The sequence below is a fragment of the Luteimonas mephitis DSM 12574 genome, from assembly GCF_000422305.1.
GTDB classification, from domain to species: Bacteria; Pseudomonadota; Gammaproteobacteria; order Xanthomonadales; family Xanthomonadaceae; genus Luteimonas; species Luteimonas mephitis.
Genome location: NZ_AULN01000018.1, coordinates 172,560 through 216,609, shown reverse-complemented (window position 1 = coordinate 216,609; position 44,050 = coordinate 172,560). Strand labels below are relative to the sequence as shown.

At 63.4% G+C, this 44,050-nt stretch carries 39 protein-coding genes and 2 tRNA genes (1 of these 41 running past the window's edge); 18 read left to right on the top strand and 23 right to left on the bottom strand.

Translation table 11 applies throughout. From position 1 onward, the window contains the following. Positions 1 to 600: 600 nt before the first annotated feature. Positions 601 to 930 carry a hypothetical protein gene (locus tag H570_RS18905; protein WP_156899912.1) on the top strand — a complete coding sequence of 110 codons (330 nt, stop codon included), beginning with the start codon at positions 601 to 603 and terminating at the stop codon, positions 928 to 930. Here the strand turns inward: H570_RS18905 and H570_RS0108915 are convergent. After that, positions 889 to 2,229 carry a sensor histidine kinase gene (locus tag H570_RS0108915; protein ID WP_027080431.1) on the bottom strand — a complete coding sequence of 447 codons (1,341 nt, stop codon included), beginning with the start codon at positions 2,227 to 2,229 and terminating at the stop codon, positions 889 to 891. The two genes, H570_RS18905 and H570_RS0108915, sit on opposite strands and share 42 nt — an antisense overlap. Further along, positions 2,226 to 2,891: a response regulator gene (locus H570_RS0108910; protein WP_027080430.1), complete on the bottom strand. Its 666-nt coding sequence runs from the start codon at positions 2,889 to 2,891 to the stop codon at positions 2,226 to 2,228. The genes H570_RS0108915 and H570_RS0108910 overlap by 4 nt, the downstream gene beginning before the upstream one ends. A gap of 126 nt (positions 2,892 to 3,017) precedes the next feature. Here H570_RS0108910 and dsbD point away from each other — a divergent pair, with 126 nt between their 5' ends. From dsbD to dsbG, 3 genes are read left to right on the top strand one after another with little or no spacing between them, the layout of a single operon-like run. Next, on the top strand, positions 3,018 to 5,003 hold the full coding sequence (gene dsbD / locus H570_RS0108905; protein ID WP_245559580.1) for a protein-disulfide reductase DsbD: 1,986 nt from the start codon (positions 3,018 to 3,020) through the stop codon (positions 5,001 to 5,003). Continuing rightward, positions 5,000 to 5,833, top strand: coding sequence for a TlpA disulfide reductase family protein (locus H570_RS0108900; RefSeq protein WP_027080428.1), 834 nt, complete (start codon positions 5,000 to 5,002; stop codon positions 5,831 to 5,833). The genes dsbD and H570_RS0108900 overlap by 4 nt, the downstream gene beginning before the upstream one ends. Positions 5,834 to 5,835: 2 nt before the next feature. Then, entirely contained in the window at positions 5,836 to 6,615 is a 780-nt protein-coding gene (gene dsbG / locus H570_RS0108895) for a thiol:disulfide interchange protein DsbG (protein ID WP_036135685.1), read from the top strand. A 205-nt stretch (positions 6,616 to 6,820) separates the two neighbouring features. On the opposite strand, the gene H570_RS0108890 is transcribed toward dsbG, so the two are convergent. The 5 genes from H570_RS0108890 to H570_RS16995 are packed head-to-tail and all read right to left on the bottom strand — an operon-like array spanning position 6,821 to position 13,483. Next, on the bottom strand, positions 6,821 to 8,875 hold the full coding sequence (locus tag H570_RS0108890; protein WP_027080426.1) for a heavy metal translocating P-type ATPase: 2,055 nt from the start codon (positions 8,873 to 8,875) through the stop codon (positions 6,821 to 6,823). 4 nt (positions 8,876 to 8,879) lie between these two features. Next, entirely contained in the window at positions 8,880 to 9,932 is a 1,053-nt protein-coding gene (locus H570_RS0108885) for a c-type cytochrome (protein ID WP_084499990.1), read from the bottom strand. Continuing rightward, positions 9,919 to 11,247, bottom strand: coding sequence for a c-type cytochrome (locus H570_RS18180; RefSeq protein ID WP_084499988.1), 1,329 nt, complete (start codon positions 11,245 to 11,247; stop codon positions 9,919 to 9,921). The genes H570_RS0108885 and H570_RS18180 overlap by 14 nt, the downstream gene beginning before the upstream one ends. Next, positions 11,244 to 11,864, bottom strand: coding sequence for a cbb3-type cytochrome c oxidase subunit II (locus tag H570_RS0108875; RefSeq protein WP_027080424.1), 621 nt, complete (start codon positions 11,862 to 11,864; stop codon positions 11,244 to 11,246). The genes H570_RS18180 and H570_RS0108875 overlap by 4 nt, the downstream gene beginning before the upstream one ends. Further along, positions 11,861 to 13,483, bottom strand: coding sequence for a cbb3-type cytochrome c oxidase subunit I (locus tag H570_RS16995; RefSeq protein WP_051176251.1), 1,623 nt, complete (start codon positions 13,481 to 13,483; stop codon positions 11,861 to 11,863). The genes H570_RS0108875 and H570_RS16995 overlap by 4 nt, the downstream gene beginning before the upstream one ends. A 356-nt stretch (positions 13,484 to 13,839) precedes the next feature. On the opposite strand from H570_RS16995, the gene H570_RS0108865 reads away from it, so the two are divergent. The 3 genes from H570_RS0108865 to H570_RS0108855 all read left to right on the top strand — a co-directional run bounded on the left by H570_RS0108865 (position 13,840) and on the right by H570_RS0108855 (position 17,725). After that, positions 13,840 to 15,501, top strand: a complete 1,662-nt coding sequence (locus tag H570_RS0108865) for a bifunctional metallophosphatase/5'-nucleotidase (RefSeq protein ID WP_036135683.1) — start codon at positions 13,840 to 13,842, stop codon at positions 15,499 to 15,501. A 30-nt stretch (positions 15,502 to 15,531) separates the two neighbouring features. Further along, positions 15,532 to 16,074, top strand: coding sequence for a DsrE family protein (locus H570_RS16990; RefSeq protein WP_027080422.1), 543 nt, complete (start codon positions 15,532 to 15,534; stop codon positions 16,072 to 16,074). Positions 16,075 to 16,156: 82 nt separating this feature from the next. Then, entirely contained in the window at positions 16,157 to 17,725 is a 1,569-nt protein-coding gene (locus H570_RS0108855) for an alginate export family protein (RefSeq protein WP_084499986.1), read from the top strand. Between the two features lie 55 nt (positions 17,726 to 17,780). On the opposite strand, the gene H570_RS16985 is transcribed toward H570_RS0108855, so the two are convergent. The 9 genes from H570_RS16985 to H570_RS0108810 form a co-directional block, all read right to left on the bottom strand. Next, a complete protein-coding gene (locus H570_RS16985; RefSeq protein WP_051176249.1) occupies positions 17,781 to 18,797 on the bottom strand; it encodes a hypothetical protein in 1,017 nt (338 codons plus the stop codon). 257 nt (positions 18,798 to 19,054) lie between these two features. Then, positions 19,055 to 19,378, bottom strand: a complete 324-nt coding sequence (locus H570_RS18565) for a thioredoxin family protein (RefSeq protein ID WP_027080420.1) — start codon at positions 19,376 to 19,378, stop codon at positions 19,055 to 19,057. A 93-nt stretch (positions 19,379 to 19,471) separates the two neighbouring features. Next, positions 19,472 to 19,969 carry a DUF2938 domain-containing protein gene (locus H570_RS0108840; RefSeq protein WP_027080419.1) on the bottom strand — a complete coding sequence of 166 codons (498 nt, stop codon included), beginning with the start codon at positions 19,967 to 19,969 and terminating at the stop codon, positions 19,472 to 19,474. A 2-nt stretch (positions 19,970 to 19,971) separates the two neighbouring features. Then, on the bottom strand, positions 19,972 to 21,225 hold the full coding sequence (locus tag H570_RS0108835) for an MFS transporter (RefSeq protein WP_027080418.1): 1,254 nt from the start codon (positions 21,223 to 21,225) through the stop codon (positions 19,972 to 19,974). Beyond that, positions 21,215 to 22,249, bottom strand: a complete 1,035-nt coding sequence (locus H570_RS0108830; RefSeq protein ID WP_027080417.1) for an alcohol dehydrogenase catalytic domain-containing protein — start codon at positions 22,247 to 22,249, stop codon at positions 21,215 to 21,217. Before H570_RS0108830 ends, H570_RS0108835 begins: the two co-directional genes overlap by 11 nt. Further along, on the bottom strand, positions 22,246 to 23,454 hold the full coding sequence (locus H570_RS0108825) for a MalY/PatB family protein (RefSeq protein ID WP_245559574.1): 1,209 nt from the start codon (positions 23,452 to 23,454) through the stop codon (positions 22,246 to 22,248). Before H570_RS0108825 ends, H570_RS0108830 begins: the two co-directional genes overlap by 4 nt. Then, positions 23,435 to 24,610: a flavin monoamine oxidase family protein gene (locus H570_RS16980; protein WP_036135681.1), complete on the bottom strand. Its 1,176-nt coding sequence runs from the start codon at positions 24,608 to 24,610 to the stop codon at positions 23,435 to 23,437. Before H570_RS16980 ends, H570_RS0108825 begins: the two co-directional genes overlap by 20 nt. Before the next feature lie 4 nt (positions 24,611 to 24,614). Then, entirely contained in the window at positions 24,615 to 25,271 is a 657-nt protein-coding gene (locus H570_RS0108815; RefSeq protein WP_027080415.1) for a cupin domain-containing protein, read from the bottom strand. 15 nt (positions 25,272 to 25,286) lie between these two features. Next, entirely contained in the window at positions 25,287 to 25,568 is a 282-nt protein-coding gene (locus H570_RS0108810; protein ID WP_027080414.1) for a hypothetical protein, read from the bottom strand. A 209-nt stretch (positions 25,569 to 25,777) separates the two neighbouring features. On the opposite strand from H570_RS0108810, the gene gcvA reads away from it, so the two are divergent. Continuing rightward, positions 25,778 to 26,692, top strand: coding sequence for a transcriptional regulator GcvA (gene gcvA, locus H570_RS0108805; protein ID WP_027080413.1), 915 nt, complete (start codon positions 25,778 to 25,780; stop codon positions 26,690 to 26,692). Positions 26,693 to 27,105: 413 nt separating this feature from the next. Here the strand turns inward: gcvA and H570_RS0108800 are convergent, their stop codons facing one another. From H570_RS0108800 to H570_RS0108790, 4 genes are all read right to left on the bottom strand, one after another. Continuing rightward, entirely contained in the window at positions 27,106 to 28,176 is a 1,071-nt protein-coding gene (locus tag H570_RS0108800) for a copper resistance protein B (RefSeq protein WP_084499982.1), read from the bottom strand. Continuing rightward, entirely contained in the window at positions 28,173 to 30,029 is a 1,857-nt protein-coding gene (locus H570_RS0108795; protein ID WP_027080411.1) for a copper resistance system multicopper oxidase, read from the bottom strand. Before H570_RS0108795 ends, H570_RS0108800 begins: the two co-directional genes overlap by 4 nt. Positions 30,030 to 30,129: 100 nt before the next feature. After that, a complete protein-coding gene (locus H570_RS19600) occupies positions 30,130 to 30,504 on the bottom strand; it encodes a CopL family metal-binding regulatory protein (protein WP_169447756.1) in 375 nt (124 codons plus the stop codon). A 242-nt stretch (positions 30,505 to 30,746) separates the two neighbouring features. Next, on the bottom strand, positions 30,747 to 30,998 hold the full coding sequence (locus tag H570_RS0108790; protein ID WP_027080410.1) for a helix-turn-helix domain-containing protein: 252 nt from the start codon (positions 30,996 to 30,998) through the stop codon (positions 30,747 to 30,749). A 114-nt stretch (positions 30,999 to 31,112) separates the two neighbouring features. On the opposite strand from H570_RS0108790, the gene H570_RS16975 reads away from it, so the two are divergent. Further along, positions 31,113 to 31,541: a hypothetical protein gene (locus H570_RS16975; RefSeq protein ID WP_036135677.1), complete on the top strand. Its 429-nt coding sequence runs from the start codon at positions 31,113 to 31,115 to the stop codon at positions 31,539 to 31,541. 201 nt (positions 31,542 to 31,742) lie between these two features. Here H570_RS16975 and H570_RS0108780 read toward each other — a convergent pair whose 3' ends face one another. Further along, positions 31,743 to 32,837, bottom strand: coding sequence for a hypothetical protein (locus tag H570_RS0108780; RefSeq protein ID WP_156899910.1), 1,095 nt, complete (start codon positions 32,835 to 32,837; stop codon positions 31,743 to 31,745). A 153-nt stretch (positions 32,838 to 32,990) separates the two neighbouring features. Between H570_RS0108780 and H570_RS16970 the strand changes: the two genes are divergently transcribed. The 4 genes from H570_RS16970 (at position 32,991) to H570_RS0108755 (ending at position 37,518) form a co-directional block, all read left to right on the top strand. After that, complete coding sequence (locus H570_RS16970) at positions 32,991 to 33,272, top strand: hypothetical protein (RefSeq protein ID WP_027080408.1); 282 nt, start codon at positions 32,991 to 32,993, stop codon at positions 33,270 to 33,272. A gap of 619 nt (positions 33,273 to 33,891) precedes the next feature. Then, complete coding sequence (locus tag H570_RS0108765) at positions 33,892 to 34,614, top strand: hypothetical protein (protein WP_027080406.1); 723 nt, start codon at positions 33,892 to 33,894, stop codon at positions 34,612 to 34,614. A 130-nt stretch (positions 34,615 to 34,744) separates the two neighbouring features. Beyond that, complete coding sequence (locus H570_RS0108760) at positions 34,745 to 36,466, top strand: hypothetical protein (protein WP_245559573.1); 1,722 nt, start codon at positions 34,745 to 34,747, stop codon at positions 36,464 to 36,466. Positions 36,467 to 36,516: 50 nt separating this feature from the next. Next, the gene (locus H570_RS0108755; RefSeq protein ID WP_084499980.1) at positions 36,517 to 37,518 is read left to right on the top strand and encodes an AAA family ATPase; all 1,002 of its coding nucleotides are present in this window, start codon (positions 36,517 to 36,519) and stop codon (positions 37,516 to 37,518) included. 1,787 nt (positions 37,519 to 39,305) lie between these two features. Here H570_RS0108755 and H570_RS0108750 read toward each other — a convergent pair. Beyond that, complete coding sequence (locus H570_RS0108750; protein ID WP_211219097.1) at positions 39,306 to 40,169, bottom strand: MarC family protein; 864 nt, start codon at positions 40,167 to 40,169, stop codon at positions 39,306 to 39,308. 82 nt (positions 40,170 to 40,251) lie between these two features. Between H570_RS0108750 and H570_RS0108745 the strand changes: the two genes are divergently transcribed. The 5 genes from H570_RS0108745 to H570_RS0108725 all read left to right on the top strand — a co-directional run bounded on the left by H570_RS0108745 (position 40,252) and on the right by H570_RS0108725 (position 43,827). Then, a complete protein-coding gene (locus H570_RS0108745; protein ID WP_027080402.1) occupies positions 40,252 to 40,677 on the top strand; it encodes a MerR family transcriptional regulator in 426 nt (141 codons plus the stop codon). Further along, positions 40,674 to 43,079, top strand: coding sequence for a heavy metal translocating P-type ATPase (locus H570_RS16965; RefSeq protein WP_084499975.1), 2,406 nt, complete (start codon positions 40,674 to 40,676; stop codon positions 43,077 to 43,079). Before H570_RS0108745 ends, H570_RS16965 begins: the two co-directional genes overlap by 4 nt. A 22-nt stretch (positions 43,080 to 43,101) precedes the next feature. Further along, positions 43,102 to 43,177, top strand: a tRNA-Ala gene (locus tag H570_RS0108735). Between the two features lie 43 nt (positions 43,178 to 43,220). Continuing rightward, positions 43,221 to 43,296 (top strand) — tRNA-Glu (locus tag H570_RS0108730). Positions 43,297 to 43,581: 285 nt separating this feature from the next. Next, positions 43,582 to 43,827: a hypothetical protein gene (locus H570_RS0108725; RefSeq protein ID WP_156899909.1), complete on the top strand. Its 246-nt coding sequence runs from the start codon at positions 43,582 to 43,584 to the stop codon at positions 43,825 to 43,827. 98 nt (positions 43,828 to 43,925) lie between these two features. Here H570_RS0108725 and H570_RS0108720 read toward each other — a convergent pair whose 3' ends face one another. After that, on the bottom strand, positions 43,926 to 44,050 hold the 3' portion of the coding sequence (locus H570_RS0108720; protein WP_027080400.1) for a hypothetical protein. It continues 58 nt past the right edge of the window; 125 of the gene's 183 nt are visible here — the last part of the coding sequence; its start codon lies off the right edge, out of view — the gene reads right to left on this strand; it ends in the stop codon at positions 43,926 to 43,928.

The following is a 44,050-nucleotide window of genomic DNA, read 5'->3' as shown; positions in this document are numbered from 1 at the left end:
CCACGGAACCGGCAGCAGTCCACATCAGCCCCGCGCAGTACGAGCAGCAACTACAGATAGCTTAGGATGGTGTCCACGGAACCGGCAGCAGTCCAGTTCCCGGAAGTGAGCCCGGCACAAGAGTTCCTAATCCGTTGCGACGGAGTCGGTTCGCTACGTGGCACAGAGTGGGTGGATCAGGGGCTCTTTCTCCCCTCGATAACAGGCGCGAATCGTTAGAAAATTCCTACTTCCGAATCGCCCCCGAGAGTGGAGCCAGTTCGCCGAGCGCCATGCTTGGACACCCAGGGGTGTACGTCCGGAGCCAGCGCCCTGCCCTATCCCGCATCTAGTCAATCGCATCAAACAGACCCTGGACAAGGCAGGTCAAGGTCGTTCTACGGTCTCAAGTCTCTCGTCAGGATTTCCCTACAAAGCTGTGTGGGCTTTCCCGACACTACAGAACATGCGCAGCTGACGACTCGGGCAAGCTCAGTCACACAAACTACCAACCTGCCAGCAACGTCCGATCCCCGCACTTCCTCGCGGGTAATCCAGACGGGCGGGTTCCCGCAGGGATGCGGAGCTGCTGGCACCCACCTATTGCCGAGGGAGAGGCGCATGGTCGAGATCAGGGAATTGTCGGATCGCGTCGAAGTGATCGCCGCGGGCTTCCGTGAGATGTTCAACAGCCGCTTCAAGGCCATCATGGCTGCTCACGCTCTCGCTCTTGCCGAATCGGAACTCCAAGGTGGACGTCAGGTGGACATCGTCGTCCTCGCTGGTTGGGGAGAAGGCTACGTCATCCAGCGTTCTACCGATCGATCATTTTCGCCAGATGCAAACTGCCCTACCAGTGCGTGCCAGAGCAATGAAGCGGGCCGAGCGTGGTCACGCTTACGGCGCTCGTTATCCGTGAACCTGGACCATCCGCAGTTCGAGAACGGCTGATAGCCCAGTGCCCGTCCTCGCTTGCAATCTAAACCCGCCTCCATGTCGAGCGACGATTGCACGCACGATGGAAAGCCCAAGTCCAGCACCTTCACTTCCTTCTCGTCGATGGTCACCGCGCCAGAATCGCTGGCCGGCATTGGCCATATCTTTGTCATCCATGCCCGGTCCGCGATCTGCCACTTCGATGCGTACGCTGCCGGTATCCGGCTCGAAACATACAAGCAGAGCAACCGGCAATTCATCACCCGAGTAGCGCAGCGCGTTGTCGAGCAGATTGCGTAGCGCCGTCGACAGCATCGAATGTGGAATAGCGACGGCGGCGTCGCTGCCGGATACGCAGACATCGACCCGGTTGCGTTCCTCTGGCTGCAGTCGCGCCAGCACATCGTTGACCGCATCCAGTACCGAATCGCAAGGATCATCCGCGACGCTGCCCGGGGTCTCCGCCCGCGCCAGGGCCATCAACTGGTCCAGCGTCCGGCGCAGGCGGCGCACACCTTCGCCCGCGCTGTGCAGTGACTGGGATGCTTCCGGCTCCGCGGACAAGCGTGCAACTTGCAGATGGGTGTCGACGACGGTCAGCGGCGTGCGCAACTCGTGTGCCGCAGCATCGGTGAAGGCACGCTGCTGATGCAGCGATTCGGCCAACCGCTCGAGCAGCCCATTGAGAGCGCCCAGCACAGGCCGCAGTTCCGTCGGTGTGCCGATATCATCGACCGGCCTGGTCGAATCCGCATCACGCGCCTGTAACATCCGGCGCAAGGCATCGAGTGGTGCAAGGCCCCGCGTGATGCCGACCCATAGCGCCAACAATCCGCCCAGCAGCGCAACCAGAAAGGGTATGCCCGCGGCCAGAAGAATGTCGCGGACCAACGCATCGCGCTCATCGATCCGGTCGGCAGTGGTGATGTTGTAGCCGTCGAATTGCAGGGTGTAGGTACGCCAGGCTTGGCCGTCGACCTGATGATCGGAAAACCCGGGCGTTGACGCGTCGAACGCCATCGGTGGCGCACCACTTGTAGACGCGACGATTTCGCCGCGCAGCGTGCGGATCTGGCAGGCGATGCCCTGCCCGCCGCCGACAGTCACGGGGCTCGCAAGCCGGTCCATATCCTCCGGCATCAGTGCGGAGCGCTGCAGCAGTCCGGACACCATCCGTGCCGATTGTTCCAGTCGCTGATCGAGAGTACGGTCGAGACGACCGTGCATGTCGCGCAGCATCCACGCCGCGGCCAGTGCCCATAGCAGCGTCAGAGCAACCCCGGCGATCAATACCGCACGCAGGCGCAGACTCATGTCGGCCTCCAACCCAGGCGGTAGCCGAGGCCTCGGGCGGTTTCGATGGCATGGGGCCCCAACTTGCGACGGATGTTGTGGATGTGGACGTTGAGCGTATTGCTGCCAACATCCACGTCAAGTCCGTAAAGCCGTTCATGCAGCGTCTGCGGAGAGATCCAACGCCCCTGCGCGTCGGCCAGGTGGACCAGCAGATCGATTTCGCGCCGTGACAGGGCCACCGGGTCGCCGACAAGCCAAGCCTGGCCGCTTTCCGGTTCGAGCCGCAATGGCCCCACCTCGATTGCCTGGACCGCCCTCCCCCGCACACGACGCACGACCGCATGCAGGCGAGCAGCCAGCTCGCGCAGGTCGAATGGTTTGACGAGATAGTCGTCAGCGCCACCGTGCAAGCCAGCGAGGCGGTGTTCGACCGAGTCGCGGGCCGTGAGAATGACGACGGGAATGCCCTGGTCGTGCGCGCGCAGGTCGGCGAGCAGAGCCATGCCGTCGCGGTCGGGCAGCCCGAGGTCGAGCACCAGTGCATCGTAGCGCTCGCCGGCGCAGGCCGCCTCGGCGCCGACGGCGTCGCGCACCCGCTCGGCGTTGATGCCGTGCACGCGCAAACCCGCCACCAGGCCGCTCGCGATCAGTTCGTCGTCTTCGACTACAAGCACTCGCATTTCAGGACCATTTTTCCAGAAACAACGGGATGTCACCACGAGCGGCTTAAGTCTGGATTAACCAGCGCCGGGCACCGTACGCAGCGTTCGCAGGGCTGGAGTACCGATTTGTCGTCATTGTGTCGCGTGTTGGCTGTGTTTTTGCTGTCCCTGGCAGCAGGTGCTGCTGGGGCCGCAAGTCTGCTCCAAGGCTGGGGCGATGATTCTGGCAAAGAGTTCCTCGATGCGAGTGAGGTGTTCGTGCCCGGGCAGCCGCTGCTCGATGGCGACACCTGGCGCATCGAGACCAAGATCGCCGATGGCTACTATGTCTATCGGCACACGCTGCGGGCCGAGGACCTCAACGGCGGGAAACTCACACTTGAATTGCCTTCGGGGCAGCCGCACCACGACGAGTTCTTCGGCGATACCGAAGTCTACGAACCGCCCGGGCTTACGCTGCGCCTTTCGTCCGAAGTATCCGGCCCGGTGACAATTCACTGGCAAGGCTGCGCCGTGGCCGGCATCTGCTATCCGCCGCAGACCCTGACCGTGGCGCTGCCTGCCAGGTCAGGGATCGGTAACACCGCAGCTTCCGCAGCGGGCACCGCCGTGTCACCGCCGGTCGATCCCGGCGATGACGCAAGCAATGCCGCCGCGAATGCCACCAGCACGCGCAGCGTGAATCCGACGGCACAGACTCCCACTGATTCCGCCAGCGACGCAGTAGCCGCCATACCGGCGGCCTCTGCCTCCTCCGCTGAAAACGCCGTTGGCGCCCCCCCGGCTCCGGACGCATCACTTACCGCGCCCGCACAGGAGGATCTGGCCGAAGACCAGGCTACAGCCGCGCGCCTAGCCACACTGGGCCCGCTTGCCGGCGCCCTGCTGTTCTTCGGATTCGGGCTACTGCTGGCGTTCACGCCCTGTACGTTGCCGATGATTCCGATCGTCTCCGGCCTTATCGTCGGCGGCGGCGCCGCGCCGCGACGCGCGTTGGCGCTGTCGGCGACCTATGTGCTGGCGATGGCGGTCACCTATGCCGCAGTCGGCGTGGCCGCGGGCTTGGCCGGCGCCAACCTGCAGGCCGCGCTGCAGTCGCCGTGGCTGTTGGGCGCGTTCGCCGCGCTGTTCCTGGTGCTGGCCGCATCACTGTTTGGAATGTTTGAACTGCGCCTGCCCGCGGTGCTGGCCAATCGCCTCGAACGCGCCAGCCGCAGCCAACAGGGCGGCAGCCTGGCGGGTGCGGCCGCGCTGGGGCTGTTGTCGGCGCTCCTGGTCGGGCCGTGCATGACCGCACCGCTGGCCGGCGCGCTGCTCTACATCGGTCAGACCGGGAGTGCGCTCGTAGGCGGCCTGGCGTTGTTCGCACTCGGGCTGGGCATGGGCCTGCCGCTGGTATTGATTGCGGTCTTCGGCGCACGGGTACTACCCAAGCCTGGCCCGTGGATGGAGCGCGTACGCACAGTGTTCGGCTACGTCATGGTGGCGATGGCAATCCTGATGCTCGTGCGCGTCGTCAGCGGGCCGATCGGGCTTCTGCTGTGGGGCACGTGGGCGCTGGCGGTCGCGGTCGGGCTATTCGCATGGGCCCACGGGCGTCGGGACGATAGCCGTGGCGGCTGGTCGCTGCGATTCGCATCGCTGCTTGCCGGCTTCTGGTCGTGCCTGATGCTGGTCGGCGCCGCGGCCGGCGGCGATTCCGTGCTGCACCCGCTCGAGCGTTTCGGCACTGCTACCGCTGCCACGACGACGACTTCGACCAGGCTCGAGTACGTGGCCGCGAAATCCGTGCAAGACGTGAATGCGCGTATCGCCGAGGCCGGCGCCCGTGGGCAATGGACGTTGATCGACTTCTACGCCGACTGGTGCGTGAGTTGCCACGTAATCGAGCGCGAAGTATTCGGCGACGCTACCGTGGCTGCACGGTTGGCGGGTGTGCAGGTGCTACGCCCGGATGTCACCGACAACGACGCCATCGATCGCGAACTACTTGGTCATTGGCAGGTCCCTGGACCACCGACGCTGATCCTGGTCGGACCCGATGGACGTGAGCGGCGTGCACAGCGCAGCGTCGGCGAGGTCGATGCCCGCGGTTTCCTCGCCAAACTGGACGCGGCGGGCGCGCCGTGACGGGAATCGCCGGATTTCCGATCCGCGCGATCGCGGTGGCGCTGGCCACGCTGATCGCCTGGGGGGTCGCCCGTGTCCTGGCCCGGAGGTTGCCGGATGTGCCGATGAAGTCGGCCGGCACGCTGATCGTCGATGCGCTCTTCGTCGGCCTGCTGGTCGCGCGTGTCGCCTACATCATCCTGTGGTGGCGCGAATACGTCGCCGCACCGCTGGCGATCATCCAGATCGGCGATGGCGGCTTCATCTGGTGGCTTGGGCTGGCTGCCGGTGTCGCCTTCATATTCTGGCGCACCACGGCGGTGACGGCCCTGCGCCGGCCGGTACTGGCCGGTGTCGCCGCCGGCGTCGTGACTTGGGCCGCCGCAGGAGGCGCGCTGTGGTGGATGCAGCAGAGCGCGCCGCCCCTGCCCAGCATTGCCCTGACCAGCCTGGACGGCAGCCCGACTGACCTGTCCGACTACGCCGGCCACCCGGTCGTGGTCAACCTGTGGGCGACCTGGTGCCCGCCCTGCCGTCGTGAAATGCCCGTACTGGAACGCGCCCAAAAGGCGTATCCGGGAGTCAACTTCGTGCTGGTGAATCAGGGCGAAGATGTCGCCACGATCCAGCGCTTTCTCACTGATGAAAGCTTGGACCTGCGCAACATTCTCCGCGATCCGCACTCCCGCACCATGGCTGAAACCGGTGCAAGGGCGCTGCCCACCACATTCTATTTCGATGCCGACGGCCGCCTTGTGGACACCCACCTGGGTGGAGTCACCAGCGCCAGCCTGGCCGACAGCCTGTATCAGCGATTCGGCGCACTTCCCCTTCCGGAACCCAAGGAGTAAACATGCCACGATACATTCCTCTGACTGCCCTGTTCCTCGGGGCGATCGCTCTGGGCAGCACGGCGTGCAGCCGTGCCGACGATGGTGATCGTCCGGCCGTGCTCGACGCGCTCGAGGCCAAGGGCCTGAACATCGTGGAAGAGTTTCCGGCAGATGACGGACTACGCGCCTTCGCCGCGGTCGCGGGGCAACAGCACCCGGTTGCGGTATACGTCACCGCAAGCGGCAGCGCCATCGTCGGCACCCGTGTCGATCGTGATGGCAACGAAAGCGATGCCGGGCGCCTGCAGGAACTGGTCGCCGGACCGATGAGCGACAAGATCTGGTCGCAGCTCGACAAGGCCGAGTGGATTCAGGACGGCAAACCCGATGCTCCTCACGTGGTCTACCTGTTCAGTGATCCCAATTGCCCCTTCTGCAATCAGCTGTGGCACGCCGCGCGGCCATGGGTCGATTCGGGCAAGGTGCAGCTACGCCACATCATGGTTGGTGTCATCAAGGAAGACAGCGCCAACAAAGTCGCCACTATTCTCGCAGCCGATGATCCCTCCGCTGCGCTACGGCAGAACGAAAGCAACTACAAGAGCGGCGGCGTGCAGCCGGCAGCGACAGTGCCGGCAAAAATCCGCGAAACCCTGGATGCCAACCAGATGCTGATGATGGAACTGGGTTTCGGCGGCACGCCCGGCATTGTCTTTCGCGATGCCGACGGTACCGTGGAGCGCCGCAACGGTTTGCCCCGCGGAGATGACCTGAATGTCGTCATGGGTGGTCCACACTGACACCGCTCAGTGGCGGCCGTTCACTGCGGCCGCCACGGCTCGGCCCGATTTCGCCCCGATGCAGGCGCCGGTGCAGGAGCGGGGCACCGCGCGCATCGAGTGCGTGCCCGTCAATAGGGCGTAGCCAGGCCCGGACGACTGGACAGCACCAAGACGATCTGGGTGAGCGAACTGGCGGTCATAGCCAGCGCGGCGCCCAGTGGTGTCAACAGCCCAAGCGCCGCCAGCGGCAGGATCGCCGCGTTGTAGCCCAGCGCCGCCCACAGGTTGCGCCGCACCAGCGCGACACTCCAGCGAGCGCGCGCGCGCGCAGGACGCTGTCGATGCCGCCGTCCAGGATGCCGATCGCGGCCGTTGCCTGCGCCGAAGGATGCGCGCGCGCCACTGAAATCCCGCAGCCAGCGGCCGCCATCGCGGGCGCGTCGTTGATGCCGTCACCGACGAACACGACTGGGCCTGGCAGCTCGCGCACCAGGTCCGCCTTCTCTGCGGGCGACATGCCCGCGCGGACCCGGTCATGTCGGATGCTCATGTGCTCCGCCAGCGCGAAAACCGGTGCTTTGGCGTCCCCGCTGGCCAGCCATGCCGCAACCCCTGCCTGGCACAGACGGGCGATGGTCGGCGCGGCCTGTGGATCGATCCGGTCACTCAGGCCAAGTCGCCCCATCGGTGTGCCGTCGATGTCGACGGCCAGCCAGGTGCGGCCGTCGTCCTGCGTCTGCTCGCCTGCGGGCATTCCGGTTTTCTCCGCTGCCGGGTCGGCCGCGCTCACGCAGATGCGATGGCCGCGCCAAGTACCCTGCGCGGCGCGTGCACTGCGCTCACCGGCGGCTGCCGCGTCGGATGTCATCGGTGCGGCAGCCACGATGGCACGCGCGAGCGGGTGATCGATGCCGGCCTCGGCCGCAGCAGCTGCGGCGAGCAAGTCCTCGCGCTGCCAGCCGGCAGCCGGCTCCGCTTCCACCACGGTCGGCCGGCCGAGGGTGAGCGTGCCAGTCTTGTCGAATACCACCGTGCGTGCGCGCGCCAGCGACACCAAGCTGTCCGGATCCGCGACGCGCAGGCCGTGCCGGCTCGCCAGAACTGCCGCGTGCAGGTGCGCCAGCGGCGTCGCCACCGCCAGGGCGCAGGGACAGGCAGCGACCAGGACTGCCAGTGTGCGCAGGATCGCTTGCTCGGCGCCGTGTCCGGCCAGCAGCGTGACGACGCCGACCACCAGCGCCAGCAGCGGCACCCAGCGGGCGAGATGGTCGGAGATACGCGCCTGGCTGTCGGGCGGGGGTTGCCGCGCGACCATTTCCAGCGCGATGCGTCCACCCATGCGGTCCAGGTCGCGGTCACCGGGTTCACGGTCGCTGCGCACGATCAGGGGATGATCGAGATTAAGGCTGCCTGCGCTCACCCGTGCACCCGGTGCCACCGTCCGCGGCCGCGACTCCCCGGTCAGGATGGCGGTATCCAGCCGGCCCTCTCCCCGCAGCACGATGCCGTCGACGCTGGCCACGGCGCCGGCGGGGATCAGCACGCTGCTTCCGATCGCAACGTCCTCCACCGCCCTCCCCTGCGCCATTCCGCCTGAATCCAGCACCAGCGCGGTTTCGCCGTCCGCGGCTTGCATGGCAACAATGGCATCCAGGGCGCGTCTTCGCACCCACGCTTCGATCAAGCGTCCAACCAGCAGCAAGGTGACCAGCATCGTGGCGGTGTCGAAATAAACGTGCGCGCTGCCGCGCCACAGATTCAGCAGCGACAGCGCACTCGATCCCGTAACGCCCAGCCCGATCATCAGGTCGATTCCGGGACTGCGCAGCCGCAGTGAACGCACCGCCATGCGCAGGATGTCGCCGCCTGACCACACCAGCACCGGCAGCGCCGTGATGCCGGTGGCGAGTGCGATCCACCAGGCCGCATCGGGTTCGACCACGCCCAGATACAGCATCACACTGCCGACCATCGTCCACATGCCGAAGAACACTGCCACCGCCAGGCGCATCGACAGCGAGGCGATGGCCGTCTCCAGACGCTGCATGATGGCCTCCGGCCTCGGCTGCTCGACCAACCGGTACCCGGCATCGGCGATGGCGGCCGCGATGGCGACACGGTCGATGCGGGCCGTCTCCCATTGGATCAGTGCCGAGGCGGTCAGGAAATGCACCGCCACCCGCCTCACTCCGGGAAGTGCACGCAGCTTGTCTTCCAGCCCGCGGGCACAGCCACCGCACCAGAGGCCGTCGACTGCGAACAGCTGGCGCGAATCCATCGCGTCAGTCGTGCACGGGCGCCGGCGTGCCGGTTCCGATCAGCGCGCCATCGATGGTCTTGCCGTAGTAGGTCTCGTCGCCCTTGTGGAATTTTTCCGCCGCCTCGGCCACGGTCATACCCGCCTGGCGCGGATCGCGCGGACGCTCATGGACGTCGATGTAGGCGGCCACATCCCAGGCTTCCTGATCCGTCAGCCGGTTGCTCTGGCCATAGGGCATATTTGCCTTGATGAAACCGGCGGCGGTATCGATGCGGGCCATGCCGGCACCCCAGTTGTAGCTGTCCGCGCCCCAGAGCGGCGGGAACACCAGGCGACCGTTGAGGTCGCGCTGGCCGCTTCCGTCTGCGCCATGGCAAACCGCACAGTTGGTTGCATACACCTGTGCGCCACGCGCGGGATCGTAGCCCTGCTCCGGCATTTCCAATGCCAGGTAACCGGCACCCTCAACCTTGCTATTGGTCGGCGCGCCAGTCGCCAGCCAATGCATGTAGGCCTGTAGGTCTTTGTACACATCGTGGCCCGCCGGCGGCGGCCCGCCCGACGGCGAATCCTGAGCGTTCATCGAATAGCTGAAGCAGCCGTTGATCCGGTCCTCCATGGTGTTGATCCGGTCGTTCTTGGCACGGTACTTCGGGTACGCCAGCCAAGCCGCCCACATCGGCGCGGAATCGGCACGGCGACCGTTGTCGAGGTGGCAATTTGAGCAGGACAGCTGGTTGCCGACGAACGCTGCCGCGTTGGTCGGGGTGTTCATGAAAATGTTGCGGCCACGGAGGATGGATTCACCCGACGGACCATCGGGGATGGTGTCCTCCGCCGGCGGCACGAAGCGGACCGGAGATTGGCCCGCGACGCCCAGCGTTGGTGCAGCGGCCGATTGCGATTGCTGATTGTCACGATCGGCCCGTGGCGCGCGCTCGAACAGCAGAACGCCCAGCGCGAACAACACCAGGCCGCCACCGAGTGCGTAGATCGCACGTCGGGCTCCGCGGCCACTGCGGATCCGTCCGGCGGATTCGCCGCCTTCGGCGATGTTGCGATCAGTCCTGGACATGGGAGTCACCTGCGTCGGAGGTCATCTCAACGGGAGCAATATGTTCGGCCCGGGATTCTTCCCAGACTTTGGGGGTGGGTGCCGTACGCGTGTCGGCAGCGGGAACCGGTGGCAGCGTGGCGAGATAGTCGGCAATCGCCCGTCGATCGTCGTCGTCGAGCGCTTTGGCAATGTGGTCCATCAGCTGGACATCGGCGTTGTCACGACGGCCACTGGTCCACGCCACCAGCTGCGCCACGGTGTACTCCGGATGCTGTGCCGCCAAGGGAGGGAACACGGGATCCACGCCGACGCCCGATGGCCCGTGACAGGAAAAGCATGCCGGAACGTCTTTTGACCAGTCGCCGTGAAGCGCCAGTTGCTCCCCGCGCGCAAGATCACCGCCCAGGCGGGGGTTGGCGTTGGACGGGGCGCGAACCGCCTCATAGAACATGCCCAGCCCGCGTATCTCGTCGGGCGTCAAGGCATGGGCGACCACTTCCATGTTCTCGTTGCGGCGGCTGCCGTCCAGATAGCTGCGCAGCTGCTTGACGATGTAGTCGGCCGGCAGGCCTGCCAAACGTGGCACGTTGACCGTGCCTTGGCCGCGCTCGCCGTGGCAGGATGCGCAGCTCCACGCCGCGCCCCGTCCTGTCTCGACCAGCTGCGTGATCACCGGGTCGATGTCACCCGTTACCGCCGGCTCGACAGGTGGCTGTGGCGGCAGCGAAGAATCGACCACGCGCGCCAGCTCCGCCCCACCCTGCCAGGCGCCGCGCCCCGGAAAGCGCCTGCGCTCACCGGCGACGAATGTAGCGTCGACAGCGCCGGCGGCTGCATTGTCGGTTACCCAGGTATCGCGCACGTATCCGATGATGCTGGCGATCTGCTGATCGTCGAGCGCGCTGGAAAAATCCGGCATGTGTCCATCGTAGGTGCGGTTGCCAACCTGGATCGGACCATCGATGCCGTGCAGCAGGATCTGAGCCATGACCTGCGGTTGCGCAGCGACGAACGGCGAATCGGCCAGCGGCGGAATCGCGCCGCGGACCCCAGCGGCATTGGGTTGATGGCAGGTCGCGCAGTGCGCCTGGAACAATTCGGCGCCAGCGCCCTTGGACGTGCCAACTGCAGCGCTGGCCTCGGGATCGATGCGCTCGACGCGCTCGACGCGTCCCGCGGTTTCCGACTCACTGCTGTTGAACAGAGCGACCGCGCCCCAGAGTGCGAGCGCCAGCGCGATCCAAAGCACCGGCAGCGGGACAGGTGCGTTCTCCTCATAGGGTTCGAAATGATCGTTGGGGACACTCCGGTCAGTCGGATTACGGCGGCTCATCGCGATTCCTCCGGCCGGGCATAGCCGTCATCGCGCAGTGCATCGGCCGGAGCGGGGAATGTGCGGTCCAGTGATTGCAGGTAGCTGGCGAGATCCAGCGCTTCGGGCTTGGCAACGATCACACCCTCGGCGGGCGCGTACGCGCCGCTCAGATTCACCACCACGTCGCCCGGCTCGGGAGCGGGCTTGTGCTCGAACAGGTACGGGTAGGCCGGCATGATGCTCCAGTCGAAGATCGCGCGCGGCTGGTACAGGTGGGTCAGGTGCCAGTCGCGACTGGGTAGGCGGGCACCGACGTTCAGCAGATCGGGCCCGGTACGCATGGTCCCAAGCTGGTGTGGCGAGTCGTAGACATAATCCGATGCCACCGACGCCCGCCCCCAGCCACGTTCGGAATCCGGTGCCTGATCCACCGCGCGTGGCTGCTGGCTGTGACAGTAGACGCAACCTTGCGACACATAGACATCGCGTCCCCGCAGCTGCTGTGCGGTGTATGGCTTCAGCCCTGGTGTCGGAGCTTCGCTGCCGATCTGGACTGCCGGGGCAATGACCAACAGCAGCGTGGCAAAGGCGAGAATCCCCAGGGCGAGGATGGCAAGCGGAACGATGCGGTTCATGCTGCGGTGACCGGGACAGTGTCGCGCGGCGTGTCTGGCATCGAGGCGGCCGACAGACGGATCAGGAACAAGGCAACGAAGTGCGCCACGAACAACAGGTGGCTACCGACCATCAGCGCACCGCCCAATGAACGCGCCTGCAGGTAGGGAATCGTCAGGATCACGCTGTCAGCGAAGTCGCGGCCAGCATCCAGCATCGCCTCACCCTGCAACCAGCCACCGACCGACAGCGCAAAGAAGTAGATAGAAAAGCCGACTACCACCAGCCAAAAGTGCACACCCAGCATCCGCGGCCACGGCCAGGGGCGCCCAGTGATGCGCGGCATCATGTAGTACACGGCACCGAACAGCACGTTGGACACGAAGGCATATGCGCCCAAGTGCGCATGGCCAACGGTGTAGTGGGTGAAGTGGGTGATGCTGTTGACCGAGCGCAGCGCCTCCAGAGAGCCCTGGAACGAGGCTGCGGTGTACATCAGCGCACCCAGCGACACGAAGCGCAGTGGCACGGACGTCTTGAGCACCCAGGCGTTGCGCGCAACGGTCACGTGCTGGTTGATCGCCACCGCAATCACCGGAATGAACATCATCACGCTGTGCACGATGGAAAGCGTCACAACCCAGGTCGGTACCGGACCTCCAATCAGATGATGGATGCCGACTTGGCTGTAGAACAGTGCCAGACCCCAGAACCCGATCAACGAGAGGCTGTAGGAGTAGATCGGCTTGCCAATGATCTTCGGGATGAAGTAGTAGGCGGTGCCGACGCCCAGCGGTGTCAACCATAGGCCGAGCACGTTGTGTGCGAACCACCAGTTAACGGTCGCTTCCTGCGCGCCGGTATGGATGCCGGGGATATTGGCGATGATGAACAGCACCGGGAACCAGCACAGCCCCGCGAGGAAATACCATCCGGTCACGTAAATGTGGTGCACGTTGCGATTCGCTGCGGTTGCGACCAGTGGAATCGCAAAGCAAGCCCCAGCGATGGCCAGCACGATGTCCAGCTGCCACGGAATCTCCAGCCACTCCTCGCCATCGGTCCAACCACTGGCGATGGCCAGCGCACCACAGGCCACAGCCAGGTTCCAAAGCACCACGCCGGCGAGAATCATTCGCGGCATTCGTAGAACAGTGTGGAACATCCGTCCCGCGATCCAGATCGCGACACCGATGCCCGTCATCGACAGCCAACCATAGATCACCATGTTCAGATGCAGCGTGCGCACCCTGCCGAAGGTCAATGCAGCCTCGCCCACCAGCCAGTCGGGCATGTGCATCTTCAGCGAGGCCATCAATCCGAAGATCGAACCGATCGCCAACCACGTCAGGCCACTCCCGATCAATGCAAGCACCGGCAGCCGCGAGGCGCGGTCGATGCCGCCTCGCGCGCCATCAAAACAGTTGCCACTTCCGCCGCCATCGACTCTATCGGTGTGCTGCTCCGCATCAGTCAGCACAGCATCCTCGGGCTTGCCAGCTTCCCCGGGTACGAAAATCGCGTACGCCTGGCTTTGATCCATACGCAGTTGATGCGAGGCCAGAGCCCAGATCAGGAATCCCAGCGCGAGCAGTGACACGACAAAGCTCAGGCCAAGCAACAAACCAATAGTCAGCATGTGGTGGAACTCGCCAGTACAGTCAATCGCGGGATGCAGTAACAGAAGGACCGCGACGCGAGTCGCCTGTCCGAACAGGTTGGAGAATTCGTGCGGGAACCCGGCCGACTTAACTGCTGATCCACTGCCGTTCCGCAATCGAATTGCATCTCGATCAGCACCCGTCCATCGCGGCTGCGAGGGCGTTGATCCATGTATCCGATACCGCAGCCGCCGGCGAGCATAGCGCCGTCTTCTGTCGCCTTCAACCACATGTCAGGTCTGCGTCGATGACATCGCAGCCGTCATGCCTTCACTTAATTTTGAATTAATCATGCACCACTAGATTCGGGCAGTTTTCCAACGGTCCGAGCACAATGATCAATGACAGAAGGGGCATCTGGCGCCGCGCTTTTCTCGTGGTGACGATGCTGTCGATGACACTTTCAATGACATCCATGGCGGCTCCACACGCCGCAGCACCGCAAGCCCCCCAGGGCAAGTTCACGGTCACCATCCTGCAGGTCGCGGATCTGCACGGGCAGACCAAGCCGCATACCGAACTTTTCATCGAGAACGGAAAAATCGTCTTCCGCGAAGTCGGTGGCTTGGCCCACATCAAGACTCTCATCGAGCAGGAGCGCGCAGCGAATCCCGGGCACACGATCGTGCTCGACGGGGGCGACCTGTTCATGGGCGACGGCTATTCCGCAAAGAGCCGCGGCGAATCGATGATCGAACCGATCAAACTTCTTGGCTATGACTTCATCGTGCCCGGTAACTGGGCGGTGGTGTACGGAAAGGAGCAGATGATCAAGCTCGAAACAAGCATGAGCGCCAATCCCATCGTCGAGAACATGTACCACGCTGATACCTTGCAGCCGATCTATCCGGCGACCTGGATCAAGGACATCGATGGTGTTCGGTTCGGCTTCATGGGATTCAACGATCCCGATGTACCCCTTCGTCAGAACCCCCAGATGAGCGAAGGCCTCGAGTTCACCAACGTTGACGCCCGGTTCAAGAATCGGGTGGACGCATTCGTGAACGGCAACGGCATCGACGTGATGTTCCTGGTCTCGCATATCGGCGTGTTCAAGCAGATCGGGATTGCCGACAGCCCCATCGCCGAAAACATCGACTACGTGCTCGGCAACGACACCCATGAGCGGATTCGCGTCCCCTTCGCACGTCGCAATGCCAAGGTGACCGAACCTGGCGCGTTCGGTAGTTTCGTTGGCAAGCTGGAACTCGATTTCGTCGACGGAAAACTCGTCGGCGACCGCTACGAACTACTCGAGGTCGACCCGACGCGCTACCCCGCCGATGCCGGGGTGCAGGCCGCCATCGAACGCGCCGAAGCACCGTTTCGCGACGACATGGAACGGGTGATCGGACACACGTCGACGCCGATCTATCGCTACATGACCGTCGAATCTCCGATGGACAACATGATTACCGATGCCATCCGCTGGAAAACCGGCACCCAGATTGCGCTGTCCAATGGGTTCCGCTACGGCAACCCGATCGTCCCCGAGAACGGCAAGCCGGCACCGATCACGATGGCCAACCTCTTCAACATGTTGCCGCTCAATACTCAGCTCAAGACCGGGCGCATCAGTGGTGCGCGGCTCAAAGCATGGATGGAAAACGAAATCAACAACGCATTCTCGCCGGACCCCTCGCAGCGGTTCGGCGGATACCTGGTCCGTTTCTCGGGTATGGAGCTGCGCTTCGAGCCTTCTCGCCCGCGCGGTGATCGCATCCTGTCCCTCAAAGTCGGCGGCAAGCCTGTCAGCGCCGACGCAAGTTACACGATCGCCGCGCCGGTGCAGACCGGCGCACCAGAGCACAGCTTCAACCGGCTGCCGAACGTGGAGGACGTCAATATCCGGGAGTACCGGCTTCACGATGCGTTGACCGGCTACCTAGCCGAGTTCGATCCCGTCGCACCCAAGCTCGACGGCCGCGCGCTCAGCCAGGAGCTGGGCACCGAAAGCTTTTCGACCATTCCCGGCACGAACTACCAGTTCCGCTGATCGACATAGGACTCTCAAGGAGAACCATTCATGAAACTCATCGCCAAGCTGCTTTTTTCCACGCTCGCCCTCCTGTCGCCACTTGCGCCGGCCGCAGCGCAGGAGTTCACCACGCCGGCCATTGCCGGCTACGGTGAAATGGTCGTCCTTGAAGACGCTGCCGTGCAGCCCGATCCCAAGCTGCACTACAAGCTCCTCTTCTCGGTCATGTCGGACAAGGAGCGCCAGGGCGTGAACAACTCGATCTGGTCAGTCGCCCGGATCATCAACCAGTTGCACGCCGGCGGCGTCCCGAAGGAGAACATCGATATTGTTGTTGTCTTCCATGGTCCGGGCATCGGACCGGCGCTCGACGAAGAAACCCATCAGGCCAAGTACGGCAAACCCAACCCCAACCTTGCGCTAATGAAAACGCTGACCAAGAACGGGGTGACGTTTTACGCCTGCGGCCAGACGATGGCGACCAATAGCTGGTCTGCAAAGAACCTCAACGACCAAACCACGCTTGCGTCGTCTGCACTCATGGTCGTGGCGAACTATCAGCTCAAGGGCTATGCGTTGATGCAGATGTAGCTGCTGCCCGGGGGCTACTAGCCCACCTTCCCACATCGACCGAACGCGACCTTCGTGCCTATATGGCGCGGTGCATTCGCGCATGTTCGGCACCTCAATCAGCACTGGAAGAATGGCATTGAAAACTGCGAATGGCGCCTCGCGACGTCACTCATTGCGCCGACGACAAGGACAGCGTGGCGCGGCGGCGATCACCATGGCGGCAGGCTTCGCGATCGGGCTCACGGGGCCGGCAACCGCGCAGTCGATCGACGCTGACTCCGTATCAAAGCCCGATACCGCAGCACCCAGGACATCGCTTCCAAAGCCGCGGCCGAGCGCCCCGGCGCCCTCGCGTTGGGCTGAAGACTGGACGGTCATGCGCGACCCGGAGCGTCGCGATGGCCCGATCGACCGCCTCAAGTACATCCCCCTCAATGCAGACGGAGACGTCTACCTTTCGCTCTCCGGGGAGTTCAGGCTGCGGCTCAACCAGGCGAACAATCCCAATCTCCAGTCGTCCGATACGCAGCGCCAGGAGATCATGCGCATATTCGGCGGGGCCGACCTTCACCTGGGAAAGCATGTCCGCGCCTATACCGAAGTCGCCCATGCCGGCCTCTACGGCAGCAATCCCGGCCCACGGCAGCCTGTGCTCGACAACAGTCTGTTCCTGCAGCAAGCATTCGTCGATTTCACCGGCACCGTGGCGCCCGGCGGTTCAGGAGTTGATCTCGGGCTGCGCCTCGGCCGGCAGGAGTTTACCGAAGGCCCCCAACCCTTGGTGGCGCTCCGCGATAACAATACGGTCCGCTTCACGCTGAACGGGGTCCGTGCGTGGGCCGGGACCGATACCAAGCGCGTAACGGTTTTCGATCTCTATCACACGCGTCTGGGCAACGGGGGGCTCAGTGACGACCGGATCAACCGCAACGTGCGGTTCAGCGGCATATCCTCCAACTTCGGCCTATCGACCGATCTATTCGGAGGGTCCCGTCTCTACCTCGACCCCTTCGCGTGGCGCCTGCGCAATCGGGCCACGGCATGGGGGGAGACGACCGCGCGCGAGGAACGGGAATTCTACGGAGCACGTCTCTGGGGCAACATCGGACGTTTCGGGGTCGATCTTGCTGTCGACCATCAGACCGGTCGATTCGACGGCCGCCCTATCAACGCATGGCAGGTCTTCTCACAGCACAGCTTGGCACTGGGCAAGGCGCCGGACGCGCCGCGCATTGGCATCCGCGCCGATTATGCGAGCGGCGGCGGATCCTTCGGCGAAGGAGCACTGCACAATGCAACGACTCCCCATGGTGACCACATCCGCTTCAGCCATACCCTCAACGCGTCCTCCACCAACTTCGTCGCCTTTGCCCCCAACGTCTCCTTCCGGCCTTTCGGCAAGGCGCGCATGACGCTCGAATACCAATTTGCGTGGCGTGACAGCATCCACGACGGTGTCTACCGCGCCAACGGCACCATGATCGCCGGCACTCAGTCGGTGCCGGGGCGCAGGATTGGCAAGATGTTGCGCGCAGAGATCGTATGGCCGCTTGCCCGGTACGTGACTTTCACCGGCCGCTATGAACATCTCGACGCCGGCCCCGCGCTGACCCAGGCTGGCTATCGCGATACGGATTTCGTGGCAGGTATCCTGAGCTTCCGCTTCTAGAAGTGCTTTAACATCGGAACTGCCGATGCACACAGACGGCTTCAACCGGGATTGATTACCGGAACAGCAATTCGCCCCAGACACCGAACTCGTTCGATTCCGACTCATGCGCTGAGGATTTCAGTTCCATCTGCTTTCCCACCAACGCCACGCGCAGGTAGTCCGATGCCTTCCATTCCACGCCGACCTGACTGTACCGCTCAGCCAGTGGGGCGGCGGGTTCCCGACTCGGGCTGGTGTGATCATGGCGAACGAACACGGCACCCGTCCGGGCGATCTGATAGCTACTCCACCCCGACCAGCCATGGGATCGGCATGGCACCCCGGACCAGTTGTGGGCTCTGATGTATTGGGCACCCACTTTGGCCCGCTTTCCGGTCCAGGTCGTCAGTACATTCCACCTCTGTGCCAATGGCGGATGACGCCCATCGACTCCCTTTCGGGCGAGCGAGCCGCGATAGCCGCCGACGGCCAGTTCCACAGATTCCACCGGCGTCCATCCGAAACGCGCTTCGACGTCCGCGCGCCTGCCCAGCCGCGGGCGCTTGTAGCCGCCCCCTGTGACGACCGACAGACCATAGTTGAACCAACCATCGCCGCCCTGCATGTGTAGACCGTAGTCGGCAGAGGTCCCCAGCCCGCTCCGTGAAACCAGCCCCGCATCAACATAGCGGTAGCCCTTCTGCGCCGATTCGGCATTGATCCACGGCAGCGGCGCACTACCCAGCCGGAGCACCGCAGCATCGCCAAGCCGACGCTGCAGATAGGCATAGCGCAGCCATGGACTCGAAGGGTCGTCGTTTCGAGTCCAGACAACGTCAGTGGTGATGTGTGCCGACCACTCGCTGTCCAGGTCGACGCGAGCGTTGACGAAAAATCGCGTGAGTTCGAGCGCCAGGCCCTCATCGTCCGCGCTGTCGCTGCCGCGCCATCGATCACTTGCATTGATGAACATCCTGGAGGATACGCTGGCACGCGACGACGTTTCCGATGCTACATCCCTCGCTGCAACGGGCAGCAACGGCAGCGCAATTACGAAGAGCAGAATCTGGCAACGCATGGTTTTCAGCATGGAGGCTCATCCTGGAATCGCTGCGCGCTTCGCGTCACACCCCCGGCGCATTTCTTCGGCGACGGTAATAGCCGCAGCCAGTCGTTTCATCATGCTGCGACGAGTGCCGGCCATAAGCTGGTCCTCGGTGGTGCAGCGTGCATCCATATGGGGGCGACACAACAGCACCCTACCCTTGCCGGCACGTACATCCGCTTGGCCTTGTTGCAGCAGTTCGGTTGTAGCAGTTCGGAGTATTCCGCCCGGTCTTCGTTGGGTCACAGGTGCGCCTGGATGCAGGATGCGTACGTCGCCTTGTGAGTCAGGCCGGCCACGCCGTCGACGAGTTCGCCATCCTTGAATACCAGCATGGTCGGTACGCTGCGGATGCCCAGCCCGCCGGCAACTTCCGGGGCCTGGTCGATGTCGAGTTCGGTAAAGTACGCGTGACTGCCCATTTCCCGGGCCAGCTCGTCGTAGATGAGAGCCATCCGCTTGCAGGGCGGGCACCAGGGCGCCCAAAACCGGACTACCGACACACCTGGACGCTGTACGACATCAGACATGAAATTGCTGCCGGATACGGTGGTTATTGACGACATTCGAGATCTCCTTGAAACGTCCGACAGCATGGCCGGACAGGGTGGATGCCGGGGCCAGTGGCTTGATGCGTTTCTGCACGCCATCGCAGGCGTTCACCTCGCAACGGCTGCCATGAGCACCGCCGCGAGGTACATGCCAAGCCCGAACACCGTGTGTCCGGCCACGCTTTTAAGCCGCGCCACGTTCGGCTTCGGCGTCCGGGACGCGGCGATGCCCATGCCCATGCCGGGCATCATTACGAAGTACGGCAGCACCAGCAGGACGAGGGCCAGCACGACCGATGCGGCGGGCGTGGGCACCTGCAGCCAGCCGGCGCCCGCGACGGCCACGAGCAGCAGGCCATAGCCGATGCCGATCAGGTAATGGACGGTCCATCCGATGGTGCGCTCTCCCGGTACCGGGCGGACTTTCGGCAGCGCCGGCTGTACCAACCGCCCCCCCGGCATGTGCCCGATCCAGCGCCCCACCATGGCCCAATTGGTGGCGGGAATTCCCCAGGCACGCTGCAGCAGCCACGCGTACAGATCCAGCACAAGCGTGCCACCGACGCCGATGGCGGCGGCGCGGACGAGAATTTCAGATGTGCTCATGCTCATTGCAACATGACCTCGTTGTCGACGGATACGCGGGATCTCGTGCGGCCGACGGCCGCCAGTGCCACGACAGCGACCGCAAGCGGGACGAAGGACACCCACAGCACGGCTTGCCATCCGTAGGCGCCCAGCAGGCCACCGGACGAAAAGGAGCCGATGGCCATCAGGCCGAACACAATGAAATCGTTGAGCGACTGCACCCGGACCTTCTCTTCCGGCGCATGGCATTCGAGCACCAGCGCCGAAGCACCGAGGAACCCGAAATTCCAGCCCACGCCGAGGAGCACGAGCGACCACCAGAAGTACGCGACGCCGATCCCCTGCAGCCCAACGATTGCCGCCAGCGCCGTCAGCACCAGCCCCGCCGCGGCAACGCGCGGCGCGCCGAAACGGGTAATCAGGTGTCCGGTGAAAAAGCTGGGCGCATACATCGCGATGACGTGCCATTGCAGCGCCGTATTGGCTATCGCCTGCGAATGGCCGTGCACGTGCATCGCCAGCGGCGCCGCCGTCATGATGAAGTTCATCAACAGATAGGACACGGCACCGGTGATAACCGCGGCAATGAAGCGTGACTGCAGCGCGATGGTGCGAAGCGGGCGCCCCCGGGTCGACACCGGTTCCTTTCCGGCCACCCCGGGCAGTTGCACACCCAGCAGTACGACTGCCGACAGTGCAGCGACGACACTCTGGGCAAGGAACGTGGCCGCGAACGTGTGCGCAGACCACAGATCCATTGTCCAGGTCACCAGTTGCGGACCCACAACACCGGCAACCACGCCACCGGCCATCACCAGCGACAGTGCCCGTGCACGCCTGACAGGTGCTACACCATCTGCCGCGGCAAAGCGGAACGACAGCACCACCGCGGCATAGGCACCGCCGAAGAACGTGGCCAGACAGAACAGCCAGAAGCTCCCCTTGACGACCGCCACTGCGGCCAGCAGTCCGGTGATCACCCCTGCCCCGGTGCCGGCTAGGAATGCGGTGCGACGGCCGTGCCGACGGGCGATCGAGCCCATCGGAAGAATGCAGGCCGCCATGCCAACCACGAAAACGGAAATGGGGAGCGTCGCCAACACCGGGCTTGGCGCGAGCTGGTCGCCGATGATGGCGCCGGTGGCGTAGACGACTACCGAGTTCGCGCCCGCCAGCGCCTGTGCGACGGCGAGTCGCCAACTGTTCATGTGCTGCACGCGGTCCGGAAGCAGGCGCTCGGCACCTCCCGTCGCGGGATGGTGTTCAGTCGTCATGTGCCTTCGCCATGGTGAGCACCATTCGATAACGAGCCTGGCCCGATTTCAGCCGTTGGTAGGCTTCGTTGGCACGCGCCAACGGAAGTGTTTCAGTCCATGGCCCGGTATCGGTCAACATGCTGAAGTCCAGCGCTTTTTCCGTGTCGTACGGCGATCCGGTGATCGAGCCCTGCACGCGGCGTTCGCCCCGGACGAGGTGCCCGGCCGACAGTACCAAGGGTTCGCTACCTATCCCAAGCAGCACCAGCGTGCCGCTGGGCGCCAGCCCGGAAGCGATTGCCGAGGCGGCAGCGGAATCCCGGATCGTGGTGACGATAGCCTGCGCCCCACCCATGTCTTGCAGCCTGGCGACCGGATCATCGTGCCGCACATCGAGGTAGACATGGGCGCCCAGCTGCAGCGCGTCGGCCGCGACATCGTGTCCGCGACCAATCGCCACTACGCGGAATCCCATCTTGCGCGCGTACTGCACCGCCAGGTGTCCAAGTCCGCCGATGCCCTGGACCGCAACCAGGTCGCCCGGCCCGGCACCCGACTTCTTCAGCGCATTGAACGCAGCGATGCCGGCGCACAGGATCGGCGCCGCCTCTTCCGACTCCAGTTCGTCCGGAATCGCGACCAGCCCGGTCTGCCGCGCCAGCATCATCTCCGCGTAGCCGCCATCGCAGTCCGCGCCGGTGACCGGCTGGTTCGGGCACAGCTGGAACCGGCCAGCGCGGCACTGTTCGCACCGGGTACAGTGGCCACCCAGTCGGCCCACGCCAACGCGCTGTCCCAGCTTCCACCGAGGCCACGCACCCTCGCCCAGTGCGGCGATCCGCCCGACCACCTCGTGACCCGGGACGCGGGGCAGCGGCGCGCCGGGACCGGGACGCTCGATGTCGCCGATGTCCGCACCGCAGATCCCGCAAGCCTCGACCTTGATCAGCACCTGCCCGGCATCCGGCACGGGCACGGGACGCTCCGCCGGCTCGAGCACGCCGGGCGCGGCCACCTGCATGACGCGATAGCCGGTTTTCACGCGGCGCCCCCCGGCGCATGCCCGAGCGCCTGCTGCAATCGTCCGATCGCCTCGTCCACGACCTGCCGGCTGCACGCCAGGTTGATGCGCATGAAGCCCTCACCTTCGGCGCCGAACTTGTCGCCGGGATCCAGCCACAGGCGCGCCTGCCGCAGCAGGAAATCGTGCAACTTCGCAGGTTGGAGGCCAAGCTGCCTGAAGTCGATCCAGGCCAGATACAGGGCATCGGTGGGCGTGACAGTCAGCGGCAGGCCCAGTGCCTCGACCTGATCCGCAAAATACCGCTGGTTTTCACGCACGTAGTCGAGCATGGCATCGGCCCAGGCCTCGCCGTGGCGATAGGCCGCCTCACACGCCGCGGTGCCAAGGGTGTTGGCGAGGAATGCCCCATTGCGGTCTCGCTGGATCCGGAACGCTTCGCGCAGCCGCGGATTCGGGATCAACACGTTGGCGCACGACAGCCCGGCAAGGTTGAATGTCTTGCTCGGCGCGGTGCACACGATCGTGTTGTCGGCGATGTCGTCGCCAAGCATTGCCAGCGGCAGGTGCCGCCTGCCCTTGCCGAACACCAGGTCCTGGTGGACCTCGTCAGAGACGATGACGATGCCGTGGCGAGCGCAGATGGCCGCCATCGTCGTCAGTTCCTCGCGTGTCCAGACGTTGCCGGTCGGGTTATGCGGATTGCACAGGATGAACAGCCGGGTTCCGGGCCGGATGGCGGCTTCGAAGACTTCCGGATCGAAGCAGTAGCGACCATCTTCTCCGTGCGTCAGCGGTGCGGCGGCGACGCGGCGGCCGTTGTTCTCCACGTCGTGCAGGAAATGGAAGTAGACGGGTGTCTGCACCAGTACGTGATCGCCTGGTTGCGTGAATACCTGCACCGCCATGTTCAGCGCGCCGATGATGCCCGGCGACTGGGTCAGCCATTCGGGCCGTGCCTGCCAGCCGAAGCGACGCGCCTGCCAGTCGACCACGGCCTGGCAGTACGCATCCGGCGTACCGCCGTAGCCGAGCACGCCCATGTCGATCTGCTCGTGGAGCGCGTCGAGGATCGGTTGCGCGACGCGGAAGTCCATGTCGGCCAGCCACATCGGCAATGGATCGGCCGCGCACTGTTCCGGCGTCAGGAACTGCCGCGCATATCCCCACTTCATGGAGTTGGTGTTCTTCCGCTCGACGATCTGGTCAAAATCGAACATTGGCATCGGAGTGCTCCCTGGATGATGTTTGTCCACGCGTGCCCAGCACGGCTCGTACGCCGAGTTCTGCAGCCTCGATGGCGCCGGCCAGGTAGCCGGGGAAACGCGGCGACCACTCGCTGGCGATGCCGAGGATGCGTCCGCGCCAAGGGCCGGACGCAATGCCCGCCGGTGGGACGGCACCATGCCCCGCTTCGGCGACAAGGTCCGCATCCGTGGCCGTCCACGACTCCCGTGCCCAGTCCTTGACGACGTCCAGCTTGGGCATCGCGGCCTTTGCACCGAACAGCCGGACGAGCTGTGCGCGGCAGTGCGTGCGCAAGACCTCCTCGGTCAGGCTCCGGCGGACCTGCGCAGGGATGGCGAAGAAGCCGAACAGGGCGGCTTCGCCTCCGGGCAACGATGCGTCATGGATCTCGCCCAGCGGCCCCTGCAGGCTTCGCCCTTCACCGGATAGTCCGTTGTCGCGCCAGAACGGCGCATCAAAGACCGCGAGGTACTTCGCATGCGGTGCCATCCACGTCGATGCGGCGGACCACTGCCGTGCCAGTGCATCGGGCAGGACCGGCGAGAAGCCGATTCGCGCGACGGCAAGGCGTGGCGGTACGGCCAGCAGCACATGTCTGGCACCATGACGGGTAAACCTTCCGTTCACGTCCTGCGACTCTAGGGCGACTTCGCCCGCGCTGTACCGCAGTTGCGAAACTGCCTGCCCGGTCACGACCCTGCCGGGCGGTATCCGCCGGCGCAAAGCGCCGATCAATGCACCCATTCCTCCTTTCAGGCGCATCGATGGCGGCGAAGACGCATAGCCGGGCATTCGACGCGGCGCCTCGCCTGCGGCGTGTTCGAAAACCATGTCGCCTGCTTCGTGCTGTGCAAAGGCCTCGAGGCCAAGCGCGCGCACCAACGCATCGAGTTGCGGCTGCAGCCCCGGCCAGTACCAGGCCGGTCCTAGGTCAAAGCAGCGCGGTGCATCGGACTTGTGTGTCTGCGTCGCACCAGGTTCCAGCGGCAGAAGTTCCAGCGATGCGATGCGCCCTCCAGGGAGGTCGCGCGCCTCGATCACCAGGTAGTCTTCAACGCCAGCTTGTTCAAGCTGCCAAGCCGCATATAGCCCGGCAAGCCCACCTCCGACGATGGCAACGTGGTACGCGTGCATCGCGTTATGCCGCCATTCCCGGCGAAAGATGGCCGGTTTTCATGTACACGGTAGCGCCACGATTGGCAGCCGCCAGGTCCGGATATCGGCCCGCCGGCAAGCGGATCCAGCTTCCGCGCGGACACGTCCTTCCATCAAAACGAAGCTCGCCCGACAGCACCAGCAGTTCGGCACCGTCCACGTGGGCGGCAAGGGGCTCGTCGTCCGGGTTCAGCCGCTGCAACACCACCTGCTCCGAGGGCCCGGAGAACAGCGGGGACACCGAACGCCCCCGCAACTGCTGCCACGGCTGCGTGTCGATCCGGATGCGGCGATTCTCATCCGGCGCCATCTGCCGGAGCTTGACGAAGAGAATGGCCCCTTCGACGCTGCGAGGCTGATGCGCCGAACCCGGCGGATTGCGCAGGTATCCCCCGGTCGGACAATGATTATCTCCTTCCGAGAACGTGCCCGACAGCACAAGGATCTCTTCGCCGCCCGGATGCGCGTGACGCGGGAAATCCGAACCCGCCGCATAGCGCACGATGCTGGTGGCGCGGGCGTTCTCCCCGCCCAGCCGGTCAAGCATCATCCGCTCGACACCTGCCTGCGGCGAAGCCGTCCAGCGGTACTGATCGGGGGTGACGACCACCGGCCGCGAGAAGTCCGCATTGACGCGCATGGGTACGTGATTCCCTCAGGCGACGTCGTAGACGCGGACCTCTGGTGCGGAGGCCAGCAGCGGCCCCAGCTCCGCGACGACATCTTCCGTGAACAGCGTGCTGCCTAGGTAGGCCTTTGCATTGTCGACACTGTCGAAGCCGTGCAGGACCTGGACATCTTCGTCCCGCACCAGCAGATCCTTGGAGGTCGCGCCCGCAATGGTGTTGAGGAAAGGCTGCTTGTACTTGCGATAGACGTCGGCAGCCGCTGCGCGCTTGTCGTGATCGATCTTCAACGTGATTTCCAGGTAAGCCATTGCCTTGCTCCGTCGATTGGGGGAAGTCGGCTCGGACGATGCCCTCTTGAAGGGGCTGGCTTCCAATTCGTCATCCTCAGTAGAAAATCTATTCCGATACTGAAGCTTGCGAAGCGCCTTTCTTACGCCGAGTAAGCAAATTCTGCCCCGCTCGCATCACGATCTCCACTACGATATTCTTTCTCAAATAGAAAGAATTTCTTTTCAATATGAAAGCTCCAGGTTTTCTGAATGCCTTGCGCGCCTTTGAGGCCAGCGCCCGCCACCAGAGCTTTTCCGGCGCGGCGGCGGAGCTCAGCGTCACGCCTGCCGCAGTAGGGCAATTGGTCCGCTCACTGGAGGACTGGCTGGATACGCCGTTGTTCCATCGCGCTGCAAGCGGTCGCAATCGCCTGACACCAACCGAAGCCGCGGAACGCGCATTGCCCGACATCAAAGCTGGCTTCGACCGACTGAACATCGGGTTGAGTCGGCTCCGCGAGGGGCCGAGGTCAAGCGTCCTGACGGTCACGATGAGCCCGGCTTTCGCCGCCAAATGGCTGCTGCCCCGCATCGAAAATTTCCAGGCGCACTGTCCGGAGGTGGACCTGCGCATCGACACCAACCTCAGATTGCTGGATTTTGCAGCCCAGGGCATCGATGTCGGCGTGCGCTACGGCCGGGGTGTGTGGCCCGGCCTCGTGTCCGAAAAGCTGATGGACGAACAGATCTATCCCGTGTGCTCGCCGGATTGGCTTGCCGTGCACGGCCCTCTGGCAGCACCCGCGGATCTGGCCGGCAAGACACTTATCCACGACCTGTCTGTCGACACCCGGATCGGATTTGCCTCCTGGAGCAACTGGCTTTCATGCGTCGGCGCCACTTCGGTAGACGCCACACGCGGCATGCAGGTCAACAATTCGGCAGCCGTCCTGCAGTCTGCCATTGATGGACAAGGTGTTGCGCTGGCACGTAGCGTGATGGCGCGGGACGACGTGGCGGGCGGGAGGCTTGTCCGGCTTTTCCCCGAGCTGACGGTGGCTTCCGAACTGGCCTATTACATCGTGTACCGGGTCGAATGCGCTTCGGTACAGAAGGTGCAGGCGTTCCGGCAGTGGCTGACGCAGGAAGCAACCTTGGTTTAGCTGGTCCAGTTGCGTCCTCCAACTGGCCAACAGCTTGTTGGCCAATTGCTCTGGAGAAAGTACACGGCGCAATGTTTGGCCTGGCTTGTCCCGCCGAATGATCTCCTGCTCTGTTTCGTTCAGACGGTTTCAGGCAAAGGAATGAAGTTCTTCTGCCCTACTCCAGATAGCGATTCCTGCCAACGCCTATGCGACCTTCCGGTGCTCGTAGTAAGGATGCGCGCTCGCGTCGAAGGTGCGATGCACAGGGCCAACCAAAGAGTTGTTAGCCACCGATAGCAGCTCGTGGCTAATTATACGATTTGGCTGAAATCTGTACAAAATGAATGCGCGGCCAGACACAAGCTACTTCTCGCTCCTCGGTCAGAACACACCGCCATACGGGCACGCACAGAGTGATCGCATCTGTTGTCCTAGAACCAGATCCGTACGCCGGCGACAAAGCGGGTATCGCTGGCACCTTCGCCACCGTCGCGGCGAAAGTCCGCCGTGCGGCCGAAGGCGCGCTCATGCACGATGCCGATGTAGGGCGCGAACCGCCGCGTGAATTCGTAACGCAGGCGCACACCGGCTTCCGCTGTACTCAGCCCAGAACCGATCACGCGTGCCGGATCATCCTTCCCGTGCATTTCGAGTTCGATCAGTGGTTGGAGGATCAGGCGATTGGTCAGCAGCGTGTCGTACTCGACTTCGAGCCGGGCTGCGGTCTGGCCGCTTTCACCAAGGTAGGCGGTTGCCTGGACCTCAAACTTGTACGGCGCCAGCCCCATGACACCGATCGCAAGGAAGTCCTGGGAGTCGCCTGGCTTGAAGTCGTGCCGAATGCCGCCCACCACGTCCCACCAGCGGGCAAAGGCGCGGCCGTACAGTACTTCCAGATCCGCGCTTTCCGTGTGGCCATCAATACGTTCGCCTTCGCTGCGTAGCCAAACCTTGTTGAGGTCCGTCCCAATCCAGGACTGGGCGTCCCATGCAAGGCCGTCATCTCCGTTTGCATCGAATCCCTCGAGCCGATCGAGCAGGAAATACTGCTCAATGGTGTTGTCGTGCATGGCATGATCATCGGCATAGGCGAAGGCTGCTGTTCGATCCGCGTCGGTGACCTCTGGAATCGGCATATGCGGCGCATCGGTGGGGGCCTGCATCGTGTGCCCCATGGCGGCATGGTCTACAGCTATCCGCCGCTCCTCCGCTGGCGGAGCGCCATGGCTCATGGTGCTGTGATCCGCTGGCTGGCTCCCCTGTTGATCCGATGACGTATGTCCCATCGCAGCATGGTCCATCGGCACGGTGGCGGATTCATGGTTCGCCTCCGTCCTCGTCCTGACCTTCTCGTGGGTATCTGTCGGTTTCGGTTGGGCCTCGTGCTCGGCATGATCGCGTGTGAGCGGCATCTGATGTTGCGAATGATCCTGGGCGATCACCGGTGCGGCGAGGAGCAGGCCAAGCGCGAACGAAGTAGACCTCAAAGCGCACATGCTCATTCCTCCACCCTCACTTCGCGCATCATTCCCGCTTCCATGTGGTAGAGCAGATGGCAGTGGTAGGCCCAGCGTCCGAGCGCGTCGGCACGCACGCGATACCCACGCTTGCTGCCAGGCGGCATGTCGATGGTGTGCTTGCGCACCATGAAATTGCCCTGCTCGTCCTCCAGGTCGCTCCACATGCCGTGCAGGTGGATCGGGTGGGTCATCATCGTGTCGTTGACCAGGACGATGCGCATGCGCTCGCCATAGGTCAGGCGAATGGGCTCGACGTCCGAGAACTTCTGGCCATTGAAGCCCCACGCGAACCGCTCCATGTGACCGGTGAGGTGCAGTTCGATCGTCCGGCCAGGATCGCGACCATCGGGGTCTTCGAACACACTTTTGAGCATGGCGTAAGTGAGTACCTGGCGTCCGTTCCCACGCAAGCCGATACCCGGATCGTCCAGCTTCGGAACTGGTGACATGGTCTGCATGTCGACCAGCGGATTGCCTGCCTCGCTGGTCGGATGCTGCTGCATCTCGCCGCTGCCATGGTCCATGCCCATCATGTCCGTGTGCTGCATGTCGGACATGTCGTGGCCGGCATGTGCCTGGTCTGCCGGCGGCGATGAAGCCGGCATCGCATGCCCCATCGCCAAATGATCCATCCCATGCATGGCCGACATGTCGTGCCCCGCCCCCATGCCGCCGTGCCCCATGTCATCCATGGTCAGGATCGGTCGCGGATCGACTGTAGGCACCGGCGCCCGCAGGCCCTCGCGCACCGCCAATGTGCCGCTCACGTATCCAGTGCGGCCCATGTCCTGGGCGAAGATCGTGAAGGCGTCCTGGCCACTGGGTTCGACGATGACATCGAATGTTTCGGCCGTGGCGATACGGAACTCCTCCACGGTGACTGGATGGACATATTGGCCATCGGAAGCGACCACGGTCATCTTCAGGCCGGGAATCCGGACGTCGAAATGCGTCATCGACGATCCATTGATGAAGCGCAGGCGCACCTTTTCTCCGGAACGGAACAGCCCGGTCCAATTGCCGAGCGAGGTCGTGCCATTCATCAGGTACGTATAGGTGTTGGCGTTGACGTCCGACAAGTCGGTCGGTGTCATGCGCATCTGCCCCCACATCTTCCGGTCATCTACGGTTGCGGCAAGGCCATCTCGCTCTATGTCGCGAAAGAAGTCGCCAGCCGTGCGCTTGTAGTAGTTGTCGTAGCCCGGCATCTTCTTCAGACGCGAGAACAGCGCGCTCGGATCCAGATCCGTCCAGTCGCTGAGCAGCACCACGTAGTCACGGTCATATGAGAACGGCTCTGGTTCCAGAGGGTCGATGATCAGCGGCCCGTACAGCCCTGCCTGCTCCTGGAATCCGGAATGGCTGTGGTACCAGTACGTCCCGCCTTGCCTGACATCAAACCGGTACTGGTAGGTCTCGCCGCGGTGGATACCTGCAAAGCTCATGCCTGGCACGCCGTCCATGTTGGCCGGCAGCAGGATGCCGTGCCAGTGGATCGAGGTGGAATGCCCGTGGATGGATCCGGCTGGCAGGACGTTGGACACGCGTAGGTTCACGGTCGTGCCTTCCCGCCAGCGCAGCAGCGGCGCTGGAATGGAACCATTAACCGTGATCGCCGGCCGCGTACGCCCGGTGAAGTTCATGGGGGTTTCGCCGATGGCGAGATCGAATTCGGTCCCTGGCAGCGTCCGGCCATCCTGTCGCTGGCTGGATGGGAAGCCCAACTTCGGCCAGAGCCCGAGCGCCGCAACTGCACCACCCGCGGCCAAGCCTTGCACAAAGCGACGTCGAGAGGCCCGGGGGGCTCTCCCGTGCCCGAAAGTATCGGTATGCATGAGAACTCCAATCAGTGTCATCTGGAACACCGCATCAGGCGCCTGAGAAGGCGCCGAGAAGCGGTGCATTGGGAAAGCCCCTGCGGGGCGCTCCAGACGCCTATACGATTGGAGGTCTTGTCAGCTGCAACAGTATGGGGGCGGCACGCGCTGTCATGACACGTACTCTGACGCACCCGTGACTCGGGATGTCGATCTTGCCGTCGCCCGAGAAGCAAATCATCTGCACCACATGGGCGCACGCACAGCTGCAGGCTCCGGTTTGGCAGCAGTCGCTGGGTTGAACTGCCCCATCATTGCCCGACGGGGCCTCCGACTGATGGCACGGAAGCTCACCCGCATCAGCTGAATGTGACACGGCTTGCGCTTCCAGTAGCCCGAGATCCATGCCAATCCCAGCGACTGCCGCGCCAGTCCCATTCAGAACAAGCGCCAGCGCGAGTAAAACTCGAAGCAGGATGGGCCACGAAGCCATGCCCCCATTGTAGCTACTCCGAAGCCTGCAAAGCCGGGAAGGCCTCCTAACGCCCGCCATTCACCTTTCCAGCACCGATGGCATCACCCGTTCGTTAGCGAATCACCAGAATTGGACACCCAACGCCACCGCCAGGAGTGCTCCGAAACACCCGGGTTGGATTGGCCACTTCCGGCATCCTGATAGCAGGTGTTCCAACGCAAGCAGCCCCCACCCTGGCGTATATCCCATCACATCTGGCATCAGCGGGGCTTGGCGGCCTCGACCGCCACACGGATCGCAACCTCAGGGGTCAACCCCAAGCGGGCCGTCAAATGAAGAAACTCCAGAACGTCGAGCCGCCGTGCGCCGGCTTCGATCGCGGATAGTCGTTGCTGGGGCCATCCGAGAGCGGCACTCAGCGCGGCTTGCGTCAGGCCGAGTTCCTCACGGCGGGCGCGAAGCTGCTGGACTAGCCGCCTGTACTCGACTGAATAGATGGTCTTGGTGGCCATGGCCGCGCCAAAAGAGGGCGACCGCAGAAGCTATGTCACAGCTACCGATTACATGAAATTCATGTAGCATCTACTCACCCCCGACCTCGCAGCTTCCGCCTCTGGCATAGCGATATGGCCCTGTACTTGGTGAACCCAGCCGTCGAGATGACGCTTGAGCTGTTTGTCTCTCAACGTCTGGAAGAGGCGTTGACTATCCAGTACGAGCGCATCAAGGACCGGAAGGTTCGCGACACCTTCGTCAAGCGACTTGAGAAGCAAGTAGAAACACTGCTGAAGGACAGCATTGACTGGGATCTGAGGGAACCAACAGAGGCTCAGCTCAAGTACGCGATCCTCGTGGCCAAGCAACTGGGCATCGCCCTGCCCAGCGAAGCACGGAAATACCGATTCCATACCGCGATGTTCCTGGAAACATACGCGGCGCAAGCAAGCGTCGACGTTGCCGTGGACCTCAGCTCGGCCGACTCGGCCGCGACTGCTGCGCAAAGGCTCGTCGTCGACAAACTGCGCAGGCGCAATCCCGATCCCGACTCCTACTAGTCCTCAGCGGCGGCAGAACGCGTCGCTGATTCTCATAGCCGCGATAACGGCCCCTAATCAGTCCCTTTGGCCCCCAATATCACTTGCGAGCAGAGAGCTTCGGATCGTATAGGTAGCCGACGAACGTCACGCGAGCCCGGAATGCATCTCCGGAGCCGATCCAGAGCTTATGATCACTCAGGGCACAGCGCGCAAGCGACGCTACCCGCATCCTGGAAGTCCGTTACATTCTTCACGAGTACATTGACTCAGCTCGTGGCGTAGTCTCGCCTGATCGTACGCCGCCTTCATATCAAGCAGGGTCTCCTCTGGCGGAAAATCCACGGCGCCGTATTGGCGAAGCACAGACAGGCCCCAATCTTTGCCAACGGTGTGGCTAGCTACACGGCCAGCGACACGCGAATCCCGACAATCGGGGGCGACTTTGAGCCTCGGCATGAGCCCAAACTGCAAGTCCTTTCCGAGATCCCCAACCAAGAGGCGTCGCCGTTCGCGTGTGACTCTCGCGTTCTCTGCACGAATCACCCTCAGATCTTCAAGAATTGCGACATAGGTGCTCAGCAGATCCGTCATTTCATAAAATTCACAGATTGGTACATCGATGATCAAGCTGTCGCTTGCGGCAAGAGGAAAGACAAACAAGGAAAAGTACACGATCAGTGGTAACCGATAGCTCAACACCGGCATGCTCACGCAGGTCATCAGCAAAATCCTGTGCAAGGACAGGCCGACGTGAAAGCATCGCTCCCTGTCACCCGCTTCGCAGGCTTCTTTCAATAGAAGAACCGCTGCGGCGAGCGCATCCAGTCCGCCAGCATGGCGCTCGAGACTGGATAACGTGGCTTGACCGACCTTGCGTCGGTGATACCTGCCGAACCTCAACCCCTTTTTTTCGTACAGGGCTTCCTGCACCTCCACGCGCAGCGTGCGCAGGCCGGTGTCGATCTGGCCGCCCACCGGGTTCGTAACGTTCAGCATCGTCCAGACCGACGCGTCATAAATCGCCGTCGACCCGGGCACCTTTTTCTCCGCAGCTGCGAGGGTGACTTGACCCGGGCAATGCAAACCTGCTGCGTACTTCGGCCACATGTTGTGGTTGTAAAGAGCGGGCGAGACACCGGCGTAAGTTTCTGGCTGGATGAATTTTCCGATGCCATACGCAGTTGCGCACACGCGACTGCCGGTTTTCTGCAGGTGATCTCGGATGTGCTCAAACCATGCAACGCACCGGAGAATGTCGATCGCGGAGGCTACCTGCCTCTCAAATGGCAGGGAATCAATCAGCTTTCGCTTCATGATTTCCAATCGACGATTCTCGTAATTATGCATGTATTTCAATGACATAGTAGGGCGAGCATGTCCCCAATTAGAGTAACAGCGTCACCCCTACAGCAGCCGTGAGGAGGCCTCTAAGCTTGTCATGACATGACAGCCACGATGAGAGATGGGATGCCCGAGCAGTCCGTTGAACAGCAACTGGCCGAAGCGCTTGAGCGCGACCTGTTCAACCGACACGGGCCCATGATCGGCCAAGAGCACCTGTGGCAAGCCTTGGGGTACAGCTCGCTTGACGCCTTCCGACAGGCCGAGGTTCGCCAGACCCTGCCGGTGCGCGTTTTTCCCTTGGAGCGCAGGCGCGGAAAATTCGCCCTAGTGAAGGACGTTGCCCTCTGGCTGGCGCGCCAATACGCCGCGCAACCACCCACCGGCATCAGCAAACGAATCTCCTGACTGAACTACATCTGAGGTCGTTAGCCCCTTGCCGATAGCTACCAGTTCAAGACAGGCGAACGGTCGCGTTATCCCAGATGTCCGACGCGCCCCGCTGTCATAGCAAAGAGGAGGTACCGCCTAGAACGAATACTGAAGCACTAACCGCGAAAATTTTTCGTCCCTGAAAAAGAAAACGGGACCCTGGCAGGGGTCCCGCGATGCCCTAAAGAGCACTCACTCAAGAGCGTCGCACTTTTCGGGGGGCATGTCAATTGCTGCCCTACGGCAGCCTCAAAAAAGGACATCCCCAGGTGCAGAACCATCGCAAAATGACCAACAGCGTCTCGTTGGACGCCGTGCCCTCCGCCTTGGAGGGAGCCATCACCAGGCATAACGACCGAGTCCGCCCGATTCATTACCTGACTCACCTGAAGGTACCGGACGGACCGACATATCGCTGCCATCTGTACATCAACCCGCTGTCCCACTCGGTTCTGAGCTACCGGCTCGAGCCTGAGCCCGTGAACTGAGCCGCCAAGGCACCGTCCTCGGGCACGTGCGGTGCCTTTCCTCTCGCCACCGACCGGGAGACCCCGGTCTCTTGCCGTGCGCCTAAGCGGCGTGCGAAGGAGCTGTCATGACTGCCGGAATCACCGCTACCGCGGACGCTTCGTCCGCGACATCACATGCCACTGAGCCGAACCTACCGTATACGCCTCGCAAGTTGAGCCTTGGCGAACGCAATCGCCACGAAACTTTCGTCTTCTTCTCTCCACGAAACCGACGGGTCGTCACGGTCGCCGACATGGTCAATGTCGCAGTGGCGCTCAAGTTCGAGTTCAACCCCAACATCCGGAGGTACATCGAGCGTCCGCGCCGCATCCAATTCACAGCCAAACAACAAATCGATGTGTCGTTCTGGACTCGAGATACGTCAGGCGAGGAGCGCTTCTACTTGGTCGTTCCCGAGGCGGGCACCGTCGGCAGCACAACGGGGACCGTCTCCATTCGAGATCGAAGCGAACTCGATGATGCCGCTCAGCGCAATGGCATCCGGCTGCACTACATATCCGAGCCGGAGTTGCTTTCCGCACAGGCGTGGCTTGCAACCGGCTTCGAACTGCTGCCCCTGGTTTGGGACTACGGACGGCTGGCGACGCGCTCGCTCATCCGAAACCAGATCCGTGCACTCCTTGCCAATACCGAGCGCGTCTCGCTGTCGAACCTCATCAAGACCCTGGATTTCACGCCTGCAAACGTGCGTGCCGTAGCAGCGGGCATGATCCATCAAGGTGAGTTGCGACTAGTGGACTATTCGCCGGGTGCTGCAGACGCAATCCTGGAGGTGGTCTGTGCGTAGCCTCTATACGTGCTATCCCCTAGAGGAGCTCGCAGCTTGGTATAAGCCGAATGAATCGGACCTCGCCGAATCGGTTCGGTCGCGCTTCCGAGAAGCGTGTGCGGCGCTTACGGCGGTACTGACCGGCGACATGGGCATTACCCGCGCAGCCAACGCTCATGGGCTATGCCACAAACGCCTACGCGCCATGGTTAAACGCGCCCCACAACTTGCTCACGACGGCCAGCCGTACGGATTCAGGGTTTGCGTGCCTTGGGGTACCTATCAGCGCTGCGAACAGAGCAGCGATGTGGAAATGCCGCGGCTGGCTGGCCCGCATGCCATGCGCCAACTTCTCTCTGCACGCCCAGAAATCGCGATCTGGATCGACGAATTCGGGCAACCCTTACCACCCGGACGACCACCGAAAGCCTTCGACCGGCTGCACGCGAAGATCATCGCCGAGCTCAAACGTCTGGACCTGCGGGATTTCTATCCCCTGAACCAAGCGGACCAGGGACGCCGTGCCCTGCTCCGCTTTATCCGCCAGCGTCGCATCGAATACGCCGACGTCGGTAATCTCGATACTACCGATGCACCGCCTTCCACCTTGTCGGAAATTTTCCGGGGAAGTCCGTTCGCTAGAACGGAAATCGACGGGCATCGCATCGATATCGAGGCCGTCGTTGGTGTGGCATTGCCCAACGGCGGTTCCGTCAAGCGTCGGATCACTTCGATGTGGCTGCTGGTCGAGATCGAGGTCGAGTCCCGCGTCATCGTTGGCTGGTTCCTGCGCGTCGGCAAGGCGTACAACAACCTCGATCTCGCCTCCTGCATCACGAAGTCCTTGCAGCCGTGGAAGCGCCGGGAACTGACGATCCCTGACTTGGAGTACGCACCAGGAGCCGGTCTCCCCTCGGGATCACTGGGTGCACACTCGTCATGGCGCTCACGCTTGCTGGCGTTGGACAACGCGAAGGCGCATTCGGCCTTGGACTTCGAACAGGCGTTCTGTCGCGCTCGCGGCGGCATGCTGTTTTATGGACGCGCACACGAGCCACGCTCCCGGCCGATCGTTGAGCAGTTCTTCTCGCGCTTGGAGCGTGGCGCACTCCGCGACGTGCCGGGTGGTTTCGAGCCCGCCAAGCGCCTAGGCAAAAACAAGATCCGCATCAGCAATTTCGCACCGAACGACTATCCGATCCAGTTGCATGCGTTCGAAGAGCTGTTGGATGTCATCATCGCGAACTACAACGCAACGCCCCACACCGCGCTGGGCGACCTGAGTCCGCTGCAGTACCTGCAGATGCAAGGGCCGAAGGCCTTCGCTTTCATCCCTGACACGGCCGAGGAAGACGCCGGCGACATGGGCAGCGTATTGGTGCCGCTGACGGTCCATGGCAACCGCAGCGAAGGCGTGATGCCGCACGTCAACTATATGTACGTGCGCTATCGCAGCCCAGATATGGACAATAAGTGGGAACTGGTTGGCAAGACGGTCCTGGCTCGCGTTCACCGCCACGATCTTCGATCGTTCGTGCTAATGCGTACCGCCACCGCGCCCCTTTGCGCCGTGCGGGCGGCCGCACCATGGAACCGCACTGCGCACGATGTAACGACGCGGGCCATGATCATGCAGTGGTCGAAGCTGAAAGCAGGCTTCTCGATAACCGGCGCGGATTGCGCGATTGCGGCTTACGTCGCATTCCTGCGTGCACTGGCGCCAACTTCCCAGCAGGCGGTGGATCAGCTTTCTCGCATGGAACAGGTCCACAACGGTACCCCACCGAGCTCACGTCCGCCGGCGATCAATACCCCCATGAAGATTCCTCCGGGTGGCTGGATCAGCCTCGACGAAGAAAACGACTTCTGAAGATCTGGTTTTCGCCTTCCCACATGGCACCAACGCGCCAAGGAGAACTCATGGACAACAACGAACACCCCATCTTCATTCCCAATAGCTACCAGATCTACACCAAACCGACCGAGTACCTCGCCAACTTCATCCTCTCCAATATCAGTCAAGGTCATCACGGTTGCTCGGTATACGGCGGTGGCGGGCTCGGCAAGACTACCGCGCAGCAGTATCTAACTGACAACGCGTCGCGCTGGCTGATCAACATGAAGACAAAACAGCAGATTGGCGTCGCGGCACGCATTGTGATGCCCAGCGGCATCCGTCGCTCGGACCGTGCGTTCTGGACCGCCATTAACCGGCGCTTGAAGCTCGTCAACGCCATCCGCATGGATCCTGGACTGGGCCTCGAACGCCTGGTGAACTTCATTCGTACGCGCTGTGGCCAGGCACGGCAGCGCCGCATGGTGCTCTTCATCGACAACGCCCAGCGCATCACTGAATCCGAGTACCAGTACCTCGAGGATCTGGATAGTCTGGTGCTCGACGAAAACCTCAGCTTGTTCCTCGTGCTTGTTCGCCAGAGCGATGCCGAGGGCGTCGATGTCGGCGATGACTGGCTGGAACGTCCGTCCCATACCGTGCGCCGCTGGTTCATGGACACCGCCCCGTTCCGCCCTTTGATGGGGATTGCGGAAACTACCCACGCCTTGGGTCGTTACGACCGTTCGGTCGCATGGCCGACGCCTGACATGCCGTTTTCGCGTTACTTCGCCAAGGACGCGTTCGATCGCGGCTGGTGTCTGTCGAAGGATGCGCCGGTGATCTTCGAAGGCGTCCGGTCGCTGCGCAAGGAGTACAGGCTGCCCGAAACTGACGCGTGGCCGATGGCAACGTTTACCTTGGTCGTGCACTCGCTCTTGGCCGACATTGCCCACGAAAATCCTGATTTCAACGGCTTTACGCCTGAGCAGGTCAGGCACGTTCTTCTGGCCAGCGGCTATCTCCGGCTGGAGTTCGTCCGCGCCAAGATGCGCATGCCCGACTTAGGTCATGACGAGGCCGCGTAATGGCTTGGCGTGACGTCATTCAAGGGGGACCGGCGTTGCCGGCTCTCCTTGGCGCAGAACTAGAACCCTACCCCTATATCTCCGGATACGGTCTGCTTCGGAGGATGACGCAGTTGGGCCGGCTAATGGGCGTTGAACTGACGGCGCTAGGGATTCGCAACCGAGTGACATCCGACGCACTGATCGCAACCCAAAGGCCTGGCGCCCCCAAAGCGGCGCTGCTTCACGCACTTGGGCTGCGAGCGACGCGCGTCGGCGACTACTGGTCACCAGAGGTGTGGAGCCCGTTAAGAACCGGACGTATGCTGGAGCACCACAACCTCCCGCTCCGCGATTGCTCTTTCTGCGCAGCCCATGGGTACCATTGCGCGCTTTTCCAACTGCCCTTCATCGATCGCTGTCCATGGCATGCCGCCAAGCTGCACACCGGCTGTCCTCAGTGTGGCAAGACCTGCTGGGCACGTTTTCATTCGGATCTTCGTCTAGGCCGCTGCGAGTGCGGATACGACGCGTTCCAGGTCAGGACAGCTTCGACCAACATGTGGGATTTCCCAGCGACCGATGTCGACGCATGGGCTAGCCGATACCTGAGTTGGGCGGCCGAGGAACGAAAGTCCCGCCTACTTGTTATTCCTGCCTTGCATACCGATTGGATGCCGGGATATGCAGCATTGGCCCGCCAATCGCTTGAACTCACGGGCACACTCGCAACTACCGAGCCATCAGCCGAGCTGGAAGAGTTTTCTGCGGTTGGGGAGGATCCACCCGAACGCGAGTTTTGGGGCTGGAGCCTTCTGGGTGGCGAGCGTCCACTAACGTTTGTGCCGCTCCCCGCCACGATGCACGCCAAGCTCGTTCAGGCAACCAAAGATGCCGTGGCGGTTTTTCCGGTAGACACTCCCACCCCGCGCAGGCTCGCTACCCTCAATTACTTGGATGAAGGACAGACTCTCGAAGAAAACCTCGTTAATCGCCCTGAATGCCTGATCGCCGCCCACGGGCTGTCCAGCGAGCCAAACACTTGGCTCAACCTCTCAGCCGTCGACCCGACAGCAGCCTATTTCTGCGGCGAGTTGCTGGACAAGGTGATTTCGAGCTCCAGTCTGGATTTACGTGACGACGGGTGCAGTCGGTCCCTCCAAGCGGCTCGATCCCATGCGCTGGATGGGATCTCGGGGCGACGTCACGTAGCGAGAGCCTTGGAGGCCATCCTTGCCCGGGCGTATACCCAAGGCTTGGAGGCAGTACTCAGGTCAATTATCACCAGCGAGAAATCATTGAAATGCCAGCATTGGTTTCTGCCTACTGCAGAGATCGTCATTACGAACGACGAAGTCCGTTCGGTCAGGGTGTGCTGGACGGCGACAAGCCCGCCCCCTTCTAGGCGTGCCGTCGACATCCCCGCGCCTGTTACCTCTTCTACGAAGCCCCGTACCGGATCAAAGTCGCCGGCAACAAGGCCGCAAGCCCGGAACCGACTAACGTGCCGAACGGGTAAAAGGCGACGGAAGAAATAGCGGGCAGATCTTCGGCGGATCAAGCAAATGAAGGGCGATTGCTGGTAGTTCGATGAATTTCGGGCGATCTGTTGGAGAAGAAGGTGCCGACAGAACGCCCCGACAATCCGCGCTTCTCTTCTTTAATCAGACAGTTAACTTCAGGGCGAATGCTCGGCGTCAATCAGTTCGACGGCCGCTCCGGCTGTCGGTCGACCATTACGTCCCCCCATGTGAGTCCACCCGGATACCGACTGTCGATCTGTCCGCAGCGCGCATGCCGCTGTCGAGCTACTGCTGCAGCTCGTCCCATCCATTCCACATCAGCTGGATGCCGATGCACACCAAAACGAATGCCATCACTTGCTGCAGCACGAGCTCGCCGGTGTCGCCCAGCCTGGCGATGACTTTCAAGGAGTTGCGCAGGATCAGGTACACCACCAGCACCACCAGCGCGGCGCCGCCGAACGCGACGATCGCACCGCTCAGGAAGTCCAGCGGCGTGCCGGATTGCATCTGGGTGCCCAGCGCGATACAGGCCGCCAGCGTGCCGGGGCCGGTCGTCAGCGGAAAGGTCATCGGCACGAAGCTGTGCTTCATGATGTCCTGGCTGGGCATCGAAACAGCCTGCTCCGCCACTGCGTCTTGCACCGTTTCGCGGCGGGCATTGAGCATCCGCCAGCCGTTGGCGGCCACCAGCAGCCCGCCTGCGATTCGCACCACCGGCAGCGAAATTCCGAACAGCTTCAAGACATAGCCGCCGATCAGGATGCCGATCACGATCACGCAATAGCTGTTGATGCACACCTGCCGCGCGAGCAGCTTGGCCTTGTCATGCTGGCGGCCGACCGTTGCCACGAATACCGATGCGGTGCTCAGCGGATTGATGATGGGCAGCAGCGTGATCGGAACCAGTACCAGTTCCCGCGCGATGTGTACGACGATCCCTTGCAGGTCCATGGGTCCCCTCTTGTCTCCACCGCGGCCGAACGCGGAATCAGGCTGGGCATTGCTTGCATCGCCCGTGCCGCAACGGAGTTCATGCATCCAAACGAGAGGCCACGCGATCCGCCGGCGACAGTGCGGCAAGCCTAGGACACGCGGGTATCGGCGGCCAGCACTTGCGAAGCAGGCCTGGCGCGCGCGCATCGGCATCGCGACACTTGGCTCCATGCAAACCCTTGACTCTTGACCAAGGTTCAAGGTTTACCATGACGCCCTGCCTCAGGAGATCGCCATGAACATTGGCCAGCTCGCGCGCCAGGCCGGCGTGCCCATCGACACGGTTCGCTACTACGAGCGCCAGCGCCTGATTCCCGAACCGGCGCGCAGTGCCAGCGGCTACCGCCAGTACCAGTGCGACGATGTCACCCGGTTGAATTTCATCCGTCGCGCCAAGGCCCTCGGTTTCACACTTGAGGAAATAGGTGAACTGATGGCCATAAGCAGCAATTACTCAAATGATATGAATGAGATGCGAAAGAAAGCATCCCAAAAACTTGAAGTTGTGGAAGAGCGCCTCGCCGAGCTGACCCGGGTGCGTGACGCCTTGCACGAACTGGTCGACGCCTGCCCGGGTCACGGCGCCCTGGCCACCTGCCCGATCATGGCAGCGCTCAGCACCGATACCGCGACCGCATCCGAACGGGCGGCGCAATCATGACGGCGCACCGGGAACATGCCGCGCACAGCTGCTGCGGCAGCACGCAAGCAGGCGTTGCCGACGGCAAGGCCATCGATCCCGTCTGCGGGATGACCGTGGATCCGGCGACCACCTCGCACCATGCCGTCCACGGGGACATGGACTATCACTTTTGCAGCGCCGGTTGCCGCACGAAGTTCATCGCCAACCCGATGCGCTACCTGCACCCGGAGCAGGCCGAACCTGCCCCGCCCCCGCCGCCAGGCACCCGCTACTTCTGCCCGATGGATCCCCAGATCGAGCAGGACGGCCCCGGTACCTGCCCGATCTGCGGGATGGCGCTGGAACCGATGCTGCCTTCGCTGGATGACGGCGAAAACCCGGAACTGACCGACTTCCGCCGCCGCTTCTGGTGGACCCTGCCGCTGAGCCTGGCGACGATGGTGCTGGCGATGGCCGGGCATGCGGTCGCACTGGTGCCGGCGGCGATGCAGCCGTGGATCGAACTCGCCCTCGCCACGCCGGTCGTGCTCTGGGCCGGCTGGCCCTTCCTGCAGCGCTGGGCGCAGTCGATCCGCAACCGCAGCCCCAACATGTGGACCCTGATCGGCACCGGCGTGCTTGCTGCCTTCGGCTACAGCGTGGTGGCGACGGTGGCGCCGGACGTGTTCCCGGCCTCGTTCCGCGACCACGGCGTGGTCGGCGTCTATTTCGAGGCGGCGGCGATGATCGTCTCGCTCACCCTGCTCGGCCAGCTGCTCGAGCTCAAGGCACGTTCGCGCACCTCCAGCGCGCTCAAGGCCCTGCTCGGGCTGGCCCCGAAGACCGCCCGCCGCCTGCGCGACGACGGCGGCGAGGAAGACGTCGAACTGACCCACATCCACGTCGGCGACCGGCTGCGCGTACGGCCTGGTGAAAAGGTGCCGGTCGACGGCGTCGTGCTCGAAGGCCGTTCCAACGTCGACGAATCGATGCTCACCGGCGAACCGGTGCCGGTCGAGAAGACGGCGGGCGACCGCGTCATCGGTGCGACGATCAATGGCACGGGCGCGCTGGTGATGCGCGCGGAGAAGACCGGCGGCGACGGCGTGCTGTCGCAGATCGTGCAGCTGGTGGCGCAGGCGCAGCGCTCGCGCGCACCGATGCAGCGCATGGCCGACCGGGTCGCGTACTGGTTCGTGCTGGGCGTGCTCGCGATCGCGCTGGCGACGTTCCTCGGCTGGGGCCTGTTCGGCCCGGAGCCGTCGTGGACGCACGCAATCGTGGCCGCCGTCTCGGTGCTGATCATCGCCTGCCCCTGCGCGCTGGGACTGGCCACGCCGATGTCGATCATGGTCGCCACCGGCCGCGCCGCGCAGGCCGGCGTACTGTTCCGCGATGCCGAAGCGGTGGAAACGCTGCGCCGCATCGACACCCTGGTCGTCGACAAGACCGGCACGCTCACCGAAGGCCGTCCCGCGTTCCGGGAAGTGGTCGCGCTTGCGCCATGGACGCAGGACGAGGTGCTGCGGCTGGCCGCCAGCCTGGATGTCGCCAGCGAACACCCGCTGGCCGCCGCGATCGTCGCCGAGGCGCGACGCCGCGACATGGCACTGTCGCCGGCGCTCGATTTCGAGTCGATGACCGGGACCGGCGTGCGCGGCAGCGTCGACGGCAAGGCGATCGTGCTCGGCAACGACGCGCTGATGGCCGAGCATGGAATCGATCCGGCCGCGCTCGGGCAGCGTGCGAAAGAGTTGCGCACGCACGGCGCCACGGCCATGTACCTGGGCGTTGCGGGCGGGCTTGCGGGCCTGCTCGCGGTGGCCGACCCGCTCAAGGCCGGCACTGCTGATGCCATCGCACAGCTGCACGCCGCGGGCCTGCGCATCGTCATGGCGTCCGGGGACGCCACCGCCACGGCGCGTGCGGTGGCCCAAGAGCTGGGCATCGACGAGGTCCACGGTGGGGTCCGCCCAGCCGACAAGCTCGCACTGGTGCAACGCCTGCAGTCGGAGGGTCGCCGGGTGGCGATGGCCGGCGATGGCATCAACGATGCGCCGGCCCTGGCCGCGGCCGATGTCGGCATCGCCATGGGCACCGGCACCGACGTGGCCATGTCCAGCGCGCAGGTCACCCTGGTCAAGGGCGACCTGGCCGGCATTGCACGCGCGCGATCGATCTCGGATGCAACCGTGCGCAACATGCGCCAGAACCTCGGCTTCGCCTTCGCCTACAACGCGCTGGGCATTCCGGTGGCAGCCGGCGTGCTGTATCCGTTCACCGGCCTGCTGCTGTCGCCGATGCTGGCCGCTGCAGCGATGAGCCTGAGCTCGGTTTCGGTGGTCGGCAACGCGCTGCGACTGCGCCTGGCCAAGCCGCAGGGTGAACGCGGCAAGGCGAAATCGAAATCAGCGCTTGCACGTTCGACAACCGCTGGCTAGAATTCCGCGCTTTCCAGCCCGTGGGGCCATAGCTCAGCTGGGAGAGCGCCTGCATGGCATGCAGGAGGTCGGCGGTTCGATCCCGCCTGGCTCCACCAATTCCGGACACGGCCTGCCCGGAATCGCTGCAAGTTCCACTGCGTCCCCATCGTCTAGAGGCCTAGGACACCACCCTTTCACGGTGGACACCGGGGTTCGAATCCCCGTGGGGACGCCACTTTTCGATGAAACAGGCTCGCTTCGGCGGGCCTGTTTCTTTTCAGGCAATGCATTCCCGGGCGATGCTTGGGCAATTGGCCGCCACGCATCCGGTTGCAGCGAAAGCATCGAGCGGGCGGTCTCGCGCATGCCCAAGGTTTGATCGCGCCCGACCCGTCGCCTCGCGCTCGATGTCGCCTGCCCTGCCCCGCCTCCGACGGGCTTGCCGGCCCGGCCGCCCGCGGCGGGAACCTGCGTTGGCCTCTGCAGGCCGGGGATTTGCGGACGAAGCGGGGGTGATGGCATGGCAAGGTCGGTACTCACGGTGGAACCTGCCCGGCAGGGCTGGGTCATCCGGTTTGAAGGCAAGGCGCTGGATCTTCGCGCCACCAAGCTCGAGGCCATCGGCGTGGCCAGCAGGCTCGCTGCCGACCGCAACAGCACGCGCGGCGACTCGACCGGCGTCGCCGTGCGCGTCGCCAATGGCGACAGCGTGCTGATTGCCCGCCACGGCTGGGCAGGACAGAAATCGCGCGGCACGTTCCGCTGACAGCGCCAGCAATGCATCACGCAAGCCGGGCCCCGGCCAACTAAAAGGCCCGCACGAGGCGGGCCTTTTCGCGAAACCAGAACAATCGCTCGCGATGCTTACATCGACGCTGCCTGCGACCCGCCATCGCTTTCGCTGTTGGCCAGCGAGGCCCAGCTGACCTCGACACCCTTGCGGTGGCCCTTCTCGACCAGCTTCAGGCCATCGGGATCGATGGTGAGCG

What these genes read in the sequence shown, in the direction of transcription:
- H570_RS18905 (WP_156899912.1), top strand. Translation starts at nt 601, where the DNA reads ATGGTCGAGATCAGGGAATTGTCGGATCGCGTCGAAGTGATCGCCGCG.
- H570_RS0108915 (WP_027080431.1), bottom strand. Translation starts at nt 2,229, where the DNA reads ATGAGTCTGCGCCTGCGTGCGGTATTGATCGCCGGGGTTGCTCTGACG.
- H570_RS0108910 (WP_027080430.1), bottom strand. Translation starts at nt 2,891, where the DNA reads ATGCGAGTGCTTGTAGTCGAAGACGACGAACTGATCGCGAGCGGCCTG.
- dsbG (WP_036135685.1), top strand. Translation starts at nt 5,836, where the DNA reads ATGCCACGATACATTCCTCTGACTGCCCTGTTCCTCGGGGCGATCGCT.
- H570_RS0108890 (WP_027080426.1), bottom strand. Translation starts at nt 8,875, where the DNA reads ATGGATTCGCGCCAGCTGTTCGCAGTCGACGGCCTCTGGTGCGGTGGC.
- H570_RS0108885 (WP_084499990.1), bottom strand. Translation starts at nt 9,932, where the DNA reads ATGTCCAGGACTGATCGCAACATCGCCGAAGGCGGCGAATCCGCCGGA.
- H570_RS18180 (WP_084499988.1), bottom strand. Translation starts at nt 11,247, where the DNA reads ATGAGCCGCCGTAATCCGACTGACCGGAGTGTCCCCAACGATCATTTC.
- H570_RS0108875 (WP_027080424.1), bottom strand. Translation starts at nt 11,864, where the DNA reads ATGAACCGCATCGTTCCGCTTGCCATCCTCGCCCTGGGGATTCTCGCC.
- H570_RS16995 (WP_051176251.1), bottom strand. Translation starts at nt 13,483, where the DNA reads ATGCTGACTATTGGTTTGTTGCTTGGCCTGAGCTTTGTCGTGTCACTG.
- H570_RS0108865 (WP_036135683.1), top strand. Translation starts at nt 13,840, where the DNA reads ATGATCAATGACAGAAGGGGCATCTGGCGCCGCGCTTTTCTCGTGGTG.
- H570_RS16990 (WP_027080422.1), top strand. Translation starts at nt 15,532, where the DNA reads ATGAAACTCATCGCCAAGCTGCTTTTTTCCACGCTCGCCCTCCTGTCG.
- H570_RS0108855 (WP_084499986.1), top strand. Translation starts at nt 16,157, where the DNA reads ATGTTCGGCACCTCAATCAGCACTGGAAGAATGGCATTGAAAACTGCG.
- H570_RS16985 (WP_051176249.1), bottom strand. Translation starts at nt 18,797, where the DNA reads ATGCTGAAAACCATGCGTTGCCAGATTCTGCTCTTCGTAATTGCGCTG.
- H570_RS18565 (WP_027080420.1), bottom strand. Translation starts at nt 19,378, where the DNA reads ATGTCGTCAATAACCACCGTATCCGGCAGCAATTTCATGTCTGATGTC.
- H570_RS0108840 (WP_027080419.1), bottom strand. Translation starts at nt 19,969, where the DNA reads ATGAGCACATCTGAAATTCTCGTCCGCGCCGCCGCCATCGGCGTCGGT.
- H570_RS0108835 (WP_027080418.1), bottom strand. Translation starts at nt 21,225, where the DNA reads ATGACGACTGAACACCATCCCGCGACGGGAGGTGCCGAGCGCCTGCTT.
- H570_RS0108825 (WP_245559574.1), bottom strand. Translation starts at nt 23,454, where the DNA reads ATGCCAATGTTCGATTTTGACCAGATCGTCGAGCGGAAGAACACCAAC.
- H570_RS16980 (WP_036135681.1), bottom strand. Translation starts at nt 24,610, where the DNA reads ATGCACGCGTACCACGTTGCCATCGTCGGAGGTGGGCTTGCCGGGCTA.
- H570_RS0108815 (WP_027080415.1), bottom strand. Translation starts at nt 25,271, where the DNA reads ATGCGCGTCAATGCGGACTTCTCGCGGCCGGTGGTCGTCACCCCCGAT.
- H570_RS0108810 (WP_027080414.1), bottom strand. Translation starts at nt 25,568, where the DNA reads ATGGCTTACCTGGAAATCACGTTGAAGATCGATCACGACAAGCGCGCA.
- gcvA (WP_027080413.1), top strand. Translation starts at nt 25,778, where the DNA reads ATGAAAGCTCCAGGTTTTCTGAATGCCTTGCGCGCCTTTGAGGCCAGC.
- H570_RS0108800 (WP_084499982.1), bottom strand. Translation starts at nt 28,176, where the DNA reads ATGAGCATGTGCGCTTTGAGGTCTACTTCGTTCGCGCTTGGCCTGCTC.
- H570_RS0108795 (WP_027080411.1), bottom strand. Translation starts at nt 30,029, where the DNA reads ATGCATACCGATACTTTCGGGCACGGGAGAGCCCCCCGGGCCTCTCGA.
- H570_RS19600 (WP_169447756.1), bottom strand. Translation starts at nt 30,504, where the DNA reads ATGGCTTCGTGGCCCATCCTGCTTCGAGTTTTACTCGCGCTGGCGCTT.
- H570_RS0108790 (WP_027080410.1), bottom strand. Translation starts at nt 30,998, where the DNA reads ATGGCCACCAAGACCATCTATTCAGTCGAGTACAGGCGGCTAGTCCAG.
- H570_RS16975 (WP_036135677.1), top strand. Translation starts at nt 31,113, where the DNA reads ATGGCCCTGTACTTGGTGAACCCAGCCGTCGAGATGACGCTTGAGCTG.
- H570_RS0108780 (WP_156899910.1), bottom strand. Translation starts at nt 32,837, where the DNA reads ATGAAGCGAAAGCTGATTGATTCCCTGCCATTTGAGAGGCAGGTAGCC.
- H570_RS16970 (WP_027080408.1), top strand. Translation starts at nt 32,991, where the DNA reads ATGCCCGAGCAGTCCGTTGAACAGCAACTGGCCGAAGCGCTTGAGCGC.
- H570_RS0108765 (WP_027080406.1), top strand. Translation starts at nt 33,892, where the DNA reads ATGACTGCCGGAATCACCGCTACCGCGGACGCTTCGTCCGCGACATCA.
- H570_RS0108760 (WP_245559573.1), top strand. Translation starts at nt 34,745, where the DNA reads ATGGGCATTACCCGCGCAGCCAACGCTCATGGGCTATGCCACAAACGC.
- H570_RS0108755 (WP_084499980.1), top strand. Translation starts at nt 36,517, where the DNA reads ATGGACAACAACGAACACCCCATCTTCATTCCCAATAGCTACCAGATC.
- H570_RS0108750 (WP_211219097.1), bottom strand. Translation starts at nt 40,169, where the DNA reads ATGCCGATGCGCGCGCGCCAGGCCTGCTTCGCAAGTGCTGGCCGCCGA.
- H570_RS0108745 (WP_027080402.1), top strand. Translation starts at nt 40,252, where the DNA reads ATGAACATTGGCCAGCTCGCGCGCCAGGCCGGCGTGCCCATCGACACG.
- H570_RS16965 (WP_084499975.1), top strand. Translation starts at nt 40,674, where the DNA reads ATGACGGCGCACCGGGAACATGCCGCGCACAGCTGCTGCGGCAGCACG.
- H570_RS0108725 (WP_156899909.1), top strand. Translation starts at nt 43,582, where the DNA reads ATGGCAAGGTCGGTACTCACGGTGGAACCTGCCCGGCAGGGCTGGGTC.